Source organism: Pseudomonas sp. MWU12-3103b (assembly GCF_023100615.1).
Lineage (GTDB): Bacteria > Pseudomonadota > Gammaproteobacteria > Pseudomonadales > Pseudomonadaceae > Aquipseudomonas > Aquipseudomonas putida_A.
This window is the reverse complement of sequence record NZ_JALMEY010000012.1, coordinates 1-57,292: the sequence shown is the minus strand read 5'-3', so window position 1 is coordinate 57,292 and position 57,292 is coordinate 1. Positions and strand designations below refer to the sequence as shown.

52 protein-coding genes and 1 tRNA gene (1 of these 53 cut by a window edge) are annotated in these 57,292 nt (G+C 58.4%); 39 read left to right on the top strand and 14 right to left on the bottom strand.

What is annotated here, in order from left to right:
* Positions 1-1,035, top strand: partial view of an aspartate aminotransferase family protein gene (locus M0808_RS18735; protein WP_247842119.1) — the 3' portion only. Its footprint begins 138 nt before the window's first position; only the last 1,035 of its 1,173 coding nucleotides appear in the window; its start codon lies beyond the left edge, outside the window; the stop codon is at positions 1,033-1,035.
* A 126-nt stretch (positions 1,036-1,161) separates the two neighbouring features.
* Here M0808_RS18735 and M0808_RS18730 read toward each other — a convergent pair whose 3' ends face one another.
* From M0808_RS18730 to M0808_RS18720, 3 genes are all read right to left on the bottom strand, one after another.
* Positions 1,162-3,081 (bottom strand): alkaline phosphatase D family protein, encoded by a 1,920-nt coding sequence (locus tag M0808_RS18730; protein ID WP_247842118.1) that lies wholly within the window; start codon positions 3,079-3,081, stop codon positions 1,162-1,164.
* 73 nt (positions 3,082-3,154) lie between these two features.
* Positions 3,155-3,886 (bottom strand): hypothetical protein, encoded by a 732-nt coding sequence (locus tag M0808_RS18725; RefSeq protein WP_247842117.1) that lies wholly within the window; start codon positions 3,884-3,886, stop codon positions 3,155-3,157.
* A gap of 110 nt (positions 3,887-3,996) precedes the next feature.
* Complete coding sequence (locus M0808_RS18720; protein ID WP_049827877.1) at positions 3,997-4,371, bottom strand: hypothetical protein; 375 nt, start codon at positions 4,369-4,371, stop codon at positions 3,997-3,999.
* A 119-nt stretch (positions 4,372-4,490) separates the two neighbouring features.
* Between M0808_RS18720 and M0808_RS18715 the strand changes: the two genes are divergently transcribed.
* Positions 4,491-5,240, top strand: a complete 750-nt coding sequence (locus M0808_RS18715; protein ID WP_247842116.1) for a hypothetical protein — start codon at positions 4,491-4,493, stop codon at positions 5,238-5,240.
* Positions 5,241-5,264: 24 nt separating this feature from the next.
* Here the strand turns inward: M0808_RS18715 and M0808_RS18710 are convergent, their stop codons facing one another.
* Positions 5,265-5,594, bottom strand: a complete 330-nt coding sequence (locus tag M0808_RS18710) for a hypothetical protein (RefSeq protein WP_247842115.1) — start codon at positions 5,592-5,594, stop codon at positions 5,265-5,267.
* A gap of 264 nt (positions 5,595-5,858) precedes the next feature.
* On the opposite strand from M0808_RS18710, the gene M0808_RS18705 reads away from it, so the two are divergent.
* On the top strand, positions 5,859-6,119 hold the full coding sequence (locus tag M0808_RS18705; protein ID WP_027612145.1) for a DUF6429 family protein: 261 nt from the start codon (positions 5,859-5,861) through the stop codon (positions 6,117-6,119).
* Between the two features lie 67 nt (positions 6,120-6,186).
* On the top strand, positions 6,187-6,543 hold the full coding sequence (locus M0808_RS18700) for a hypothetical protein (protein ID WP_247842114.1): 357 nt from the start codon (positions 6,187-6,189) through the stop codon (positions 6,541-6,543).
* A 281-nt stretch (positions 6,544-6,824) separates the two neighbouring features.
* Here M0808_RS18700 and M0808_RS18695 read toward each other — a convergent pair whose 3' ends face one another.
* The gene (locus M0808_RS18695; RefSeq protein ID WP_145593209.1) at positions 6,825-8,459 is read right to left on the bottom strand and encodes an AAA family ATPase; all 1,635 of its coding nucleotides are present in this window, start codon (positions 8,457-8,459) and stop codon (positions 6,825-6,827) included.
* 1,261 nt (positions 8,460-9,720) lie between these two features.
* Between M0808_RS18695 and M0808_RS18690 the strand changes: the two genes are divergently transcribed.
* Entirely contained in the window at positions 9,721-12,204 is a 2,484-nt protein-coding gene (locus M0808_RS18690) for a hypothetical protein (RefSeq protein WP_247842113.1), read from the top strand.
* Positions 12,191-13,186 carry a hypothetical protein gene (locus tag M0808_RS18685; RefSeq protein ID WP_247842112.1) on the top strand — a complete coding sequence of 332 codons (996 nt, stop codon included), beginning with the start codon at positions 12,191-12,193 and terminating at the stop codon, positions 13,184-13,186. Before M0808_RS18690 ends, M0808_RS18685 begins: the two co-directional genes overlap by 14 nt.
* A gap of 221 nt (positions 13,187-13,407) precedes the next feature.
* On the opposite strand, the gene M0808_RS18680 is transcribed toward M0808_RS18685, so the two are convergent.
* From M0808_RS18680 to M0808_RS18670, 3 genes are all read right to left on the bottom strand, one after another.
* On the bottom strand, positions 13,408-13,773 hold the full coding sequence (locus M0808_RS18680) for a histone-like nucleoid-structuring protein, MvaT/MvaU family (RefSeq protein ID WP_145593211.1): 366 nt from the start codon (positions 13,771-13,773) through the stop codon (positions 13,408-13,410).
* Positions 13,774-14,085: 312 nt separating this feature from the next.
* Positions 14,086-14,856, bottom strand: a complete 771-nt coding sequence (locus M0808_RS18675) for a chromosome segregation protein SMC (RefSeq protein WP_247842111.1) — start codon at positions 14,854-14,856, stop codon at positions 14,086-14,088.
* Between the two features lie 330 nt (positions 14,857-15,186).
* Positions 15,187-15,271, bottom strand: a tRNA-Leu gene (locus M0808_RS18670).
* A 108-nt stretch (positions 15,272-15,379) separates the two neighbouring features.
* On the opposite strand from M0808_RS18670, the gene queA reads away from it, so the two are divergent.
* From queA to M0808_RS18640, 6 genes are all read left to right on the top strand, one after another.
* Entirely contained in the window at positions 15,380-16,444 is a 1,065-nt protein-coding gene (queA, locus tag M0808_RS18665; protein WP_247842110.1) for a tRNA preQ1(34) S-adenosylmethionine ribosyltransferase-isomerase QueA, read from the top strand.
* A 14-nt stretch (positions 16,445-16,458) separates the two neighbouring features.
* The gene (tgt, locus tag M0808_RS18660) at positions 16,459-17,574 is read left to right on the top strand and encodes a tRNA guanosine(34) transglycosylase Tgt (protein ID WP_161794909.1); all 1,116 of its coding nucleotides are present in this window, start codon (positions 16,459-16,461) and stop codon (positions 17,572-17,574) included.
* A gap of 43 nt (positions 17,575-17,617) precedes the next feature.
* Entirely contained in the window at positions 17,618-17,956 is a 339-nt protein-coding gene (gene yajC / locus M0808_RS18655; protein ID WP_003227923.1) for a preprotein translocase subunit YajC, read from the top strand.
* 64 nt (positions 17,957-18,020) lie between these two features.
* Positions 18,021-19,889 carry a protein translocase subunit SecD gene (gene secD / locus M0808_RS18650; protein ID WP_098965483.1) on the top strand — a complete coding sequence of 623 codons (1,869 nt, stop codon included), beginning with the start codon at positions 18,021-18,023 and terminating at the stop codon, positions 19,887-19,889.
* Positions 19,890-19,898: 9 nt separating this feature from the next.
* The gene (gene secF, locus M0808_RS18645) at positions 19,899-20,813 is read left to right on the top strand and encodes a protein translocase subunit SecF (protein ID WP_247842109.1); all 915 of its coding nucleotides are present in this window, start codon (positions 19,899-19,901) and stop codon (positions 20,811-20,813) included.
* Between the two features lie 121 nt (positions 20,814-20,934).
* The gene (locus M0808_RS18640) at positions 20,935-21,483 is read left to right on the top strand and encodes a glycine zipper 2TM domain-containing protein (RefSeq protein WP_027612139.1); all 549 of its coding nucleotides are present in this window, start codon (positions 20,935-20,937) and stop codon (positions 21,481-21,483) included.
* Positions 21,484-21,726: 243 nt separating this feature from the next.
* Here the strand turns inward: M0808_RS18640 and suhB are convergent, their stop codons facing one another.
* Entirely contained in the window at positions 21,727-22,545 is an 819-nt protein-coding gene (gene suhB / locus M0808_RS18635) for an inositol-phosphate phosphatase (protein ID WP_003227916.1), read from the bottom strand.
* 145 nt (positions 22,546-22,690) lie between these two features.
* On the opposite strand from suhB, the gene trmJ reads away from it, so the two are divergent.
* The 21 genes from trmJ to M0808_RS18530 all read left to right on the top strand — a co-directional run bounded on the left by trmJ (position 22,691) and on the right by M0808_RS18530 (position 41,678).
* On the top strand, positions 22,691-23,461 hold the full coding sequence (gene trmJ / locus M0808_RS18630; protein ID WP_027612138.1) for a tRNA (cytosine(32)/uridine(32)-2'-O)-methyltransferase TrmJ: 771 nt from the start codon (positions 22,691-22,693) through the stop codon (positions 23,459-23,461).
* 3 nt (positions 23,462-23,464) lie between these two features.
* A complete protein-coding gene (cysE, locus tag M0808_RS18625; protein ID WP_003227913.1) occupies positions 23,465-24,241 on the top strand; it encodes a serine O-acetyltransferase in 777 nt (258 codons plus the stop codon).
* 240 nt (positions 24,242-24,481) lie between these two features.
* Positions 24,482-24,973 carry a Fe-S cluster assembly transcriptional regulator IscR gene (gene iscR / locus M0808_RS18620; RefSeq protein ID WP_007956690.1) on the top strand — a complete coding sequence of 164 codons (492 nt, stop codon included), beginning with the start codon at positions 24,482-24,484 and terminating at the stop codon, positions 24,971-24,973.
* Between the two features lie 50 nt (positions 24,974-25,023).
* Complete coding sequence (locus M0808_RS18615; protein WP_247842108.1) at positions 25,024-26,238, top strand: IscS subfamily cysteine desulfurase; 1,215 nt, start codon at positions 25,024-25,026, stop codon at positions 26,236-26,238.
* Between the two features lie 83 nt (positions 26,239-26,321).
* Entirely contained in the window at positions 26,322-26,708 is a 387-nt protein-coding gene (gene iscU / locus M0808_RS18610) for a Fe-S cluster assembly scaffold IscU (protein WP_003227907.1), read from the top strand.
* Between the two features lie 28 nt (positions 26,709-26,736).
* The gene (gene iscA / locus M0808_RS18605; protein ID WP_003227904.1) at positions 26,737-27,060 is read left to right on the top strand and encodes an iron-sulfur cluster assembly protein IscA; all 324 of its coding nucleotides are present in this window, start codon (positions 26,737-26,739) and stop codon (positions 27,058-27,060) included.
* A gap of 8 nt (positions 27,061-27,068) precedes the next feature.
* The gene (gene hscB, locus M0808_RS18600; protein ID WP_003227901.1) at positions 27,069-27,590 is read left to right on the top strand and encodes a co-chaperone HscB; all 522 of its coding nucleotides are present in this window, start codon (positions 27,069-27,071) and stop codon (positions 27,588-27,590) included.
* Between the two features lie 51 nt (positions 27,591-27,641).
* Positions 27,642-29,507, top strand: coding sequence for a Fe-S protein assembly chaperone HscA (hscA, locus tag M0808_RS18595; protein WP_247842107.1), 1,866 nt, complete (start codon positions 27,642-27,644; stop codon positions 29,505-29,507).
* Positions 29,507-29,848: an ISC system 2Fe-2S type ferredoxin gene (gene fdx / locus M0808_RS18590; protein ID WP_007964424.1), complete on the top strand. Its 342-nt coding sequence runs from the start codon at positions 29,507-29,509 to the stop codon at positions 29,846-29,848. The genes hscA and fdx overlap by 1 nt, the downstream gene beginning before the upstream one ends.
* Before the next feature lie 14 nt (positions 29,849-29,862).
* Positions 29,863-30,063 carry a Fe-S cluster assembly protein IscX gene (gene iscX / locus M0808_RS18585; RefSeq protein WP_027619659.1) on the top strand — a complete coding sequence of 67 codons (201 nt, stop codon included), beginning with the start codon at positions 29,863-29,865 and terminating at the stop codon, positions 30,061-30,063.
* Positions 30,064-30,151: 88 nt separating this feature from the next.
* Positions 30,152-30,577, top strand: coding sequence for a nucleoside-diphosphate kinase (gene ndk, locus M0808_RS18580; RefSeq protein WP_007964426.1), 426 nt, complete (start codon positions 30,152-30,154; stop codon positions 30,575-30,577).
* Positions 30,578-30,605: 28 nt separating this feature from the next.
* Positions 30,606-31,754 carry a 23S rRNA (adenine(2503)-C(2))-methyltransferase RlmN gene (rlmN, locus tag M0808_RS18575; RefSeq protein ID WP_247842106.1) on the top strand — a complete coding sequence of 383 codons (1,149 nt, stop codon included), beginning with the start codon at positions 30,606-30,608 and terminating at the stop codon, positions 31,752-31,754.
* 12 nt (positions 31,755-31,766) lie between these two features.
* Positions 31,767-32,525: a type IV pilus biogenesis/stability protein PilW gene (gene pilW, locus M0808_RS18570; protein ID WP_007964430.1), complete on the top strand. Its 759-nt coding sequence runs from the start codon at positions 31,767-31,769 to the stop codon at positions 32,523-32,525.
* The gene (locus M0808_RS18565; RefSeq protein WP_247842105.1) at positions 32,525-33,562 is read left to right on the top strand and encodes a RodZ family helix-turn-helix domain-containing protein; all 1,038 of its coding nucleotides are present in this window, start codon (positions 32,525-32,527) and stop codon (positions 33,560-33,562) included. Before pilW ends, M0808_RS18565 begins: the two co-directional genes overlap by 1 nt.
* A gap of 3 nt (positions 33,563-33,565) precedes the next feature.
* Positions 33,566-34,675 (top strand): flavodoxin-dependent (E)-4-hydroxy-3-methylbut-2-enyl-diphosphate synthase, encoded by a 1,110-nt coding sequence (gene ispG / locus M0808_RS18560; protein ID WP_007964434.1) that lies wholly within the window; start codon positions 33,566-33,568, stop codon positions 34,673-34,675.
* A 36-nt stretch (positions 34,676-34,711) separates the two neighbouring features.
* On the top strand, positions 34,712-36,001 hold the full coding sequence (hisS, locus tag M0808_RS18555; protein WP_247842104.1) for a histidine--tRNA ligase: 1,290 nt from the start codon (positions 34,712-34,714) through the stop codon (positions 35,999-36,001).
* 41 nt (positions 36,002-36,042) lie between these two features.
* Entirely contained in the window at positions 36,043-36,684 is a 642-nt protein-coding gene (locus M0808_RS18550; protein ID WP_007964436.1) for a tetratricopeptide repeat protein, read from the top strand.
* On the top strand, positions 36,677-37,828 hold the full coding sequence (gene bamB, locus M0808_RS18545; RefSeq protein ID WP_247842103.1) for an outer membrane protein assembly factor BamB: 1,152 nt from the start codon (positions 36,677-36,679) through the stop codon (positions 37,826-37,828). Before M0808_RS18550 ends, bamB begins: the two co-directional genes overlap by 8 nt.
* Before the next feature lie 212 nt (positions 37,829-38,040).
* Complete coding sequence (gene der / locus M0808_RS18540) at positions 38,041-39,513, top strand: ribosome biogenesis GTPase Der (RefSeq protein WP_003227884.1); 1,473 nt, start codon at positions 38,041-38,043, stop codon at positions 39,511-39,513.
* Positions 39,514-39,750: 237 nt separating this feature from the next.
* Positions 39,751-40,899: a pyridoxal phosphate-dependent aminotransferase gene (locus M0808_RS18535; protein WP_247842102.1), complete on the top strand. Its 1,149-nt coding sequence runs from the start codon at positions 39,751-39,753 to the stop codon at positions 40,897-40,899.
* A complete protein-coding gene (locus M0808_RS18530) occupies positions 40,887-41,678 on the top strand; it encodes an amidohydrolase (protein ID WP_247842101.1) in 792 nt (263 codons plus the stop codon). The genes M0808_RS18535 and M0808_RS18530 overlap by 13 nt, the downstream gene beginning before the upstream one ends.
* A 177-nt stretch (positions 41,679-41,855) precedes the next feature.
* Here M0808_RS18530 and leuA read toward each other — a convergent pair whose 3' ends face one another.
* The 4 genes from leuA to M0808_RS18510 form a co-directional block, all read right to left on the bottom strand.
* Complete coding sequence (gene leuA / locus M0808_RS18525) at positions 41,856-43,535, bottom strand: 2-isopropylmalate synthase (protein ID WP_027612129.1); 1,680 nt, start codon at positions 43,533-43,535, stop codon at positions 41,856-41,858.
* Between the two features lie 464 nt (positions 43,536-43,999).
* Positions 44,000-44,824: a peptidoglycan DD-metalloendopeptidase family protein gene (locus tag M0808_RS18520; RefSeq protein WP_027612128.1), complete on the bottom strand. Its 825-nt coding sequence runs from the start codon at positions 44,822-44,824 to the stop codon at positions 44,000-44,002.
* A 3-nt stretch (positions 44,825-44,827) separates the two neighbouring features.
* A complete protein-coding gene (xseA, locus tag M0808_RS18515; RefSeq protein WP_247842100.1) occupies positions 44,828-46,207 on the bottom strand; it encodes an exodeoxyribonuclease VII large subunit in 1,380 nt (459 codons plus the stop codon).
* A gap of 31 nt (positions 46,208-46,238) precedes the next feature.
* Positions 46,239-47,153 (bottom strand): LysR family transcriptional regulator, encoded by a 915-nt coding sequence (locus tag M0808_RS18510; protein WP_247842099.1) that lies wholly within the window; start codon positions 47,151-47,153, stop codon positions 46,239-46,241.
* A gap of 100 nt (positions 47,154-47,253) precedes the next feature.
* On the opposite strand from M0808_RS18510, the gene M0808_RS18505 reads away from it, so the two are divergent.
* The 4 genes from M0808_RS18505 to guaA all read left to right on the top strand — a co-directional run bounded on the left by M0808_RS18505 (position 47,254) and on the right by guaA (position 51,983).
* Positions 47,254-48,027 (top strand): sulfite exporter TauE/SafE family protein, encoded by a 774-nt coding sequence (locus tag M0808_RS18505; protein WP_247842098.1) that lies wholly within the window; start codon positions 47,254-47,256, stop codon positions 48,025-48,027.
* 144 nt (positions 48,028-48,171) lie between these two features.
* Entirely contained in the window at positions 48,172-48,720 is a 549-nt protein-coding gene (locus tag M0808_RS18500; protein WP_096795528.1) for a sugar ABC transporter ATPase, read from the top strand.
* 116 nt (positions 48,721-48,836) lie between these two features.
* A complete protein-coding gene (gene guaB / locus M0808_RS18495; protein WP_027612123.1) occupies positions 48,837-50,306 on the top strand; it encodes an IMP dehydrogenase in 1,470 nt (489 codons plus the stop codon).
* 99 nt (positions 50,307-50,405) lie between these two features.
* Positions 50,406-51,983 (top strand): glutamine-hydrolyzing GMP synthase, encoded by a 1,578-nt coding sequence (gene guaA / locus M0808_RS18490; protein WP_027612122.1) that lies wholly within the window; start codon positions 50,406-50,408, stop codon positions 51,981-51,983.
* 82 nt (positions 51,984-52,065) lie between these two features.
* Here guaA and M0808_RS18485 read toward each other — a convergent pair whose 3' ends face one another.
* The gene (locus M0808_RS18485) at positions 52,066-55,008 is read right to left on the bottom strand and encodes a membrane-targeted effector domain-containing toxin (RefSeq protein ID WP_247842097.1); all 2,943 of its coding nucleotides are present in this window, start codon (positions 55,006-55,008) and stop codon (positions 52,066-52,068) included.
* Between the two features lie 226 nt (positions 55,009-55,234).
* Between M0808_RS18485 and M0808_RS18480 the strand changes: the two genes are divergently transcribed.
* Together M0808_RS18480 and tadA are read left to right on the top strand one after the other, a co-directional pair.
* Positions 55,235-56,611, top strand: coding sequence for a multicopper oxidase family protein (locus M0808_RS18480; RefSeq protein WP_095136913.1), 1,377 nt, complete (start codon positions 55,235-55,237; stop codon positions 56,609-56,611).
* Positions 56,611-57,111: a tRNA adenosine(34) deaminase TadA gene (gene tadA, locus M0808_RS18475; protein WP_247842096.1), complete on the top strand. Its 501-nt coding sequence runs from the start codon at positions 56,611-56,613 to the stop codon at positions 57,109-57,111. The genes M0808_RS18480 and tadA overlap by 1 nt, the downstream gene beginning before the upstream one ends.
* Positions 57,112-57,292 lie beyond the last annotated feature (181 nt).

Below are 57,292 nucleotides of genomic sequence, written 5' to 3'. Positions count from 1 at the left end.
TCGCACCCGCGGATTGTCGCTGCCATCAGCGAGCAGGCCGCAATGCTGTTGCACACCTCCAACCTGTACAGCATCGACTGGCAGCAGCAACTGGCCAAACGGCTGACTGAGCTGTCGGGCATGGATCGCGCGTTCTTCAATAACTCGGGTGCTGAGGCTAACGAAACCGCACTGAAACTTGCGCGCTTGTACGGCTGGAGCAAAGGTATCGAACAGCCGCTGGTGGTGGTCATGGCCAACGCATTTCATGGCCGCACGCTCGGTACGTTGTCGGCGAGTGATGGGCCGGCGGTACGTCTGGGCTTCAATGATCTGCCGGGGGATTTCGTCAAAGTGCCTTTCGGTGATCTGGCGGCGCTGGATCAGCTACAGCACAAGCATGGCGCGCGCATCGTGGCGATTCTGGTCGAGCCGATCCAGGGCGAAAGCGGCGTGCAACTGGCGCCGCCCGGCTACCTCAAAGCCCTACGCGATCTGTGCAATCGGCACGCCTGGCTGCTGATGCTCGACGAAATCCAGACCGGTATCGGCCGTACTGGCCAGTGGTTTGCGTTCCAGCATGAAGGTATCGTGCCGGACGTCATGACCCTGGCCAAAGGCCTCGGCAATGGTGTGCCGATCGGCGCCTGTCTGGCGCGGGGCAGAGCGGCGGACCTGTTCACCCCCGGCAGCCATGGCAGTACGTTCGGCGGTAATCCGCTGGCCTGCCGGGTCGGTTGCACGGTGCTGGATATCATTGAAGAACAAGACTTGCTGGAAAATGTTCGGGTACAGGGGGAACGCTTGCTGGCTCGTCTACGTACCGAACTGGCAGACAACCCCAACGTGCTGGCGATTCGTGGGCAGGGCTTGATGATTGGCATCGAGCTGAAACAGCCGATCCGCGATCTGACGCTGATTGCTGCGCGGGATCATGGATTGCTGATCAACGTTACACGCGGCAAGACGATACGGCTGCTGCCGCCACTGACGATTGATGAGCGAGAGGTGGAGATGATTGTCAGAGGTGTGGGGCGTGCCGTGATCGCGCACTGACCTGCCGCCGAGAGTCCCTGTGGGAGCGGGCTTGCTCGCGAAAGCGTGTTGTCAGTTGACATTGATTTTGAATGATCAATTGCATTCGCGAGCAAGCCCGCTCCCACATTGGAAAAGTGCGTGATGCTAATCAGGATGATCCCCCAACTCAGGCGCCAGCATCCGCGTCTTCACCGCTCCGTTCGAATTGTGCTGAATGATCTCGCTCGGCTGCCCCTGCGCATTGAAAAACACCTGCCCGGTCCCCGCTGAATTCCACAGCCGCTCACCCGCTTCGGCATGTTCCGGGGTATAGGGCACGATGCGCATGCGTCGGCGTTTGGTAAACCAGTTCAACGGCGAACGCGGCGAATAGAGCCAGCGGTTGAGGCGGTCGAACCATTCCAGCAGGGTTTTCGGAAACTCATTCTTGATCCCGCTGCTGGTGATCTGCCAGATCCGTGGCCCGGCCTTGCGGTGTCGGATAAGTACTTCGTAGACGAAGGAATAATGCACATCGCCCGACAGCACCACGTAGTTTCCGGGTGTGCGGGTGTGTCGGAAAATGTTCAGGATCACCTGAGCGGCGCCGCGATGAGCCATCCAGTTTTCGGCGTCGACCAGCAGTGGATAACCGCACCAGCTGAAAACCTTCTGCACGGTTTCAATCAGCTTCACGCCGAAGATCGGCGCGGGGGAAACGATGATCGCTGACGGATGATCGAGCAGTTCCTGCTGCAGTTCGCTCAGGGCTTCCCAGTCCAGTAAACCGGAGGGTTGCTTGAGTGCCATCTCGCTGCGCCAGCGCCGGGTGCGGGTGTCGAGCACTACCAGCGCCGGGCTGCTCGGCAGCACGAAATGCCAATGCTGAAAGCGCAGCAAGTCATCGATCAGCGCGTCCTGCACCGAGCTGTCGAGATATTGATCGTCACCACTGGCGCTCAGGCGGCGAGTGTTCTCCAGCACATCCTTGAACGCGTCCGGATTATTGCCCCAGCCCTGACACAACATGTACGCGATCAAGGCGTTGCCGATGATGCGTTTGGAGAACGGGTGGCCGTAGGCGGTTTCCTCCCACTGCGCGGAAAGATTCCAGTCATCGGTGATGTCGTGGTCGTCGAAAATCATCAGGCTTGGCAGGTGCGCCAAGGCTCGGGCGACCTTGCCCAACCCGGCCTTGAAGCCATCAATGCGGGTCTGCTCCTGGGTGTAGCGCTTCAAGCGTTCAGGCGTCAGCGATGGAGCAGCAGGATTGATCAACCCCCAGGCAATCGGCGACCACACCAGCAAATACATCGCCATCACTTCGGCGAACGTCACCAGATGATTGTCAGCACTGCTGCTGGTGAAAATCGGCTTACGCGCACCGCCGAAAAATCGCTCGCGCAAGGTCTCGTTGCTCTCCAGCGCGGGTAACAGATCCGCACGGTGGTAGTAGCTGGCCGGGTGTTCGTAGAGTTTGGCGCTGTCGCTGACCACCGCGCCTTCGAGGTGTTCGTCGAACAGACCGAGGCGCTCGATCAACGCATGAATCGCCCGCAGCATCGGGCCGGCAACATCGTCGGCGTAGATCTGGTCGCCGCTCATCATCAACAGGGCGGGGCGTTGTAGTGGATCGGTTTCTATCGCCAGCAACTGATCGACACAGAGCAGACCGTCTGCCGCCGGATGATGCGGCTTGCGGCAGGAGCCGTGGAGCAATTGATCGATCCGTGAGCGCACGACGAAGTTCGGACAGCGGGCATTGCCGTACAGCAGGTGCGGCGCCCACTCGACGATGGGCGTCTGGCGGTCGATCAGCAGGTCATAGTCGATGCGCGTGTCGCAGGGCAGGGCGCTGTCGAGCACAACGTCAATCAAATGGACGAACGCATGACGGCCTACAGGGATGACTGTGCACTTCCCGGTATCAAGAGAGATGTCTCCTACGCCTTGCAGGCGCAACGTCAGCGACAATTCGCGGGTACCGACCAGCCACAGCACCACGCGCGTCGGTTCCAGCCGCCGCAGCAGCGGACCGGCCAAAACGGGAGGCAGCGGATTCAGGTCAGCAGGTATCGGTGACATTCAGGGGGCAAAGCTCAAGGCGCACAGGCTGGCGATGATAGCGCAGCCGGCGCCTTGAACCCTTAAACGAGGCTTAAGAGTCAGCCTTCTGCAGCTTCAGCGCCAGCAGTCGCCATTCGGCGGACGCGGATTGCTCCTGCACCGAGCAGTCGAAGCGATAAGTGACGTCATCGCCGTTCATGTTGCGCGCGGTGACCTTGTTGCTGAGGGTGTAGACCTGATCCTTGAAGCGCTTGGTGACAATGGCAGAGCTGTCGGCGAAGCGCTCCGACGCCGGGAAGCGCAGTGTGCTGGTGACCACCGTGCCGCACATGACATACGCGAGCATCGATTTATCGCTGTCGGCATTTTGCCCAAGCTTGTCGCGCAGCGCGGTGAGCGCTTTACGGCCCTGCGCGTCGCTCTGATCCAGGACGGTTTTTTCCGATATCGATTTCGGCGCCCGGCTGGCGTAATTCGGCAGCAGTGCGGAATCCGGCGGAGAAGGTTGGTTATCCGGCTCGATCGCGGCAAAGCCCGGCGCGTTTTCCAGCACCGCGGACGTTGAATCCGACTCGGCTTCGGGCAACAGACTGGTGGTGACATCGTTCTGTGCGATCACGTCTTCGACTGGCGCCTTTTCGGCTTTATGCGCCGACGGGAACAACGACAGGAAGATCGACAGCACCACCATGCCGACGATAAAACCGCCCGCCGCGCCAACGATGTTGCCGTAAAACAGATTCCAGCTGCCGCGGTTTTTCACCACCCAGCGCCACATCAAACCCCAGGCGGCGATAAATGCCAGAAAACTCAGAAACTCCATTCGATCCTTTCCTTAACCCTTCAATAGCCTGCAAAACAGCACCCACTGGCGGTGAGTGCTGAAGATGGACGGCAAGATATCAAAATAGAGGTCTGACGCCACGAAGACATTCACATGCCGAGATTGGGCGGATTGATCTGAACAAAAAACATGATCGCCGTTATGCCGGCCACAACGCCGCAAAGGCCGGCCAGTAGCTGACGCGCAACAGGGTGTTCGACCTGCGAGCGACGGGCCACCAGCATCCATACGCCGGTCAGCGCCGCGGCAGTCGCCAGCATTTCCAGAAGCGATCCCATGACCCCCGGGACCGGTGGCCGGCTAGAGCCGAACAGACCGACACAAAGCTGCGAAACCACCAGGCCGACAATCATGCCGCTGGCCGCACCCAACACATTGGCGAGTAGCAGATTCCACGCACCACGCTGCCTGACGACCCAGACCCACATGCCTATCCAGGCGATAAAGAAAAACACAACATCCATCGTATCCATCCTTCGAAACCCGTCACGGTACAAACGCTCGGCACCTTGCCGACAGTGGACGGCACGATAGCAAAATAGTAGCGTCGCGCCACTTTCTTGATTCCTGTAATGGACTACTCATGCCAAAAGCCGCTTCTGTTCTGCGCTTGCTCTGTGCAATCACGTGCGCCGCTGTCATTACCCCGGCATTCGCCGAGTGGAAGGAGCCCCCGGAGAGCAGCTGGCAGTATTACCTCGCCAACTGCCAGCGAATGCAGGAAAAAATGGCCGACGTCCAGAGCGGTCGCGTACCTGGCGCCTTTGAGGTGGCGGGTGATCTGGAAGGCAGCCTGCGGATCATCAATGAGCGCCGCTTGAACCTGACGCCCCAATACCTCGGCTCCCGCGAATTCGCGCAATGCGAAAACGTCGCCGCCCAGGCCGAGGCAACGATTGCCCAAGGCAAGGCCGAGTTCGCCGCCAGAATGAATCAGGCCGCCCAGCAAGGCCGCATCGCCCACCAGAACTCCCCCGAATACAAACGCGCTCGTTCACTCGGCTACAGCGACGTCGGCGACATCTCCTTCCTGAAACTGCACGAAGACATGGACGGCGAAGCCCGCCTGAAAACCATGCTGATCACCGTCGACGAAATCTGCGGCCAACACTTCCGCGCCACGCAGTATGTGAAGCCGTATGTGATCTATACCGTGCGCCCGTCGGATGGCGGCTGTGGCGAGGAAAAACGCGTGGCGATCGTCGGTGGCCGGTCGGTGGAGAAGGGCGATTACATTGATGAGCGGGGCGAGTTTCAGTATGTGGGCTGGAAGAAGATTGTGGGGGCGGATGGGTTTCCCACGGATATTCGGGTGTTGAAGGCGCGGCGCTGAAAGATCAGCGCGTGAAGCAACTGATCAGAGAATGTCTTTCAGATAACCCTTGAGCGCGAGGAGCGGCTGATCAAGCTGCTCCAGCGACTGCGCCTGACGGAAATCGGCTGACAGCTTGTGCAGCTCCCGTCCCAACGGTTTCTCGACCCCGCCCAACGCATCCATCGCCAAGCACAGGCACTCGTTCATCTTGAACTGGATGGTCTTGACATCCCCGCGGCGTACCAGCAATTCGAACACGTCTTTCTGATAATCACCCATGACCATGTCATCCCGCAGAATCGGGCTCAGGCCTTCCTCCTCGTAAGCGAGTTTGAGGGAGAACAGGGCGACGGTTTCCAGTGACGTTTCCATGGTTGGCCTTGGAGGTCCTTAAGCATGAGTCTTGAAAGTCGGAACGACCAACGAAAGCCGCTACGGGCGGCAGACCGCGTGCGGGCGGGCGTGATTATACTGAGTGGACGCATCAGGTGCAGTCCTTAGGCAAAACAGGTGGCACGGACAGCGCCGAGACATTCAATGACCTAAGCAACAGAACGAGTTTCTCAGGATGGCCAGCGAGTATGAGCTGCCAGACAAACTCAACGATAGTTCAGGCATATGAGCGGAGCGACGATCATGGAATACGACGAAAAGTTGATTGAAGAGGCTGTGCTTGCCCTGTTGGCCGCTTTCAGTTCCGACGACGGCAATGCATGGAAAGGCTTCGATTTTGAAGTCATGAACCGATTGCATGAGCAGGGTCTCATCAGTAATCCGGTAAACAGGAACAAATCGATCTGGTTGACGGAGGAGGGCCAGGAACGAGGTCGTCAGATAGCTGAGCGTTTGTTTGGGGGAGTTGTTCAAGCCCCGCGTGCGCCTGATCCAGATATCTGAGTTCCTGTATCGGCTCGTCGTTTGAACTGCGCCGCGCCAGTGGAACGCAAATGGAGGGGTTTTCCCGTTGGAGCATTTTCTGAATGAACCACAACTGACAAACGTTAGAGCTGCACTGTCCGAACCGTTCAACCATTTTCCCACTGATTACGATTACATCGCATGCCAGCTAAAAGGCGTCGATCCAGCGGTGCTCTACGAGATTTTTTATTCAGAAGTAGCGCCGGTGTGCTTTATGAACATTGCAGCGGTCCTGCCGACTGTCTGGACAGGTTTTGACCCTGATTGGCTCAGGGGCGAGATAGAGGAAAGGCTTGCGGCGCGGCAGCGTAATTGGTTTCGCAGGTTGTTCGACAAGTTGCTGATTCGTTGGTTGAAATACAACTACGACCATATGTGGCAAGAAATCGCCAGCAGGCTTTGAGCTTTTGGCAAGCGTCTGAAGTTCTTCGCTTTTAGCGATCAATACTGCGCCAAGTTTATCGCGCAACCGGTCTCATCGCTGGTGAGCAGGTGGCCATTGAGTGGAGAGGGGGCACTTTCCGATAGACGAAAAAAAAGGCCTTGCTAAGCAAGACCTTTCTTAATTTTGGTGCCCGAGGGAGACCGTCGGGTTCCATATAAAACGTGGCTTGCAGCGTGATTATACGTTTGGGGATACAAGTAGGGATACAGGATGTCGCCCGCTGAATTCGCAATCACGAGCTATACGAGCATTTCAGACAATTTCCCCAGCTTTAGCCTCAGCGACTGCTGAAGCTCATCATTGATTCCAACAAGGATCAGAGCCGCCCGCTCGTAGTCGGTTCGACCATTGAAATGTAGCGCCTTCGCAATACCGTTTAGCATCCCTGATTCTCTAACAGGATATCGACATACGATTGCGTCAATGTCCTCAGCGCTGACCATCTGTTTGATGCGCTCTAGCTCACCAGGATATGGTGACTCAAGTTTGAACTCGATATGCTTTTGCGCTCCCTCAACCATCATTTTTCTATCAGGCAAAGCAAGCAGGAGCTGGTCTCGAATGTGCCGCTCAGATATGCGGCTCGCCAAATGTTCAGGAATTCCTTTGGCAGTCACTGCCTGTAGCGCTGCCATTTTCGCTTCATGCTGTAACTGTTCCACTGGTAGACCGAACGTTCTGGCTTGCTGGGCGGCCAGTCCTGCTAATACATCAGCGGAATAGTAGAGGCTTTCAACTGCGAAAATCGGTAACGGATATATGCCATGGGACTCGAAGTCGAGTACCTGTTTTTCATCCATCCCATCGTGATCGATGAGACCGAAGGCTTGCGCCCGATGCATTTTTTCCACTGCTCGCAAACCTTCTACCGCCCTCATAACCTCTCGGCAGCTTTCACGCGATCTCACAGAGACCTTAGGGAATAGCAGTGAATAGAGCGGATGATCTAGGCTGTTTATTGTTCCTTCTATGAACAAGATTTTCTGGCGCGAACCGATTAGATCGACGCGTAACCATTCTGGTATTTCCTCAGGGGCATCCAAAACGTCCACTTGCCACGATTCAACTTCGTTGCCGGACCACTCACAACCTCGAACGAGGATGATTTTCGACTCAACGGAAGTGCTCGGAAGCCCTAGCTCATGCGTGCAAATGACGAAACCGCATTCAGGGCGTTCAGCAATGAGCGCTTTTAGGAGCGGAACGACGATTGCAGGGTGAAGGTGGAGTTCCGGCTCATCAATTAGAAAAATGGCTCCATCAGGAGCTGCCACCACCTCAGCTGCGAAAATAAGCGCGGCCCGCTCCCCATCAGACATCCGAGCAAAACTGTAAACAGCATCACCTCGCTGGGCTTTTAGTTCACCTTCAGAAATCAAAACCCGAACCTGCAGATTTGACTGGGATAGCAGGGCATTGATGCGATCTAAAGGGGCGTTATTTGACTGGAGTCGGGCAATAGCGCTTGACTGGGCACCTTCCGCTTTGATTTCGTTTGCGGCATCGACCTTGTACTGCAATTCAGCATTTTGCAGGTCATGTATAGCTTTTTCATTTCTAGCTGTTCCTGATATGACTTTCCAACGAGTGTCTGGATTTGCATCCCAATGGGGAAAGTTGACTGCGAGGTCTCTTCTTGCCGCATGTGTCAAACTGAGACCTTCATGCTCAAAGTGCCCGGGCCGGGAACCTGGCATAAACACTAGATTTTTACCTAGTTTTGTAGAGAGCATCCCCACTAAAGCGGATTTTCCAGTCCCGTTTCGACCGAGAATAAAAACCGGACAGCCTGGTTTGATCTCGATTTTTTTGGTGTCAGCTCCCGTGTTGATCTCAATTACATTAAGTGTTCCTGTTGATTCAACCTGCTCCATAGTATCTCCTAATTCATTGAGTTCCGTGGGGGGAGTGACTGGTAGCCGATGCTGCCAAAACCTAGCCCAAAAAGGGAGGGGGCCCCTGGGTATTTTCCTCGCGCACGGGGTCGGAAACCCGCGGGATTTTGTTAGCGGCACGACTTCGAGCTTATTGAATTTCAATCATTGAAATCGAAAGGATTCCGTTGAAAAAAGGCCATCGTTACATGGGCGGTAACGATGGCCTGTTGTGTTGATGATTCCGCACGTCTTCGGTCGTCAACCGTGTCAACCTGTCAACCAATGTAAAAAAATCAGCCGGTCTCAAGATCACGCGGGTTTTGTGCCCCGTGTCATTCGAAAACGCTCAGGGTCCCCGGCGTCCTCCCATCAACTGTGCAACTGCACTGGTGAACTGTGTGTTCACCCGCTTCACCTGTTCACTAAGCTGGGCAGCTGTCCGCTAACAAAGTCCCGCGGGTTTCCGACCCCGTATAGGTCAAAATCCTTCAGGGGCCCCGGCACCAAGTGAACTTCTGTCGCTGGTGGGACCTGTCGCTAGCGGGGAGTGGGGGCATACATCTTCGAAAAGCGGTGTAACAGGTGTTGCAGGTGTTACAGGACGACATAACCTATTGATTTTAAGGGTTGAAATTTTAGTAACACGTATTAAGAGCTTGCCTTGTGGTTGGTGTAACGCAATCGTGCGGTGTAGCGGTATTTCATATTCATTTGGCGCACCATGAGTCCTGGCGCAGAGGTTAGAATCCTATTCCATCCTATTCCTCCCATCTCGCTGCGGTAAGCGGCTGTAGGCATATGAGGCCTTTCACCCCCTGCACGCAGGTTCTTTCGAAGACGAGAATGGTGTGCGGCTTCATTCGATTGCTGAGGATCAAGCGTGTCTCTCCCCGATGCCTGACCGTGGCACTGTCCGGATTGCCTCCGCCGGTAGCGAAGTAATACAACTTCAGCGGATCCACGCGGTGGACGAGAGCTGAGACTATGAAGCCGCAATCAGGGTCCCATCCAACCAGTTAACAGCTGGCCTACCAACGCTCAGGCGTCCCCGCAGTGGGTGTGCAGGCTACGGGGGCGTGCGTACGCATGATTGAATGGAGCAGCCGAACCATGCTAAAAAATTTTGGGTACCGCCTCTTTTCTGGAAACTCTGAAGATAATTTCTTCGAAAGCTGAAATATTGTATTGATCAGGGCGCGAACATGGCTTCAGATATCGTTGTATGGCTATAGGTGCCGAATCTTGAAGGTGAGCAAATTTGACTGATCGACTGAAAGTTTGGGCTGGCTCCAAAGCTTGGTTTTGGGCGCTGAGGAGGTGGCTCGGGAAAGTAGTTTTCTTCTTCGAACACAGCCTGTACAAAACGAGCGTATTAATCACGGCGTCAAAAACAAATGTCCGTATTTCAGGTTCTATCGCTTGGATCGGAGTCAAAAGCCTTTTGTACGTTATCTTGGTTTTGGCCGCGCTAAACTTTTCGGAAATATATGTTAAGACAGAGCTAACTTGGCTTTCGACATCCAGTGTGAGCGATAAAGATTACATTGAGCAGCTTAAGCTTTACGCGCAATTGCTTACGGCAATATTCTCAATTTATTTTGCAACGATCGGGATTATACTGAGTGCAGGCTATACCAGACTTCGAGGTGACATTATTAAAATGCTTACCAACGAGCAGGTGGGCAGCATCTACTCACGAATATTAGTCTTTTCAGCAATTTTTTGTTTGTTGGCGACCGCCTTACCTTTATGGGGGTTTAAGACTGGCTTGTTTGTCTATTCAGTCGGAACGGTATTGACTTTGTTGAGCGCCTTGGCACTGTTTCCATTGGGGCAGAGGCTATTTAATTTTTTTGATCTAAATCTTTTGGTTCGCAGCGAGATTCTCCCTAGCATCGTTCGTTACATTGAGAGTGCAGCTAAACCCCGTGTTTCTGTTTCAATTGCTAATCATCATTCGAAGGCTGCGCGGCGGGCCCTCGAGCAACTTTACTATATTGATGATCGTATAAAGCTAGGTAGGGAGAGATTAGAGGATAATCTGCCGCCTTTAACCGAGGTCTATACGGCATTACTGCTCCACTACCTTCATCAAAAGCACAAGATTGATCAGAATAGTTACTGGTTTCCTAGACGGATTAAGCATAAACAATGGTTTTTGGCTGGGGACAGTGCAACGTCTATGGCGCTGAGAACGAGCAGCCAACAAATGCTAATTGAGGAGAAAACTGATCATCATTGGCTTGAAAACGAAATTGTGAAGAGAATGGCGGGCCATGTTGAACTTGCATTGCAAGTGGGTGATTATAACTTGGCATTGAAGCTCATTGCTCAATTTTCGATTCGGATATCGGGTTATGCACACCAGTTTCAGTTCGATGTGGGTATGCAAGAGATAAAAAGATTCAAACAAATCATCGAGTGCGCTTTCGAGTCATCCAGTGCGCCGGATGATGAGATAAATAGAATTAAGATAGGTATAGCGGATACGTGGGCTGCATTGGGGAGTAATCTCTGTTTAGAAACGCTTCGTCGAATGATAACTTTTGAGAAAGAGCTGAAACGGTTTTTTGAACTGGACGAATGGAGCGAGAGTTCATTGCTTCGCTTACCTGCTTTTATGCAAGTCGAACTATTTTTCATAGTTGAGCGTATACAGCTAGAAAGTAAGGTTGAAGGGCGGCGCCTATCTAAACCTAAGTATGTCCAACAGCTAGCGATCCAGAAGTTGTTGCAGAACTATTCGAAAATTCTGCCTGATGTATGTCAATTCTATCAAGAAGTACTTCCGGGATTTGTAGATGCTTTGACTAGATTGAAAATGTCACAAGCCGCTACGCAGGTCGTACTTGCAAGTCTGCATAGTTATAAGAAGTTGCCAAGCTGGTTTGATGAGATTTCTCGCCTGATGGGTCGATATCGTGAATACGAGCACTACGGAGAGGAGCAATACAAGCTGTCCGAAATAAATGTAGACGAAATGATCAAGGGAGTTGTATTAGCACAACAAAATGCTGTTCAGCGGCTCGGCAACGCAGCTATGGTAGGTTATTTGTTTGAATCGAACTATAGCGATGAACTGCCTGATCACTTTGGTCAAGTTTATTTCGAGCTAGCCGAAGCATGCATAAGCTCGCTTGAGCAAAATGATGTGAATAAGCTGAATGCAGTCCTTCCAATGTTTATGTCGCTTGCGTTCCTGGCGTCGGATATGAAGTTCAGTGATCCGTTGCTAGAGATAAACAATGAGTTTCGACTTCATTTGCTTTCAACCGTCGTCAATGACCTCTCGTCAATTTTAGGTTTCGCCATCCTCTACGGTGCATACTTCGAAAATGATAGTTTGTCTAAAGATGCTATAGCTCAGTTTGAAAGTTGGATTCAGCGCGCGGCCGATAGACATGGTTACTTGAAGCGCATGATACTCCTTTCGAATTCTTTAACTTTTAGCATGAGCGTGTCGCCGCGGAGTATGATCAGATTTAACTGGAAGAATTCGTTCGAGGATCGTCTGAGAAGTGATGGCTTTGGAGATCGGATGGACGGTGGGCGAGGAGTGATTCATCCACAAAAAGTTGTAAGGGAGTTCATAAGATCGAACGCTGATGCGTCTCATCTTTTTTTTGCAGTCCAAGTAGTGCCGCAATTAGATCCAATCGATTTCGAGATGGATTACGAAATCACCGACATGGCTCAGCGTTTGCGAGAGGATGGCGAAGAGGTGAATCATGAAGATTTTTAAAGCCGATCCTTCATACTGGTTCCGTACCTGTGAGACAAATCTTGGTTTTATCGACAGCTTATTTGTCAAGCAAGTACGTCACAAGCCAGATTTTCTTCGCCGGATGTTCGACGAGGATTTTGCGAGATTGTTTCACCCACGAAATCGTCGCAATGGCAACCTCTTTCAGATCGTATCGAATGATGATGGAGTCATGCAGAAGCTACTTGGTAACGTTCAATTGAGGCGCTCACGACGTTCAGTAGACGAAACAATATATGAACTGGTGACGGAAATAGCAAAGACACTGATTTGGTGTGGAGAAGCGCACTATCTTATCTTTGACGATACAGAAAATGGTGGCGTCGGCGTAGCGTCGTTCAACTCGCAAGGCGTTTTGCGTCTGTTTGGTCGGCACATCCAGTGGGTCCCGAAACGGAATGAAAGGCACTGGGATCGAGAAAATATAGAGCTTCCAAGAGAAATCCGTATTTTGGATTCAGCCAAAGTAATGCGCTTCGAGGTGCCCAAAACAATAAAGCGTATGCTCACTACTCAGAATAGAACTCTAAAGGTGCTCGATAAATACCAATTTATTAGGACGACCGATTTTCACTTGCCGCCCACTCACGAGAACCCGAACCCGACCAACCACTTCGACTTTGAAGCTTGGAGTGATATTCAAGATATCTCATTATACCGAGCCACACGAAGTACCGGCTGGAATGGAAGAAAATATGACGCATCAAAGCGGTCAGATTTTTTTGATTGTCATCGGATGATCCGTTTTCGACGAAACCAGCTTTCACTGAGGGATGCCATTTTATATCAACTAGGCAATGAGCTCTCAAGGATTGGAAAAAATTACACCGCTGAATTTTCAATAAAAATTTCGGCAACTGACCAGTTGCCAAGCGTCGCATACTTGGATGAACTGACGGAAAGGTTAGCCGCTGAAAAGGTGGGATTTACAGAGATCATCGACTATTGTTACAAACAATGAATTTAATCCGCCTGCGCCGGTGGGAAGTATCTAGGGCTTAAGAAAAAAATCGATACACTTAATTTGAATGGCAGTTTTCGCCGGCCAGCTTGCGATACCACAAGGAAGAGCCGAAACATTGAGAGAATCGCTGGTAATATTTCATGAATCAGTTTTCTATTTTTCACCCTGGATTAATTATCAAATAGGGCCCATCTGGGCCCCATTTCAAGTGACGCAGTTTATTTTTTCAGCCACCCCTCAACGGTGTCGGCACCGTATTTCGCTTTCCACTCTTTCAAAGCTTTGTGGTTGCCGCCTTTGGTTTCAACCACTTCACCGGTGTGCGGATTCTTGTAGACCTTCAGCTCGCGAGGTTTGCGCTTGCCAGGTGCCGCCGTCGGCGTTGGGGCGCGCTTAGTGCTCTGTGGATCCAGCAGGTTGATGATGTGCTTGAGGCTGAAACCGTACTGGTTCAGCAGCTCGCGCAGCTTGGTCTCGAACTCTATCTCTTTCTTCAGTGCGCCGTCGCTCTTCAGCGCTTCCAGCGCCTGCATCTGCTCAGCCAGGTGTTTTTCCAGCTGACGGTATTCGGCAAGTTTGGACATTTTTTTTCCTATGTTTGTTTGATGTCAGTTTGAATGTTCGTGCGGCTCACAAGTTCAGCGCTATTCTGGCAGTTTCAGATACTCTTGGATGCTGATGATTTCGCTCTTGATCAATTTTACCGTGAGAATCTCGACTTTCGTTTTTATGCGAGGTTTGTCCACGAATTCCAGCATTTCCTTTAAGGAGACTATTCGTGCTTTCAGTAGTTCTTTCCAGTTGGGGGTGTTTCTAAGGTCAAATTGAATGATCATTTTTTAGCCTGTTGAGGTTAAACAGCCTACCTGCGCAGGCTGTTTTGGTGGCTCAATGCCCTACAGCGAAAGGATGTCTTGCACGCTGTACTTGCCGGATCGATCCAACAGCTCGCGCCAAGTCCAGCTGTGGAAGTCTTCGCCTTCTTGCGGAAGTACCAGTTTCATCAGGCTGAGGTGTTCCCCTCCCAACATGCCTTGTACATTCCACAGCTTGCCGCCCAACTCCATCAGCGCTTGCGCTTGTTCGTTCCATTGTTCCTCCAGCACTGTGCGGGCCAGGAACATCGCTGTTTTTTGGATCGAACCGTATTCCCTCTGCGCCTCGGCAATGTGCTGGTCGACGATGGCCAGCTCCTGATCCAGTGCAGTGATGATCAGGTGTTGACGACGATTGTGTTCGGTCGCCGTGGCGAGGTTTTTCGCGGCCTTCTGCGCGTCGGCATTGGTGTTCTTTTCGCCCTCGGTATCGCCCCAGGCCACGGCCTGCGCGTAGGCGGTGGCGGCATCGGTTTCGGCTTGCCGGGCCCTGGTCATGTCGTCCTCCGCTTGCTGCTGGATCTGCGCCAAGCGGGTGCTGAGGCTGTCGCGTTTTTCGTTGAGTTCTTGTTCGTCGGCTTTCCAGTTCGCCATCGACGCGGTGTAACCCGCCATCAGGGTTTCATGATTTAGCAGTTTCTCGCGGCGAGTGATCTTCGCATCGAGCAGCCATGCACGGTGCTTACTGGCGTCGTAAGGAACTTTCAGGCTGCTGTGCTCCTTGCGGATTTCGGTCAGCCGTTCCTCCTCGATGACTTCGTCGCTTTCCAATAGCGCTTCCAGCGGCGCCATCTTGGAGTAGTGCTGTTCAGCGTCGCTCAGGTGTTTGTCGCGCTGGGAGGTCAGTTTTTAATCTCGTCGATCAACCGTTACTTTTTTTCGCAATGACCGGTTGCCGCAGCGAATTTTTACCGGAGTGGATAAGTCTCGTTTGGGAGGAAGTCGATTGGATTGCTGAATTGAATGCTGAGGGCGCCAGAGAGGGGCACGAATTGCTACAGATGAGCTAGATCACTTTGGGTTTAATCTAGGTTTTTGAAGATTGTGCGGAGAATTAGATGGGCACAGCACTTTCCGACAGACGAAAAAAAAGGCCTTGCTAAGCAAGACCTTTCTTGATTTTGGTGCCCCGAGGGAGACTCGAACTCCCACTCCTTTCGAAAACGGATTTTGAATCCGCCGCGTCTACCAATTCCGCCATCAGGGCTCAATGGCGGCGAAGTATAGAGAGGTGATTACCGTTGGTCAATCACGTTTCATGGTCAATTTTTGATAATTCCGCTAGACTTTCCGGCCCTGCTAGACGAACCACATCATGCGCGTTGCTGACTTTACCTTCGAGCTTCCTGATTCGCTGATCGCCCGCCACCCGTTGGCCGAGCGTCGCGCTAGTCGCCTGCTGACCCTTGATGGGCCGAGCGGCGCCCTTGCACACCGTCAATTCACTGATTTGCTTGAGCATTTGCGCCCGGGCGATTTGATGGTATTCAACAATACCCGGGTGATTCCGGCGCGGCTGTTTGGGCAGAAAGCCTCGGGCGGCAAGCTGGAAATCCTCATCGAACGCGTGCTCGATACGCACCGCGTGCTGGCCCATGTGCGCTCCAGCAAGTCGCCGAAGCCGGGTTCGAAGATCCTCATCGACGGCGGTGGTGAAGCCGAGATGCTCGCGCGTCACGATGCGCTGTTCGAGCTGGCCTTCGCTGAAGAAGTGCTGCCGTTGCTCGATCGCGTCGGGCACATGCCGTTGCCTCCTTATATAGACCGCCCGGATGAAGGCTCGGATCGCGAGCGTTATCAGACCGTGTACGCCCAGCGCCTGGGTGCGGTAGCGGCGCCGACGGCGGGGCTGCATTTCGATCAGCCGCTGATGGAGGCGATTGCCGCCAAGGGCGTCGAGACCGCGTTCGTCACGCTGCACGTCGGTGCGGGGACGTTCCAGCCGGTGCGCGTCGACAAGATCGAAGATCACCACATGCACAGCGAGTGGCTGGAAGTCGGCCAGGATGTGGTCGACGCCGTTGCCGCGTGCCGCGCGCGTGGTGGACGGGTGATTGCCGTGGGCACCACCAGTGTGCGTTCGCTGGAAAGTGCCGCGCGCGATGGCGTGCTCAAGCCGTTCAGTGGCGACACCGACATCTTTATCTACCCGGGCCGGCCGTTCCATGTGGTCGACGCCCTGGTCACCAACTTCCACTTGCCGGAATCCACGCTGTTGATGCTGGTTTCGGCGTTCGCCGGTTATCCCGAAACCATGGCCGCTTATAAAGCCGCCGTCGACAACGGCTACCGCTTTTTCAGCTACGGTGATGCGATGTTCATCACCCGTAATCCCGCCCCGACTGCCCCTGAACACACAGGCCCAGAGGAAACAGAATGAGTCGCGAATGTCGCATGTCCTTTGAACTGCTTGCCACCGATGGCAAGGCTCGTCGTGGTCGGCTGACCTTCCCGCGTGGCACCGTCGAGACCCCGGCGTTCATGCCGGTGGGCACCTATGGCACGGTCAAGGGCATGTTGCCGCGTGACATCGTCGCCACTGGCGCGGAAATCATTCTGGGCAACACCTTCCACCTGTGGCTGCGTCCGGGCACCGAGGTGATCAAGGAGCACGGCGACCTGCACGACTTCATGCAGTGGAAAGGCCCGATCCTCACCGACTCCGGTGGCTTCCAGGTGTTCAGCCTGGGCGCGATGCGCAAGATCAAGGAGGAGGGCGTGACCTTCGCCTCCCCGGTCGACGGCTCGAAAGTGTTCATGGGCCCGGAAGAATCGATGCAGGTGCAGCGCGATCTCGGTTCCGACATCGTGATGATCTTCGACGAGTGCACGCCGTACCCGGCTGACGAAGATGTCGCTCGTGTATCGATGGAGCTGTCGCTGCGTTGGGCCCAGCGCTCGAAAAACGCGCATGGCGACAACACCGCGGCGCTGTTCGGTATCGTTCAGGGCGGCATGCACCAGGATCTACGCATGCGCTCGCTGGAAGGCCTCGACAAGATCGGCTTTGATGGCCTGGCCATTGGCGGTCTGTCGGTGGGCGAGCCGAAGCACGAGATGATCAAGGTGCTGGATTATCTGCCGGGCATGATGCCGGCTGACAAACCTCGTTACCTTATGGGCGTTGGCAAACCGGAAGATCTGGTTGAGGGTGTGCGCCGCGGTGTGGACATGTTCGATTGCGTGATGCCAACCCGTAATGCCCGCAATGGGCATCTGTTCATTGATACAGGCGTGCTGAAGATTCGTAACGCGTTCCATCGCCATGATGATTCGCCGCTGGATCCGACCTGCGATTGCTATACCTGCCAGAACTTCTCCCGCGCTTATCTGCATCACCTGGACAAGTGCGGCGAAATGCTCGGCAGCATGCTCAATACCATCCATAACTTGCGCCATTATCAGGTGCTGATGGCTGGTTTGCGCGAGGCTATTCAACAGGGTACATTGGCCGCCTTTGTCGATGCCTTCTACGCCAAACGCGGGCTCCCCGTTCCGCCTTTGGACTGAGTTTTCTGACCCCAAGATTCAACATTTGCAACTGGAGTGCTAAATGAGCTTTTTTATCTCTAACGCCATGGCTGACGCAGCTGCACCGGCTGCTGCAGGCCCAATGGGCGGCGGCTTCGAGTGGATTTTCCTGGTCGGCTTCCTGGTCATCTTCTACCTGATGATCTGGCGTCCACAGGCCAAGCGCGCCAAAGAGCAGAAGAACCTGCTGAGCAGCCTTGCGAAGGGTGACGAAGTGGTCACCACCGGCGGCATCGCCGGCAAGATCACCAAAGTGGCCGACGACTTCGTGGTTCTGGAAGTTTCCGACACCGTGGAAATGAAGTTCCAGAAGGGCGCCATCGCCGCCACGCTGCCAAAAGGCACGCTGAAAGCGATCTAAGGTTCCAACTTCTACTCAATCGACGGGGCGCGCAAGGCGCCCCGCGTTCATAACGGGCGGCGTGATGCTGAACAAATATCCTCTGTGGAAATACATTCTGATCCTGGCGGTGCTGGCGGTCGGTCTGATTTATTCCGCTCCCAATCTATACCCTGATGACCCGGCCATTCAGATCAGCGGCGCCAGCACGGCACTGCAGGTCAATCAAGCCGATCTGGATCGCGTCAGCACCGCGCTGCGTGAGTCCGGGATCAACGTCAAGGCAGCTTCGCTGGCCGCCAACGGCAAGGGCGGTCTGATCCGTCTGACCAAGGCTGAAGACCAGCTGCCGGCCAAGGACGTTGTGCGCAAGGCATTGGGTGATGACTACGTCGTCGCACTGAACCTGGCACAGACCACCCCGCAATGGCTGCGCAACCTCGGCGCGCACCCGATGAAGCTGGGTCTGGACTTGTCCGGTGGTGTGCACTTCCTGCTGGAAGTGGACATGGACAAAGCCCTCGACGCCCGCCTGAAAGTCTACGAAGGCGACGTCAAGAGTCTGCTGCGTAAAGAGAAGCTGCGCTATCGCAGTCTGCCGCAACTGGGCGGCGCCATTCAGTTGGGCTTCAGCGATGCTGACTCCCGCGAACAGGCCCGTGCGCTGATCCGCAAGAACTTCAACGATTTCGACATTGTTCCGGCCGACCTCAACGGTCAACCGGTGCTGCGTCTGGCGATGACCCCGGCCAAGCTGGCGGAAATCCGTGAATACTCCATCAAGCAGAACTTGACCACGGTACGTAACCGCGTCAACGAGCTGGGTGTTGCCGAACCGATCGTCCAGCGTCAGGGCGCCAACCGCATCGTGGTTGAGCTGCCGGGCGTGCAGGACACTGCCGAAGCCAAGCGTATTCTCGGCAAGACGGCCAACCTTGAGTTCCGTCTGGCTGCAGAGCCGGGGGCTTCGAAAGCCACTTCCGAAACCTTCGAGTTCCGTGAAGGCAAGCGTCCTCCTGCGCAGATCGAGCGTGGCCTGATCATCACCGGTGACCAGGTAACTGACGCCAAGGCTGGTTTCGGCGAGCACGGCACACCTGAAGTGAACATCCGTCTGGATGGCCACGGTGGCGAGCTGATGAGCCGCGCGACCCGTTCGAACGTCGGCCGCAGCATGGCGGTGATCTTCATCGAACAACGTCCGGTGACCACTTACACCAAGCAGGTTGTCGACGGCGTCGAGAAAGACGTGCCAGTTCAGACCTTCAAGGAAGAGAAGAAGATCATCAGCCTGGCGACCATTCAGTCGCCGCTGGGTGCGCAGTTCCGCATCACCGGCCTGAACGGCCAGGGTGAATCGTCCGAGCTGGCGCTGCTGCTGCGTGCCGGTGGTCTGGCCGCGCCGATGTACTTCGCGGAAGAGCGCACAATCGGTCCGAGCCTGGGTGCTGACAACATCACCAAAGGTATCGATGCATCGCTGTGGGGCATGCTGTTCGTCTCGCTGTTCATCATCGCCATCTACCGCTTCTTCGGTTTGATCGCCACGGTCGCGCTGGCGGTGAACATGGTGCTGCTGCTGGCGCTGATGTCGCTGCTGGGTGCAACGCTGACCCTGCCGGGTATCGCCGGTATCGTCTTGACCATGGGTATGGCGGTCGACGCCAACGTGCTGATCTTCTCGCGGATCCGTGAAGAGATCGCAGCCGGCATGACCGTGCAGCGTGCAATCAACGAAGGCTTCGGCCGGGCATTCACCGCGATTCTCGACGCCAACCTGACCACTCTGCTGGTCGGCGGCATCCTCTTCGCCATGGGCACCGGCCCGGTGAAGGGCTTCGCAGTGACCATGTCCCTCGGGATCTTTACCTCGATGTTCACGGCCATCATGGTGACCCGCGCAATGGTCAACCTGATCTTCGGCGGACGTGACTTCAAGAAGTTGTGGATTTAAGGGGCTGCCATGTTACGTACAATCAACTTCATGGGCGTTCGCAACTTCGCGTTCGGCGTCACAGTGTTTCTCACGTTGCTGGCTATTTTCAGCGTCGTCCACAAGGGCATGAACTGGGGCCTGGACTTCACCGGCGGTACGCTCATCGAGCTGACCTACGAGCGTCCGGCCGACGTCACCAAAGTGCGTGAAGAGCTGGTGACTTCCGGTTATCACGAAGCCATCGTGCAGAGCTTTGGTGCAACCACCGACTTGCTCGTACGTATGCCAGGCGAAGACCCGCAGTTGGGTCATCAGGTAGCCGAGGCTTTGCAGAAAGTCGGCGGCGACAACCCGGCGACGGTCAAGCGTGTCGAGTTCGTCGGCCCGCAGGTCGGTGAAGAACTGCGCGACCAGGGCGGCCTCGGCATGCTGCTGGCGCTCGGCGGCATCCTGATCTACCTGGCTTTCCGCTTTCAGTGGAAATTCGCGGTCGGCGCGATCGTTTCGCTGATTCACGACGTGATCGTGACTGTCGGTATCCTGTCGTTCTTCCAGATCACCTTCGACCTGACGGTGCTGGCGGCGGTACTGGCGATCATCGGTTACTCGCTGAACGACACCATCGTCGTGTTCGACCGGGTTCGTGAGAACTTCCGTGTGCTGCGCAAGGCTTCGCTGATCGAGAACATCAACATCTCGACCACTCAGACCCTGCTGCGGACTATGGCAACGTCGATCTCCACCTTGCTGGCGATCGCTGCGCTGCTGTTCTTCGGTGGCGACAACCTGTTCGGCTTCTCCATTGCCCTGTTCATCGGTGTTCTGGCGGGTACCTACTCGTCGATCTACATCGCGAACGTGGTACTGATCTGGCTGAACCTGAGCACTGAGGATCTGATTCCTCCGGCCAACACCGAGAAGGAAGTCGACGAACGTCCATAACGGCCATCGCTTCTCCGGCTGTCAGCCCAGAAAAGGCGCGAGTTGAACTCGCGCCTTTTTTTATGCTCCAAGGCTGGGAGAAGCGCGGGCGCGTCCCGCATGTGATGGTCAGGAGGTTCATGTGAACAAGTCGTTGCTGGTTGGTGCGGTATTGGGTGCTGTCGGTGTGACTGCCGGGGGTGCTGTTGCCACCTACAGCCTGGTTAAAAGCGGCCCTGAATATGCGCAAGTGCTGGCCGTAGAACCGGTCAAGACACAGATCAAGACTCCACGTGAAGTGTGCAAGGATGTTGCTGTAACCCGCCAGGCGCCGGTCAAGGATCAACACCAGATCCTCGGTACCGCGATTGGTGCGGTAGCGGGTGGTTTGCTGGGTAACCAGATCGGCGGCGGTACCGGCAAGAAGATTGCCACGGTCGCTGGCGCGGTCGGTGGCGGTTATGCCGGTAACAAGGTGCAGGAAGGCATGCAGAACCGCGATACCTACACCACCACCCAGACTCGCTGTAACACCGTGAATGACATCAGCGACAAGGTTGTCGGTTACGACGTGCGTTATTCGCTCGATGGCAAGGAAGGCAAAGTGCGGATGGATCGCGATCCGGGCAACCAGATTCCGGTCGACAAGGAAGGCAAGCTGATTCTGTCGCAGAATCAGCCGGCTCAGTAAGGACCGACTGTTTAACAAGAAGCGCCCTGCGGGGTGCTTTTTTGTGCCTGCCATTCAAGCCTCACCACAAAGACCCTGTGGGAGCGGGCTTGCTCGCGAATGCGGTCTACCATCCAGAATTAATGTTGGCTGACGCGCCGCCTTCGCGAGCAAGCCCGCTCCCACAGTGGATTCGAGTGGAGGCTGAAATCGCAGGCATAAAAAAAGCACCCCGAAGGGTGCTTTTTGCTTTTCGCGGGAAGCTTAGCGCTTCAGCGAAGCCGGCAGGTGCGGCTGGATCGCCGTCAGTACTGCCTTGAAGCATTTGGTGTTGCCGGCAACGATGTGGCCTTTTTCAAGGAAATCGTGACCGCCGGTGAAGTCGCTCACCAGGCCGCCAGCTTCTTGAATCAGCAGGGCGCCTGCAGCCATGTCCCACTCGGACAGGCCCGACTCCCAGAACGCGTCGAAACGACCGGCAGCCACGTAGGCCAGGTCCAGGCTGGCGGAGCCGGCGCGGCGGATGCCGGCAGTCTGGCCAACCAGGGCGCGGAACATGCCCAGGTAGTTGTCGAGGTTGTCCATCTGGTCGTCACGGAACGGGAAGCCAGTACCCAGCAGAGCGCCGTCGAGGCTGGTGCGACCGCTGACGCGCAGACGACGGCCGTTCAGTTGAGCGCCGCGACCACGGCTGGCGGTGAATTCTTCCTGGCGAACCGGGTCCAGAACCACTGCGTGTTCCAGCCGACCACGGTATTTGCAGGCAATGCTGACAGCAAAGTGAGGAATGCCACGCAGGAAGTTGGTGGTGCCGTCCAGTGGATCGATGATCCACAGGTACTCTTCGCCTTCGATGCCGTTACCGACGTGCATGCCGGTCTCTTCACCCTGGATCGAGTGATTCGGGTAAGCCTTGCGCAGAGCATCGATGATTTTCTGTTCGGCGGCGCGATCGACCTCGGATACATAATCCTTGGCGTCTTTTTCGTCGACCTTGATGGTATCCAGGCGCTCGATGGAGCGGAAGATCAGTTCACTGGCGCTGCGGGCGGCGCGCAGCGCGATATTCAGCATGGGCTGCATGGATGTGTCACCTAAGGTTGTTAAAGAAAGCCGCGCATTCTATCAGAACTTTTCTTCAGGTGAAGGTCGCTGTTCGCTTTCATAGCTTAACGGTAGGCTGTTCTGTAAGATTTGCACCCCTTTCCTGTGTCCGAGAGCGCCTCCCTTGCTGCAGAACATTCGTGTCGTCCTGGTCAATACCAGCCACCCCGGCAACATCGGCGGGGCCGCGCGCGCCATGAAAAACATGGGTCTGTCGCGGCTGGTGCTGGTCGAGCCGCGGTTGTTTCCGCACCACGAAGCCGATGCTCGAGCTTCCGGTGCCGGGGATATCCTTGAAAATGCTCAAGTCGTCGCCACTCTGGAAGACGCTTTGGTCGGCTGCAATCTGGTGCTCGGCACCAGTGCCCGTGACCGCCGCATTCCCTGGCCGCTGCTCGATCCCCGCGAATGCGGGAGCAAAGTGGTCGAAGAAGCGGGGCAGGGCGCACAAATCGCGTTGGTGTTCGGTCGTGAAGACTCCGGCCTGACCAACGAGGAGCTGCAGCGATGTCACTTTCACGTGCACATCCCCTCCGATCCTGAGTTCAGCTCGTTGAACCTCGGGGCGGCGGTGCAGGTGTTGAGCTACGAAGTGCGCATGGCCTGGCTGGCCGCTCAAGGGCAGCCGACCAAGATCGAGAAAGAAGAAGTGGCTTCGGTGAAAAGCGCCGAGCTCGCGACCATGGATGAGCTGGAGCGCTTTTACGAGCATCTGGAGCAGACGCTGGTCGCCATCGAATTCCTCGATCCGGAAAAGCCAAGACACTTGATGGCGCGCCTGCGCCGATTGTACGGACGCAGCTCGGTCAGCCGGGCGGAAATGAATATTTTGCGTGGCATCCTCACGGAAACCCAGAAAGCGGCCCGTGGTGAGCTTCTTAAGCGGAAGGACTGAATGATGTTTGAGCGTTTGCGTGAAGATATCCAGAGCGTATTCCATCGGGACCCGGCGGCGCGTAACGCTTTTGAAGTCCTGACCTGCTACCCCGGCATGCATGCAATCTGGATTCATCGCCTGGCCGGGATGCTGTGGCGCAATGAGCTGAAGTGGCTGGCGCGGCTGGTGTCGAACTTCGGTCGTTGGTTGACCGGGATCGAGATTCATCCGGGTGCCAAAGTTGGTCGGCGCTTTTTCATTGACCACGGCATGGGCATCGTCATTGGTGAAACCGCCGAGATCGGCGATGACGTGACCATTTATCAGGGCGTGACCCTCGGCGGCACCAGTTGGAACAAGGGTAAGCGCCACCCGACGCTGGGTGATGGGGTTGTCGTGGGTGCTGGTGCCAAAGTGCTCGGTCCATTCACGGTGGGGGCTGGCGCGAAAGTCGGCTCCAACGCCGTAGTGACCAAGGAAGTGCCGCCGGGCGCTACAGTAGTGGGGATTCCGGGGCGGATCATCGTCAAGACCGATGAAGAGCAGGACGCCAAGCGCAAAGCCATGGCCGAGAAGATCGGTTTCGATGCCTATGGCGTCAGCGAAGACATGCCAGACCCGGTGGCTCGCGCCATCGGTCAGTTGCTCGATCACCTGCAAGCGGTGGACGGACGACTGGAGGGGATGTGCGGCGCGCTGAAGGATCTGGGCAGTAATTACTGTGCGAAAGATCTGCCTGAGCTGCGCGAAGAAGACTTTGCCTGTGTGAAGGGCAAGGATCAGAGCCAGGCCAGCTAAACCGGGGCGCCGCATTTCGCGAGCAGGCTCGCTCCCACATTGGAGTGCATCCCCCCTGTGGGAGCGGGCTTGCTCGCGAAGAACGATAACGCGGTACCGCTGGCTGTACGCCGCCAGCCTTTGCTATGATGCGCGCGCTCTTTTGCGGGTAAACCCGACTAAAGCACTAGGTCTTATAGTTGACTTAAATGCTCGGGAATTGCATACTCCCGCCCATTCCGAACTCCGTGGTAATTGTCCATGCGACTGACTACAAAAGGCCGATACGCCGTGACCGCCATGCTTGACCTGGCGTTGCACGCGCAGCACGGGCCGGTGTCCCTGGCCGATATCTCCGAGCGCCAAGGCATCTCCCTGTCCTATCTCGAACAGCTTTTCGCCAAGCTGCGCCGCAGTAACCTGGTTTCCAGTGTTCGCGGTCCAGGCGGTGGTTACCAGCTGTCGCGCGACATGCAGGGCATCCAGGTGGCTCAGGTGATCGATGCGGTCAACGAATCGGTCGATGCTACAAAGTGCCAGGGCCAGGGCGATTGCCATTCCGGCGACACCTGCCTGACTCATCACCTGTGGTGCGACCTGAGCCTGCAGATTCACGAATTTCTCAGCGGTATCAGCTTGGCCGACCTCGTAACTCGCCGTGAGGTGCAGGAAGTGGCCCAGCGTCAGGATCAGCGTCGTTGCAATGGCAAGGCGCCGCGCCTGGACAAGATTGAAGCGTCCGCCGTCGAATGACAGCCAAAGAGCTAGCGGCACGCCAGCCAGCCTGATTTAGGAGATAGTCCATGAAATTGCCGATTTACCTTGATTACTCTGCGACCACCCCGGTCGATCCGCGCGTTGCGCAAAAGATGAGTGAATGCCTGCTGGTCGACGGAAACTTCGGTAACCCGGCGTCCCGTTCCCACGTGTTCGGCTGGAAAGCTGAAGAGTCCGTCGAAAGCGCCCGTCGTCAGGTGGCCGATCTGGTCAACGCTGACCCGCGTGAAATCGTCTGGACATCCGGTGCCACCGAATCCGACAACCTGGCGATCAAGGGTGCGGCGCATTTCTATGGCTCCAAAGGCAAGCACCTGATCACCAGCAAGATCGAACACAAGGCCGTCCTCGACACCATGCGCCAACTGGAGCGTGAAGGTTTCGAAGTGACCTACCTCGAGCCGACTGAAGACGGTCTGATCACCCCGGCGATGATCGAAGCGGCACTGCGCGAAGACACCATTCTGGTGTCGGTGATGCACGTGAACAACGAAATCGGCACCATCAACGACATCGCTGCCATCGGCGAACTGACCCGCTCCAAGGGCGTTCTGCTGCATGTTGACGCGGCTCAGTCCACCGGCAAGGTCGACATCGACCTGCAGAAGCTGAAAGTCGACATGATGTCGTTCTCCGCCCACAAAACCTACGGCCCTAAAGGCATCGGCGCGCTGTACGTCAGCCGCAAGCCGCGTGTGCGCATCGAAGCTACCATGCACGGTGGCGGTCACGAACGTGGCATGCGTTCCGGCACGCTGGCGACCCACCAGATCGTCGGCATGGGCGAAGCGTTCCGTGTAGCCAAGGAAGACATGGCTGCCGAAAACGTGCGCATCAAAGCCCTGAGCGACCGCTTCTACAAGCAGGTCGAGCATCTGGAAGAGCTGTACGTCAACGGCAGCCTGACCGCCCGCGTTCCGCACAACCTGAACCTGAGCTTCAACTACGTTGAAGGCGAGTCGCTGATCATGGCGCTCAAGGATCTGGCGGTATCGTCCGGTTCGGCCTGCACCTCGGCGTCCCTGGAGCCTTCGTACGTTCTGCGCGCCCTCGGCCGCAACGACGAACTGGCACACAGCTCGATCCGTTTCACCTTCGGCCGTTTCACCACCGAAGAAGAAATCGACTACGCCGCGCAGAAAGTCTGCGAGGCCGTTACCAAGCTGCGCGCTCTGTCGCCGCTGTGGGACATGTACAAAGACGGTGTCGACATTTCGAAAATCGAGTGGGCGGCACACTGATTTCAAGTCGCCGCGAACCGGCCCTGCGACCCCAGGTTGCAGGGCTTAAAGAGCGACTCTCTGATGAGTGAGGATTAAGCATCATGGCTTACAGCGAAAAGGTCATCGACCACTACGAAAACCCGCGCAACGTCGGCAAGATGAACGCGGAAGACCCGGATGTCGGCACCGGTATGGTCGGCGCTCCGGCGTGCGGCGACGTGATGCGTCTGCAGATCAAGGTCAACGATCAGGGCGTTATCGAAGACGCCAAGTTCAAGACCTATGGCTGCGGTTCGGCAATCGCTTCCAGCTCCCTGGCCACCGAGTGGATGAAGGGCAAGACGCTGGACGAAGCCGAGACCATCAAGAACACTCAGCTGGCCGAAGAACTGGCTCTGCCGCCAGTGAAAATCCACTGCTCGGTACTCGCTGAAGACGCTATCAAAGCGGCTGTTCGCGACTACAAGCAGAAGAAAGGCTTGATCTAAGCATTGCGCGACGAGTAAGGAGTCAACGATGGCTATCAGCATGACAGAAGCGGCTGCTCGACACGTGCGACGCTCCCTCGACGGGCGCGGCAAAGGTGAAGGGATTCGTCTGGGTGTTCGCACCACGGGCTGTTCCGGCCTTGCCTACGTGCTGGAGTTTGTCGACGAGGTGGTTGCCGAGGATCAGGTGTTCGAAAGTCACGGCGAGAAAGTGATCATCGACCCGAAAAGCCTGGCTTACCTGGACGGCACCGAGCTCGATTTCGTCAAGGAAGGGTTGAACGAAGGCTTCAAGTTCAACAACCCCAACGTACGCGGTGAGTGTGGCTGCGGCGAAAGCTTCAACATCTGAGGCTTGTCGTGGGTATTCCTTGTCATTTCGCTTTGTTCGAGCTGCAACCGAGCTTTCGTCTGGATCTCGAGCAGTTGGCCACGCGCTACCGTGAGTTGGCGCGCGGTGTTCATCCTGACCGCTTTGCCGACGCTTCCGAGCGCGAGCAGCGCTCAGCGCTCGAGCAGTCTGCGCGGCTTAACGACGCGTATCAGACGCTCAAGAGTCCTGCCCAGCGTGCACGCTACCTGCTGACCATCAGCGGGCATGAAGTGCCGATGGAAGTCACGGTCCATGATCCCGAGTTTCTTTTGCAGCAGATGCAGTGGCGCGAAGAGCTCGAAGACCTCCAGGACAGCGCCGATCTCGACGGTGTCGCGGTATTCAAGCGGCGCCTGAAAGTGGCTCAGGAACAGTTGAACGAAAGCTTCGCAGCCTGTTGGGATGATGCGGCGCAACGCGAACAGGCCGAACGCCTGATGCGGCGCATGCAGTTCCTCGACAAGCTCACCTACGAAGTGCGCCAGTTAGAAGAGCGCCTCGACGATTAACCCAGTGCCGCTCCGGTCGCACGCCTGATATACAGATAAGTCCTGATCACGATGGCCCTACTGCAGATCGCCGAACCCGGCCAAAGTCCTCAACCGCACCAGCGTCGTCTGGCTGTGGGGATCGACTTGGGCACTACCAATTCGCTGGTCGCTGCGTTGCGCAGTGGTCTTTCCGAACCACTGGCCGACGCTGACGGGCAGGTCATCCTGCCGTCCGCCGTGCGTTATCACGCCGACCGCGTCGAGGTTGGCGAGTCGGCCAAGCTGGCCGCATCTTCCGATCCCTTGAACACTGTGCTGTCGGTCAAGCGCCTGATGGGGCGTGGTCTGTCCGACGTCAAGCAATTGGGCGAGCAGCTGCCATACCGCTTTGTCGGCGGCGAATCGCACATGCCGTTCATCGACACCGTACAAGGCCCGAAAAGCCCGGTCGAAGTCTCCGCCGATATCCTCAAGGTGCTGCGTCAGCGTGCTGAAGCGACCCTGGGTGGCGAACTGGTCGGTGCGGTGATCACCGTTCCGGCGTATTTCGATGATGCTCAGCGCCAGGCCACCAAGGATGCGGCGAAACTCGCCGGTCTGAATGTGCTGCGTCTGCTCAACGAGCCGACCGCTGCCGCCGTGGCGTATGGTCTGGATCAACACGCCGAAGGTCTGGTCGCAATCTATGACCTGGGCGGCGGAACCTTCGATATTTCGATTCTGCGTCTGACTGGCGGTGTTTTCGAAGTGCTGGCCACTGGCGGCGACAGCGCGCTGGGCGGCGATGACTTCGATCACGCGATTGCCGGCTGGATCATCGAGAGCGCGGGTTTGTCCGCCGACCTCGACCCGGGCGCACAACGCAATCTGCTGCAAACCGCCTGCGCGGCCAAAGAAGCCCTGACCGACTCGGCCAGCGTCGAAGTCGCCTACGGTGACTGGAAAGCGCAGCTGACCCGCGAAGCCTTCGATGCGCTGATCGAGCCGATGGTTGCGCGCAGCCTGAAAGCCTGCCGCCGCGCCGTGCGTGATTCCGGTATCGAGCTGGAAGACGTGCATGCCGTGGTCATGGTTGGTGGTTCGACTCGTGTGCCGCGCGTTCGTGAAGCCGTCGCCGAAGCCTTCGGTCGTCAGCCACTGACCGAAATCGACCCGGATCAAGTGGTGGCCATCGGGGCCGCGATCCAGGCGGATACGCTGGCTGGCAACAAGCGCGATGGCGGCGAACTGCTGCTGCTCGACGTGATTCCACTGTCCCTTGGGCTGGAAACCATGGGCGGGCTGATGGAGAAGGTGATTCCGCGCAACACCACCATCCCGGTCGCCCGTGCGCAGGACTTCACTACTTATAAAGACGGCCAGTCGGCCATGGCGATCCATGTGCTGCAGGGTGAGCGCGAGCTGATCAGCGATTGCCGCTCCCTGGCGCGCTTCGAACTGCGCGGCATTCCAGCGATGGTGGCCGGTGCGGCGAAGATTCGCGTGACCTTCCAGGTCGATGCCGACGGCCTGCTCAGCGTGTCTGCCCGCGAACTGGGTTCGGGCGTCGAGGCGAGCATTCAGGTCAAACCGTCCTACGGTCTGACCGACGGTGAAATCGCCAAGATGCTCAAGGACTCGTTCCAGCACGCCAATGACGACAAGGTCGCCCGCGTCCTGCGCGAGCAGCAAGTCGATGCCCAACGCCTGATCGAAGCGGTGCAGGGTGCTCTGGAAGCCGATGGCGAGCGTTTGCTCGACTCCGAGGAGCGCATGGTCATCGAGCTGCAGATGCAAGAACTGGCCGAACTGATGAAAGGCACCGATGGTTACGCCATCGAGCAGCAGACCAAGCGTCTGTCGCAAGTGACCGATGCTTTTGCTGCCCGCCGCATGGATCTGACGGTGAAAGCCGCTCTGTCGGGGCGCAATCTGAATGAAATCGAGGATATCTGATGCCGCAGGTCATTTTTCTGCCCCACGAGAAGTTCTGCCCTGAAGGCATGGTCGTCGAGGCCGAGCCCGGCACTTCGATTCTCGAGCTGGCTCACGAGCACCACATCGAGATGGAAAGCGCCTGCGGCGGCGTCTGCGCCTGCACCACTTGCCACTGCATCATCCGCGAGGGTTTCGACTCGCTGGAAGAGGCGGACGAGCTGGAAGAAGACTTCCTCGATCGCGCCTGGGGTCTGGAAGCGCAATCGCGCCTGGCCTGTCAGGCTATCGTCGGCGAAGAAGACATCACCGTCGAGATTCCGAAATATTCGCTTAACCATGCGGCCGAAGCGCCGCACTGACTGGTAAGACTGTCATGAGCTACGGTTGGAATGATGTTCAACGCATTGCAGAAGAATTGGCCGAAGCCAAGCCGGATGTAGATCCGCTTTCTGTCAATTTCGTCGACCTGCAGCGATGGATCATGGAATTGCCTGACTTCGACAACACCTCTGGCCGTGTCGGCGAGAAGGTGTTGGAAGCGGTTCAGGCACTCTGGATCGAAGAAGTCGACTGATCGTCCTCGCAGGTTAGGCAATACCCAAGAACCCGCGTATAATTCGCGGGTTTAATTTTTCGCAAATTACCGTTTCTGGAGTTACACCATGGCTGTTCAACGTACTTTCTCCATCATCAAGCCTGACGCTGTTGCAAAAAACGTCATCGGCGAGATCACCACTCGTTTCGAAAAAGCAGGCCTGCGCGTTGTAGCTTCGAAACTGAAGCAGCTGTCCAAAGCCGAAGCTGAAGGCTTCTACGCTGAGCACAAAGAGCGCGGTTTCTTCGGCGACCTGGTTGCTTTCATGATCTCCGGTCCTGTTGTTGTTCAGGTTCTGGAAGGCGAAAACGCTATCGCTCTGAACCGTGAGCTGATGGGCGCTACCAACCCTAAAGAAGCTGCTGCCGGCACCATCCGTGCTGACTTCGCTGAGTCGATCGACGCCAACGCCGTTCACGGTTCGGACTCCGAAGCCGCTGCTGCTCGCGAAATCTCGTACTTCTTCGCAGCTACTGAAGTAACCACTCGCTAAGCATTGCTTTAAGAGTGAAGGTGAATCCATGACTACATCGACTGTTAAAACAAACCTGCTGGGTCTGACCCAGCCGGAAATGGAAAAATTCTTCGACTCAATCGGGGAGAAGCGTTTCCGTGCCGGTCAGGTAATGAAATGGATTCACCACTTTGGCGTCGATGATTTCGACGCCATGACGAACGTCAGCAAGGCCTTGCGCGACAAGCTCAAGGCTATTGCTGAGGTCCGTGGTCCCGAAGTGGTCAGCGAGGACATTTCCAGCGACGGCACCCGTAAGTGGGTGGTGCGCGTGGCGTCCGGCAGTTGTGTCGAGACCGTGTACATTCCCCAGGGCAAACGCGGCACTCTGTGCGTTTCGTCCCAGGCAGGCTGTGCCCTGGACTGCAGTTTCTGCTCCACCGGCAAGCAAGGCTTCAACAGCAACCTCACCGCCGCCGAAGTCATCGGTCAGGTGTGGATTGCCAACAAATCCTTCGGCAGTGTTCCCGCCACCATCGACCGCGCCATCACCAACGTGGTGATGATGGGCATGGGCGAACCGCTGCTGAACTTCGACAACGTCGTGGCCGCCATGCATCTGATGATGGATGACCTCGGTTACGGGATCTCCAAGCGCCGCGTGACCCTGTCCACTTCGGGCGTGGTGCCGATGATCGATGAGCTGGCCAAGCACATCGACGTCTCCCTGGCGTTGTCCCTGCACGCACCGAATGACGCATTGCGTAACCAATTGGTGCCGATCAACAAGAAATATCCGCTTAAGATGCTGCTCGAATCGTGCCAGCGCTACATGTCCGCCCTGGGCGAGAAACGTGTGCTGACCATCGAGTACACCTTGCTCAAGGATGTCAACGACAAGCTTGAGCACGCCGTGGAAATGATCGAGCTGCTCAAAGACATTCCGTGCAAGATCAACCTGATTCCGTTCAACCCGTTCCCGCATTCCGGTTACGAGCGGCCGAGCAACAACGCCATTCGTCGGTTCCAGGATCAGTTGCATCAGGCCGGCTTTAACGTCACTGTCCGCACCACCCGTGGTGAAGACATCGACGCCGCATGTGGTCAATTGGTAGGGCAGGTGCTGGATCGCACCCGTCGCAGTGAACGTTACATCGCCGTGCGCGAGTTGAGCGCCGACAGCGATCTGGCACAGAACACCGCGAACACTAACTAAGAGAGGATCTCTATGTCCCTGCGCTTTGCGCTGCTGTTGCTGATGGCCAGCCTGTGTGCTGGTTGTGTCCTGTCGGGTGACTACAACCCGATGAAGACCAGCAAGGGCCGCGACGAAGCGCGTGCCGCCTACGTGCAGCTGGGACTGGGATACTTGCAGCAAGGGATGACCGAGCGCGCCAAGGTGCCGCTGAAGAAGGCGCTGGAGCTGGACGGCTCCGATCCTGATGCCAACGCTGCCCTCGGCCTGGTGTTCCAGGCCGAAATGGAGCCGAAGCTGGCCGACGAACATTTCCGCAAAGCCCTGTCCTCGCGTCCCACCGATGCACGAATCCTCAATAACTACGGCAGTTTTCTCTACGAAGAACAGCGTTACAAGGAAGCCTACGAGCGTTTTGAGCAAGCAGCCGCCGATACCCTGTATCCTGAGCGTTCGCGAGTCTTCGAGAATCTCGGCATGACCGCCTCGAAACTCGGTCAGCGGGATCTGGCACAGCAGCAACTGGAAAAAGCCCTGCGGCTGAACCGTCAACAACCGCGCGCTTTGCTGGAAATGGCTGAGTTGTCCTTTGAAGACAGGCATTATGTGCCCGCGCGTGACTATTACGACCGTTTCAGCCTGCTAACCGAGCAAAATGCACGTAGTCTATTGCTCGGCGTTCGGCTGGCAAAAGTGTTTGAAGATCGCGACAAGGCCGCCAGTTATGGCCTGCAATTAAAACGACTCTATCCCGGTACGCCGGAATATCAGCAATACCTGTCGGAGCAATGATGAAAGCGGCGCATCCCGAAGTTGTAGCAGCGACTCGCGTTAATCCCGGTGAGACTTTGCGCCAGGCCCGCGAAAGCAATGGCTGGTCGCTGGCCGAAGTGGCCCTCAAGCTCAACCTCACCGTGACTTCCCTGAGCAATCTTGAAGCTGGCGCTTTCGACAAGCTGCCGGGGCATACCTTCGCTCGCGGTTACATTCGCGCTTATGCCAAATTGCTCGGGATGGATCAGACTGTTCTGGTTCAGCAATTCGACCAGTCCACCGGCACCGACTCACAGGGCAGCAACGTGCATGCGCTGGGTCGTATCGAAGAGCCGGTGCGGGTTTCACACACTATTTTGCGTATTGTCAGCCTGCTGTTGCTGGTCGCGGTCATCGGCGGCGGTTTCGTCTGGTGGCAGGATCAGACCTCGCAGCGCAGCAAGGACGTGACCAGCCTGGCCCCGGAGCACGTTGAAGTCGAAGGCGCCGACGGCACCACACAGATTCACCCGATCGACGAGCCGGAAGACCAGGCCGTTGCCGAAGGTCAGGCCGAAGGCGCAACCGCGCTGGTCCTGCCGCAATCGGAAACCACCGCTGAATCGACCGGTGCCGAGCCGGTTGCTCCGGCAACCGCACCAGCCGCCCCGGCTGCAACCACGCCAGCCGCACCGGTTCATACACCGGCTCCGGTTGTGACTGCTCCGGCGACTTCAGCACCGAATGCCCCGGCCACACCAGCGCCGACGGTCACCGCACCAGTGGTAGCGGCTACCTCTGCGCCGACCGCAGAAGCAGCTGTCCCAGCGGCTGGCGACGGCCAGGTGCAACTGCAGTTCACCGCCGATTGCTGGGCACAGGTCACCGATGGTCGCGGCAAAGTGCTGTTCAGCGGTCTGAAACATAAAGGCGACAGCGTTTCGGTTTCCGGCAAGCCGCCACTGGCGGTGCGTCTGGGTGTGGCTCGCGCCGCACAGGTCAGCTACAACGGCCAACCGGTCGATATCGCTCCGTTCACCAGTGGCGAGACTGCTCGCCTGAAGTTGGGTCAATAAGTCATGCACGGCGAATCTCCAATCAAACGTCGCGTTTCGCGCAAGATCTGGGTCGGTAACGTACCTGTTGGCGGCGATGCGCCCATCGCTGTGCAGAGCATGACCAACAGCGACACCAATGATGTGGCTGCCACCGTCGCCCAGATCAATCGTCTGGAAGCGGCCGGCGTCGACATCGTCCGCGTTTCGGTACCGGACATGGACGCCGCCGAGGCGTTCGGCAGGATCAAGCAACTGGTCAAGGTGCCGCTGGTTGCCGACATCCACTTCGACTACAAGATCGCTCTGCGCGTCGCCGAACTGGGTGTGGACTGCCTGCGCATCAACCCGGGCAACATCGGTCGGGAAGACCGGGTGCGTGCCGTGGTCGATGCCGCCCGTGACCGCGGGATTCCGATTCGTATCGGCGTCAACGCCGGCTCGCTGGAAAAAGACCTGCAGAAGAAATACGGCGAACCGACCCCGGCTGCACTGGTCGAGTCCGCGCTGCGTCACGTCGAGCACCTGGAGCGCCTGAATTTCCAGGACTTCAAGGTCAGCGTGAAAGCCTCCGACGTGTTCATGGCCGTTGAAGCCTACCGTCTGCTGGCGAAAGAAATCGTCCAGCCGCTGCACCTGGGCATCACCGAAGCCGGTGGTTTGCGTTCGGGCACAGTGAAATCCGCCGTGGGCCTAGGTATGCTGCTCGCCGAGGGGATTGGCGATACTATCCGCATCTCGCTGGCGGCCGATCCGGTCGAGGAAGTGAAGGTCGGTTACGACATTCTCAAGTCTTTGCATCTGCGTTCCCGTGGCATCAACTTCATCGCCTGCCCGAGCTGCTCGCGGCAGAACTTCGATGTGGTCAAGACCATGAACGAGCTGGAAGGGCGCCTTGAAGACCTGCTGGTGCCGCTGGATGTCGCGGTGATCGGTTGCGTGGTCAACGGCCCCGGCGAAGCCAAGGAAGCCCATATCGGCTTGACCGGCGGCACGCCAAACCTGATTTACATCGACGGCAAGCCGTCGCAGAAACTGACGAATGACAATCTGGTGGACGAGCTGGAAAAGCTGATCCGCGAGAAAGCGGCCGAGAAGGTCGAAGCTGACGCAGCGGTCATCGCGCGCGGCTGAGCCTGACTGAAAGCCGAATGAATTTAAGGATTTAAAGTGAGCAAGTCTCTGCAAGCCATCCGTGGCATGAATGACATCCTGCCCGAACAGACCCCGCTGTGGCGTTATTTCGAGGGCACTGTCGCGCGTCTGCTGGATAACTACGGTTACAAGCAGATCCGCATGCCGATCGTCGAATTCACCGAGCTGTTCAAACGCTCGATCGGTGAAGTGACCGACATCGTCGAAAAAGAGATGTACACCTTCGAAGATCGCAACGGCGACTCTCTGACCCTGCGCCCGGAAGGCACAGCGGCGTGCGTGCGTGCGGTGCTCGAACACGGCATCACCGGCGGTGGTCAGGTGCAGAAACTCTGGTACATCGGCCCGATGTTCCGCCACGAGCGTCCGCAGAAAGGCCGTTATCGCCAGTTCCACCAGATCGGTCTGGAGGTGTTCAACCTCGACGGTCCGGACATCGATGCCGAGCTGATCATCATGACCTGGCGCCTGTGGGGCGAGCTGGGCATCCGTGATGCGGTCAAGCTCGAACTCAACAGCCTGGGCACCAGCGAATCCCGTGGTCGATATCGTGAAGCGCTGGTCGAGTACCTCTCGGCGCACCACGACAAGCTCGACGAAGACAGCCAGCGTCGCCTGAAAACCAACCCGCTGCGCGTGCTCGACACCAAAAATGCCGACACTCAGGCGGTACTGGTCGATGCGCCGAAGATGGCCGACTACCTGGACGACGAATCCCGTGCGCACTTCGAAGGTCTGAAGGCGCGTCTGGACGCGGTTGGCATCCCGTACGTGCTCAACCCGAAACTGGTGCGCGGCCTCGATTACTACAGCAAAACCGTATTCGAATGGGTCACCGACAAGCTCGGCGCTCAGGGCACGGTCTGCGCGGGCGGTCGTTACGACGGTCTGGTCGAGCAGATGGGCGGCAAGCCGACTAGCGGCGTGGGTTTCGCCATGGGCATCGAGCGTCTGGTGTTGATGCTCGAAACCCTGGAGCAGATCCCGGAAGAAATCTCCCGTCAGGTCGACGTTTACCTCTGCGCCTTTGGCGAGGAGGCCGAACTGGCCGGTCTGGCCCTGGCCGAGCGTGTGCGTGACCAGCTTCCAAACCTGCGTCTGCAAGTCAATGCCGGCGCCGGCAGCTTCAAAAGCCAGTTCAAGAAAGCCGACAAGAGCGGTGCGCTGTACGCACTGATCCTGGGTGACGACGAAATGGCCCAGCAAGTGGTAGGTTTCAAACCCCTGCGTGGCCAGGGCGAACAACAAAGCATTGCCTGGGATGCGCTTGCCGCTCACCTGGCCACCTGCGTCGTGCAGGGTTGAAGCTGTCTAAACAGCCGATTTAGCGATTAAGGAGTATTGGGGTGTCGAGTACCGAAGACGAACAGTTGGCGGATTTGAAAGACTGGTGGACACGCAACGGCAAACCTCTGGTCACTGGCGGCCTGTTGGCGCTGGTCATCGTGTTCGGCTGGCAGGCTTTTCACAAGTATCAGAGCAACCAGTCGCAAGGCGCCTCGGTGCTCTATCAGCAACTGCTGGAAACCACGCTGACCCCGGACGGCAAGCCTGACGCTGCCCGCGTTGCGGATCTGGCCGGCAAGCTCAACAGCGAATTCGGCGGCACCGCGTACGCGCAGTACGGCAGCCTGTTCGTGGCCAAAGTAGCGGTCGACAGCGGCAAGCTGGACGACGCTGCGACTGAACTCAAAGCCATCGTTGCCAAACCGGCCAACCCGGCGCTGGGCGAAATCGCCCGTCAGCGTCTGGCGCAGGTGCTGGGTGCGCAGAACAAGGCCGATGAAGCCCTGAAGCTGCTCGACGGCGATGCCGACAAGGCGTTCCTGGCCACTCGCGAAGAACTCAAGGGTGATCTGCTGGTTCAGCTGGGTCGTACCGACGAGGCGAACACCGCGTATCAAAAAGCCAAGGCGGCACTGTCGGATGAAGCGGCAGTCGGTGGCCTTCAAATCAAGCTCGACGACCTGGCCAAAGGGGATGCGTGACGTGATCCGTTGGAAGCATGCAGCATTGCTGGCTCTGGCCATTCTGGCCGCGGGTTGCAGCAGCAACAGCAAAAAAGAACTGCCACCGGCCGAGCTGACCGACTTCAAAGAAGAAGTGGTGCTGCAAAAGCAGTGGAGCCGTTCGATCGGTGACGGTCAGGGCGAAACCTACAACATGCTGGTGCCGGCGATCGATGGTGACACCATCTACGCCGCCGACGTGACCGGCGTGCTGATGGCCATGGATCGCAGCAATGGCGACGTGAAGTGGAAAAAGGATCTTGAACTGCCTGTCTCCGGCGCCGTTGGCGTAGGTTACGGCCTGGTCACGATCGGTACCCTGAAGGGTGAAATCGTTGCCCTCGACGCCATCAACGGCGAAGAGAAGTGGCGCGCCCGGGTATCCAGCGAAGTCCTCGCTCCGCCGGCCAACAACGGTGACGTTGTCGTGGTACAGACTCAGGACGATCGTCTGATCGGTCTGGACGCTGCTACCGGCAACCGTCGCTGGACCTACGACAGCACCCCTGCGGTACTGACCCTGCGCGGCACCAGCGCCCCCGTCGTGACCAACCGCCTCGCGGTGGCTGGCCTGTCGACCGGTAAAGTGGTCGCCCTGGACATTTCCAACGGCGTGCCGGTGTGGGAACAACGGGTCGCGATTCCAACCGGTCGTTCGGAACTGGAGCGCGTGGTCGACATCGATGGCGGTCTGCTGCTGTCCGGTGAAACGCTGTACGTCGCCAGCTATCAGGGCCGCGTCGCGGCACTCGATCTGCAAAGCGGTCGCCAGCTCTGGCAGCGCGATGCGTCGAGCTATGCCGGTGTCGCCCAGGGTTTCGGCAACGTCTACGTGAGCCTGTCTTCGGGCACCGTTGAAGGCGTTGACGAGCGTTCGACTACTGCACTGTGGAGCAACGACTCGCTGGCTCGCCGCCAACTGTCGGCTCCGGAAGTGTTCTCCAGCTACGTAGCCGTCGGTGACCTGGAAGGTTACCTGCACCTGTTGAGCCAGGTGGACGGTCGTTTTGTGGGTCGTGAGCGTATCGACAGTGACGGCCTGCGTGCCCGTCCGCTGGTGGTGGGCAACACGATCTATGTGTATGGCAACAGCGGCAAACTGGAAGCCCTGACCATCAAGTAACAACTATGCTTGGGGTTAACGCCCCAGGCAGCTTCACTTGTGGGAGCGGGCTTGCTCGCGAAGGGCGTCAACGAAGACGCGTACAGCCTGATTAAACGCGGTGCTGCTACGGTCTTTCGCGAGCAAGCCCGCTCCCACAGTGTTGCCCCGAGCACCAGCCGCTGCCTCGCAGCGGCTTTTGTATTTTCTGAAATAACGAAGTGGAGAGCCGCATGGTTCCCGTAATCGCCCTGGTGGGCCGACCGAACGTCGGCAAATCCACCTTGTTCAACCGCCTGACCAGGACTCGCGACGCCATCGTCGGCGACTTGTCCGGTCTGACCCGTGATCGCCAGTACGGTGAGGCCAAGTGGCAAGGGCGTTCCTACATTCTGATCGACACCGGCGGTATCTCCGGTGACGAACACGGTATGGACGAAAAAATGGCCGAGCAGTCGCTGCTGGCCATTGAAGAAGCGGATGTTGTGCTGTTCCTGGTAGATGCCAAGGCCGGTTTCACCGCCGCCGACCAGATGATCGCCGAACACTTGCGCAAGCGTAACAAGCGTTCCCACGTGGTTGCCAACAAGGTCGACAACATCGACCCGGAAATGGCCCGCGCTGAATTTGCCCCGCTGGGCATGGGCCACGCGATCCCGATCGCCGGTGCTCACGGCCGTGGTATCACTCAACTGCTGGAAGCGGCACTGAGCGATTTCCCGCGTGACGAAGACGAGCCGCAGGAAGGCGAAGAGGAAGAGATCGTCGCCGAGGGTGAGGAAGCCAAGCGCATTCCTGGCCCGAGCGAAAAAGACGGGATCAAGATCGCCATCATCGGCCGTCCGAACGTCGGCAAGTCGACTCTGGTCAACCGCATGCTCGGTGAAGACCGCGTCATCGTCTACGACCAGCCAGGCACCACCCGCGACAGTATCTACATCCCGTTCGAGCGTAACGACGAGAAGTACACGCTGATCGACACCGCCGGTGTGCGCAAGCGCGGCAAGATCCACGAAGAAGTCGAAAAATTCTCCGTGGTCAAAACCCTGCAGGCGATCAAAGACGCCAACGTGGTGATCTTCGTGATGGACGCCCGCGAAGGTGTGGTCGATCACGATCTCAACCTGTTGGGCTTTGCCCTCGAAGCCGGCCGTGCGCTGGTGATCGCGATCAACAAATGGGACGGCATGACCCCGAGCGAGCGCGACTACGTCAAGGTCGAGCTGCAACGTCGGCTGTTCTTCGTCGACTTCGCCGACATTCACTTCATCTCGGCGTTGCACGGCACTGGCGTGGGCAACCTCTACGCCTCGGTGCAGAACTCGTTCAAGTCCGCGGTCACCCGCTGGCCGACCAGCCGCCTGACGCAGATTCTCGAAGACGCGGTCAGCGAACACCAGCCGCCGATGGTCAACAGCCGCCGGATCAAGCTGCGTTACGCTCACCTGGGTGGTGCGAACCCGCCGATCATCGTGATCCACGGTAACCAGATCGAGAAAGTGCCGAAGTCGTATGTGCGCTATCTGGAGAACACTTACCGCCGTGTGCTGAAGCTGGTCGGTACGCCGATCCGCATCGAGTTCAAAGGTGGCGAGAACCCGTACGAAGGCAACAAGAACACGCTGACCGACCGCCAGGTCAACAAGAAGCGTCGCTTGATGTCGCACAACAAGAAAGCCAGCAAGAAGCGCCGCGACAAGAAGTGATCCTGTGGTGAGGGGATTTATCCCCGACGGGTTGCGAAGCGACCCCAAATACCTGTCATAGGGTTTGCGACTGCTTCGCAGCCGATCGGGGATGAATCCCCTCGCCACAAGGTCGCTGCGCTATAAATGAAAGAAGGGTGCTCAGTTGGGCGCCCTTTTTTTATGGGCGCCGGATGGGCTATTCTCGGGCTCTCCCGCGCCGCCGTCAGAGCCGGGTGTAGAGCAGGGAACCCCTCGATGATCACCAGTAAGCTGCCGAATGTCGGCATCACTATTTTCACGCAGATGTCTCAGCTCGCGGCGCAGACCGGAGCGATCAACCTGTCCCAGGGTTTTCCTGATTTCGACGGCCCGCAGTCTCTGCGTGACGCGGTCGGTCGGCATATCGCCAGCGGCCATAACCAGTATTCACCGATGACCGGTCTGCCGGCGCTGCGCGAGCAGATCGCGGCGAAAATCGCGCGCAGCTATGGCGTGAAAGTCGATGCCGACAGCGAAGTGACCGTGACGCCGGGCGCGACCCAGGCGATCTTCTGTGCAATTCAGGCGGTTATCCACAGCGGCGATGAAGTCATCGTGTTCGACCCGTGCTACGACAGTTATGACCCGGCGACGCAGTTGGCGGGCGGCCGCTGCGTGCATGTGCAGCTGAACCCGCGCGATTTCTCCATCGACTTCGACAAGCTCGCCGCGGCCCTCAGCCCGCGCACGAAAATGATCGTCATCAACACCCCGCACAACCCGAGCGGTGCACTGATCAGCCGTGCCGAGCTCGATCAACTGGCGGAATTGATCCGTGGTCGCGACATCTACCTGATCAGCGACGAGGTGTACGAACATCTGGTGTTCGACGGCGTGCCGCATGTCAGCGTACTGTCCCACGAAGAGCTGTACCAGCGAGCGTTTGTGGTCAGCTCGTTCGGCAAGACTTACCACGTCACCGGCTGGAAAACCGGCTACGTGGTCGCGCCCCCGGCGCTGACCGCCGAGTTGCGCAAGGTGCACCAGTACGTTAGTTTCTGCGGCGTCACCCCGCTGCAATACGCCCTGGCCGATTACATGGCCGAGCACCCGGAACACGTCGAAGAGCTGCCGGGTTTCTATCAGGCCAAGCGCGACCTGTTCTGCGATTTGCTGGCGCCGTCGCGCTTCACTTTTACCCGCGTCACCGGCACGTATTTTCAGTTGGTCGACTACTCGCAGATCCGCCCTGACTTGAACGACGTCGACATGGCGATCTGGATGACCCGCGAACACGGCGTGGCGAGCATTCCGGTGTCGGTGTTCTACCAGAATCCACCCGAAGGCCAGCGCCTGGTGCGCCTGTGCTTTGCCAAACGCGAGGAGACGCTGCGCGAAGCAGCGGCAAAACTATGCGTGATCTGAGTGCATTGCCCGATCTCCATCTGGCGCTGATCCAGACCAGTCTGGCCTGGCATGACCGTCAGGCCAATCTCGAGCACTTCGAGGTGCTGCTGGAGCAGGCCCGAGGCGCCGACCTGATCATCCTGCCGGAGATGTTCACCACTGGTTTCTCCATGGAGTCGGAAACCCTCGCCGAAGCCGAGCATGGCCCGACCAGCAAGTGGATGAAGGCGCAGGCCGCGAAGCTGAATGCGGTGATCACCGGCAGCGTGATCATTCAGGCGGCGGACGGCAGCCATCGCAATCGCCTGCTGTGGGCACGCCCGGACGGCGAAGTCTGGCATTACGACAAGCGCCACCTGTTCCGCATGGCCGGTGAGCACAACCACTACACCCCCGGCGAGCGCCAGGTGCAGTTCGAACTCAAGGGCTGGCGCATCCGGCCGCTGATTTGCTACGACTTGCGCTTCCCGGTGTGGAGTCGCGACGCGCAGGACACAGATCTGCTGCTGTACACCGCCAACTGGCCGGGTGCCCGGCGTCTTCACTGGAACCGCTTGTTGCCGGCGCGGGCGATTGAAAACCTGTGCTACGTGGCGGCGGTGAACCGGATCGGCACCGACGGCAAGGGCTTCGCTTATACCGGCGACAGTCAGGTGCTGGATTTCCAGGGCGAGACGTTGCTGGCGGCGGGGGAGGCGGACGGCGTGTTCAAGGTTGTGCTGGAGGCCGCGCCATTGGCGGCGTATCGCGAGCGCTTTCCGGCCAATCTGGATGCGGATACCTTCGAGTTCACCTGATACTCGCAGCGCCTGTCAGGACGCCTTCGCGAGCAGGCTCGCTCCCACAGGTAGAGCGCAATACCCTGTGGGAGCGGGCTTGCTCGCGAAGAGGTCAAATCAGGCAATACAAAACCAGCAGGCATAAAAAAGGCCCCGGAGTTCACACTCCGGGGCCTTTTGCATTTCAGCGATATCTTAAGCCGCTTTCGCCTCAGGCTGGCTCAACGAGCGGTTCAGCGCACTGAACAGCGCCTTGAAGCTGGCGGTAGTAATGTTTTCATCGATACCCACGCCGTGCACCGCACGTTCGCCATTCACGCGCAGCTCGATGTACGCGGCTGCCTTGGCGTTGGTGCCCGCGCCGATCGCGTGTTCGTTGTAGTCCATGATCTCCACCGGAATCGGCAGGCCGGCCACCAGTGCTTCCAGCGCACCGTTGCCCTTGCCGCGCCAGTGCAGGTTGGTTTCGCCCTGACCCTTGCTCGCCACTTCCACTTCGACGGCGCTGTTGCCGTTTTCTTCCTGCAGGCGATGGCTGACCAGCGCGTACGGGGTGTTGGCTTGCAGGTATTCGCTGATCAACAGCGAGTGGATCTGCTTGGCGGTCATTTCCAGGCCGAGGCGATCGGTTTCCCGCTGCACCACCTGGCTGAACTCGATCTGCATGCGACGCGGCAGGCTGATGCCGTATTCCTGCTCCAGCAGGTAGGCGATACCGCCCTTGCCCGACTGGCTGTTCACACGAATCACCGCCTCATAGCTGCGACCGATGTCGGCCGGGTCGATCGGCAGGTACGGCACTTCCCACAGGGTGTCCGGTTTCTGCTGGGCGAAGCCCTTGCGGATCGCGTCCTGGTGCGAGCCGGAGAATGCGGTGTGTACCAGATCGCCGACGTACGGGTGACGCGGGTGTACCTGGATCTGGTTGCACTCTTCGACGACTTTGCGCACGCCGTCGATGTCGGAGAAGTCCAGTTCAGGGTCGACGCCCTGGGTGTACATGTTCAGGGCCACAGTGACGAGGTCAACGTTACCGGTACGCTCGCCGTTGCCGAACAGGCAGCCTTCGACGCGATCCGCGCCAGCCATCAGGCCCAGCTCGGTAGCGGCGACGCCGGTGCCACGGTCGTTGTGGGTGTGCAGGCTGATGATCACGCTGTCACGACGGTTGATGTTGCGGCCGAACCATTCGATCTGGTCGGCGTAGACGTTCGGCGTTGCGCATTCAACGGTGGCCGGCAAGTTGAGGATCATCTTGTGCTCAGGCGTCGGGTTCCAGACCTCGATCACCGCGTCACAGACTTCCTTGGCAAACTCCAGCTCGGTGGCGCTGAAGGTTTCCGGGGAGTATTCGAAAGTCCACTCGGTGTCCGGCTGCATCGCCGCGTACTTGACGAACAGCTTGGCGGCGTTGACCGCGATGGCCTTGATGCCGTCCTTGTCCTGGTTGAAGACGATGCGACGGAAAGACGGCGAGGTGGCGTTGTACAGGTGGACGATGGCTTTCTTCGCCCCGCGCAGGGATTCGAAGGTGCGCTCGATCAAGTCTTCACGGCCCTGGGTCAGCACCTGAATGGTGGTGTCGTCCGGGATGTGGCCTTCTTCGATCAGGGTACGCACGAAGTCGAAGTCGGTTTGCGAAGCGGCCGGGAACGAGGCTTCGATTTCCTTCACACCCACCTGAACGAGGGTTTTCCAGAAGCGCAGCTTCTTCACCGCGTCCATCGGCTCGATGAGCGACTGGTTGCCGTCACGCAGATCGGAGCTGCACCAGATCGGCGCGGCGTCGATGGTTTTCGACGGCCAGGTGCGATCCGGCAGATTGATGACGGGGAACGCGCGGTATTTCGAAGACGGGTCTTTGAGCATGCTCATCGGGAAATTCCTTATTGTCTGGGCCGAAAAGAGGCGGCCTGCCGGTGGAACGAATGTTCGGGGAACAGCTTGGGACGAGGCGCAGCGATTCAGCCCGGCAGTCGTGCGCTGACGAGGCACAAACTACGGTGCTGGCGAAGCTGAATAAGGGTGTGAGAGGTTTTCATGCCTTCAACCCTAACCGCGAGGGGAGAGGATGGCAAGCAGTCGAAAAAAATTGAGAGGAATACTCGAAAAGCTGCGATCGGCGCGATTTTATTGTGCTTCAGGCGGATGATCTTATTGATGTTTGCGCGGGGTTGGATTGGGGCGCAATTGAAACTGGTGGGGTGTGAGCAGTATTTGCGGTGTGGGATGGGCCGCCTTCGCGAGCAAGCCCGCTCCCACAGTTGATCGTGTTCACAACACAAATCCAGTGTGGGAGGGGGCTTGCTCCCGAAGGGGCCGGTAGCCTCAATCAGGAATTACGGTTGGAACGCACCAATGAAAATCGCCGGATCCACCCGCGCATCGTTCAGGCTGATGTTCCAGTGCATGTGCGGCCCGGTCGCCCGGCCGGTCGAGCCGACCTTGCCAACCACCGCGCCCCGGGCCAGTTGATCGCCGACTTTCACGTCGATTTTCGACATGTGGCAGAACATGCTGATAAAGCCCTGTCCGTGATCGACAAACACCGTGTTGCCGTTGAAGAAATAGTTGCCGGTCAGAATCACTTTGCCCGCCGCCGGAGTCTTGATCGGCGTGCCGGCCGGCACCGCAAAGTCGAGGCCGGCATGGGGGTTGCGCTCTTCGCCATTGAAGAAACGGCGCACACCGAACTTGCTCGACAGCGGCCCGTTGACCGGTTTGTCCAGCAGCAGGTTGCTCGGGGTATTCGGACTGAAGCTGCGGTAGGCCTTGATCTGCTCGGCCAGTTCACCCTCGATGCGCTTGAGGTTGGCCGGGTTCGGATTGACCTGTTGAGTGTTCTTCAGGGTGATGTGCTGTTCCGGGTATTTCTTGTTGCCAACCGTGAACGGCAGATTGCGTCCGCCGCTGCTGATCTGCTGGCTGCCGGGTTTGACCGTCAGCGGCACACCGACAATCGCCAGCCAGTTGTTCTGTTCTTTCACCACCAGCACCGGTTTGCCCTGATAGGTGGCTTTTGGTGCCTGCGCGGCGCTGCCCAGATCGACCACCGCGACGCCGCCCGGCACCGGTTTGTTCAGCAAACGGGTGATGTAGCTGTCGGCGTGGGCGTTGAAGGAGGTCAGGCACAGCAACAATAACGGAGCAAAAAAACGCGGCATGGATCAGTCCAGTAAAGAAAGAGTGACAGGCGTCAGGTGGTTGTCCTCGACGCGCACTTGCAGTTCGCCTTCGCCCAGCTTGGCTTTCAGGCGCTGCCCGTTGTGGGTCTGCGCGGCGTTGCGGATGGCCTGGCCGCGTTCATCCAGCAGAATGCTGTAGCCACGGCCGAGGGTCGCCAGCGGACTGACCACATGCAGCGTCTGCATCTGGCTGTGCAGTTGCAGGCGACGGCTTTTCAGGCCTTCGCGCATGGCTCGCGGCAGGCGTTCGGCGAGGCTGTCGAGGCGCTGACGCAGCATCGCCAGTTGGCGTCCCGGGTGTTGCCCGGCGAGGCGGGTTTCCAGACGGATCAAACGCTCGCGGCGGGTATTCAGTTGGCGCTCGAAAGCCCGGCGCATACGCATGTCCAGGTCATCCAGGCGTTGTGCTTGCTGACGCAGGCGTTCGCCGGGGTGGCGCAGACGGCGGGCCATGCCTTCCAGGCGCAAACGATCGCGCATCAGCCGGTCGCGCATGCGCATCACCAGACGCCGGTGCAGACTTTCGACCTGACGGATCAGGTGGCTCGAATCCGGGGCCAGCAGTTCGGCGGCGGCGGAGGGCGTTGGGGCGCGCACGTCAGCCACGAAGTCACTGATCGACACGTCGGTTTCATGCCCGACGGCGCTGACAATCGGCGTCACGCAGGCATCGACCGCCCGGGCCACGGCTTCTTCGTTGAAGCACCAGAGGTCTTCCAGCGAACCACCGCCCCGGGCGAGGATCAATGCGTCGAAACCACGGGCGTCGGCCAGTTTCAGCGCGCGGACGATTTGCGCGGTGGCTTCACGGCCCTGCACGGCAGTCGGGATCAGCGTCAGTTGCACCTGCGGCGCCCGCCGGCGGAACACGCTGATGATGTCGCGAATCACCGCGCCGGTCGGCGAACTGATGATGCCGATGCGTTGCGGATGCGCCGGCAGCGGCACTTTGCGTTCGGCACTGAACAGACCTTCGGCGCTGAGCTTTTCCTTCAGTGCGTCGAAGGCCAGGCGCAGCGCGCCGTCACCGGCCGGCTCCACGGTATCGAGAATCAGCTGATAGTCGCCACGGCCTTCGAACAGCGAGACCTTGCCGCGTACCTTCACGGCCAGACCGTCCTTCAGCGCCTGACGCACCCGCGCCGCATTATTGCGGAACAGCGCGCAACGCACCTGCGCACCGCTGTCTTTGAGGGTGAAATACACGTGACCGGACGCCGGGCGGGCGAGGTTGGAGATTTCGCCTTCGACCCAAATGTTGCTGAACACGTCTTCGAGCAACACCCGCGCGCGGCCGTTGAGCTGGCTGACGGTCAGGACTTCACGGTCCAGGCCAAGTCTTGCAAAGGGATCTTTAATCATGGGGCGCAGTTTAAGGGCATTTGCCTGTCGATCACCATGACCCAACACAAAACCCCTTGTGGGGAGGATTTGTGAAGGTCTGGATGAAGTGTTGAACCAGTGGCGTGGGGTTCTGGCGATAGGCGAGGGCCACGGTGCTTTGGCAATCGGGATCACTCAGCGGCAGAAATCGTACGCCGGGCGGGGCAATGTCCTGCATCGACTCGGGCAACAGGGCAATGCCGAATCCAGCCTGGATCAACTGCAACTGCGTAGTCTTGCGCGACATCACCCGGGCTGCTTTGGGGAAGAAGCCCTGACGCATACACAGGTCGGCACACAAATAGCTGAGCCCGCCACGCTGCGGATGCGGGATCGAGATAAACGGCTCGTCCTTCAGTTGCGCCAATTCGACAGCGGCTGAATCGGCCAGGCGATGATCGTTCGGCACCGCCAGCAGCAGGCGTTCGGTGAACAATGGCACAACCTGAATACCTTCACGCTGACGCAGTACCGGCAGGCGCAACAGGCCAATGTCCAGGCGTCCTTCCGCGAGTTCCTCAAGCTGCGCCTCGGAGGACAGCTTGCCGATGTCCAGCGACACGCCCTGCTGCTGATCGAGATAAGTGCTGATCCGACGTAATAAATGCCCGTTGATCGACACGGTGCTGGAATGACTCAGACGCAGCGTGCCCAGTTGTCCGTTACCGACTTCGGTCGCCATCGTGCTGGCTTTGCTCAGTTCGTTGAGCAGGTTTCTGGCCCGGGGCAGAAACGCCTCACCCGCCGCTGTGAGCCGGGGCTGGCGTGCAGTGCGTTCGAACAGCGGGGTTTGCAGGCGCGCTTCCATGTCCTTGATCTGCCGGCTCAGCGCCGACTGCGCGATGAACAGGCGTTCAGCCGCGGCGCTGAAGCTGCCGCATTCGGCGATTTCCACGAAATAGCGCAGTTGACGGGTTGAAAGCACCAGGTATGCCTTTTTGAGATGGGTGGGCGACTTTGATCATATTAGTCGCAAGGCTTGGCGCTGGCTAAAGTCATCACAGGCTTATAAAGGAAGCGGACCGATGAGCGTGGCGGGGTTGTTGAGCGAGTGGACGTGGGGCGCGGGCGGCTGGGCGGTGATCGGGCTGGGCATCGCACTGGCCTATATCGTGTTCGGGATTGCCGGGTTCGGTACCGCACTGGTCGCGGGGCCGATTCTGATTCTGTTCATGCCGTTGTCGAAAATCGTGCCGCTGCTGGTGCTGCTGGATTTCGTCGCGGCGTTCGGCAATCTGCTGCCCTCGCGCCGGGATGTGGCGAAACCCGAATTGTTGCGGCTGCTGCCGTGCATGGCGGTGGGGTGCACGTTGGGGGTGATTTTCCTGCTTAACCTCAAATCCGATCTGTTGTTGCTGTTGATGGGGTTATTCGTCAGCACTTATGCGGTTTACAGCCTGTGGGTGAAAACCCGGCCGACGCAGTTGTCTGCCGCATGGGCGTTGCCGATGGGCACGGTAGGCGGCCTGTTTGGCGCGCTGTTTGGCAGTGGCGGCTTTCTATATGCGATCTATCTCAACAGCCGCCTGCCCAAGGACGCGGCGCGGGCTACGCAAAGTGCGCTGATCAGTTGCAGCACGGTGGTGCGTTTGAGTCTGTTCGCCATCGCCGGGGTGTATGCCGAGCTACCCTTGTTGATGCTGGCGCTGTGTCTGTTGCCGGCCATGGTGCTGGGCCTGTGGATCGGGCGGCGGTTGACGATGCGCTTGTCGCGCGAGGCGTTTGTGCGATTGGTGACCTGGCTGGTGCTGGCGAGCGGGATTGCGTTGATCGGGCGCTACATTATTAGTATGGCGTGAGCACTTGACCGGATTTCGTCAGGGATTAAGCTGCCGGCCTTTAGGGCCCCTTCGCGGGCAAGCCCGCTCCCACATTGGAATGCATGTTCCTGTGGGAGCGGGCTTGCTCGCGAAAGCGTCAGAAGCCATACCGCAGGACTTTCCATGAATTCGCAAAGCATCATCGTCCCGAAAATCTCCACCCTGCCGGTCCACGAACCCCGGGCGCGGGCGATCGTGCGCTGGCTGGTGCGCAAGAACATCATCGAAGAACAGCTGACCACTTGCGGCCGCACCGGCAATCGCATGGCCCATGCGATTGCCGACGGCGCGCGTGCGGTGGTGCTGCACCCCGAGGCGCTGCCCTTCGGTGAGCCGGTCAATGGACTGGAGATCATCGTCAAGCGCTGCATCTACACGCCGGCCAAGGGCTTTCTCGAAGAAGCCGGGTGCGCCGAGTGCCGCCGCGAAGTTGGCGAAGCGCTGTTCGAAAGCCTGGAAGACTGGTTTCCAGGCCGCACCGACAACTTCACCTGCCCGGAATGCGGGCATGAAGACGACATCAACGGCTTTCTGTTCTTGCAGGAATGTGCGTTTTCCAACCTCGGCTTCATCTTCAACAACTGGCTGGAAGCCGGGTTCAAGCAGAGCTTTATCGATGAGTTCGCCGATTGGCTCGATCAACCTGTCTCTTGGGTCAAGGTGGAGCTTTAGCAGCGGGGGTCTCCGTATATCAGCAACATTGATATTAAGCTGAGTTTTACATTGAACAGCAGGGGGTGTCTGACTATAATGGCGCGCTTCCATTTTCCCGCTCGGGAGCCCCCGCGATGCTGCGTATCAGCCAAGAAGCTCTGACATTCGACGACATTCTCCTAGTGCCTGGTTATTCCGAGGTGCTTCCTAACGAAGTCAGTCTCAAGACCCGCCTTACCCGTGGCATCGAGCTGAATATTCCTCTGGTTTCTGCCGCCATGGACACCGTTACTGAAGCCCGTCTGGCAATCGCCATGGCTCAGGAAGGTGGTATCGGTATCATCCACAAGAACATGACCATCGAGCAGCAAGCTGCCGAAGTGCGTAAGGTCAAGAAGTTCGAAGCCGGCGTCGTGAAAGATCCGATCACCATCGAGGCTGATGCCACGGTGCGTGACCTGTTCGAACTGACCCGCATGCACAACATTTCCGGCGTTCCGGTGCTGCACGATGGCGACCTGGTCGGCATCGTCACCTCCCGTGACGTCCGCTTCGAAACCCGTCTGGAAGCCACCGTACGTGAAGTGATGACGCCTAAAGAGCGTCTGGTCACCGTGCGTGAAGGCGCCGACAAGAACGAAGTCCGCGAGTTGCTGCACAAGCACCGCCTGGAAAAAGTCCTGATCGTCGACGACAAGTTTGCCCTCAAAGGCATGATGACCGTCAAAGACATCGAAAAAGCCAAAGCCTACCCGCTGGCCAGCAAGGACGATCAAGGTCGTCTGCGCGTTGGCGCTGCCGTCGGTACCGGTAAAGACACCGGTGACCGCGTTGCCGCGCTGGTCAACGCCGGTGTGGACGTGGTGGTGGTCGACACCGCACACGGTCACTCCAAGGGCGTGATCGACCGCGTTCGCTGGGTCAAAGAGAATTTCCCTGAAGTGCAGGTGATCGGCGGCAACATCGCCACCGGCGCAGCCGCCAAGGCCCTGGCCGAAGCGGGTGCCGATGCGGTCAAGGTCGGTATCGGCCCTGGCTCGATCTGCACCACCCGTATCGTCGCCGGTGTCGGCGTGCCGCAAATCAGTGCCATCGCCAACGTCGCCGCTGCCCTTGAAGGCACTGGCGTGCCGTTGATCGCCGACGGCGGCATCCGGTTCTCCGGTGACCTGTCCAAGGCCATCGTCGCTGGGGCGTCCTGCGTGATGATGGGTTCGATGTTCGCCGGTACTGAAGAAGCCCCGGGCGAGATCGAACTGTTCCAGGGCCGTTCGTACAAGGCTTATCGCGGCATGGGTTCGCTGGGCGCCATGTCCCAGGCGCAAGGTTCTTCCGACCGTTACTTCCAGGACTCCTCGGCAGGCGCCGAGAAGCTCGTTCCGGAAGGGATCGAAGGCCGTGTGCCGTACAAAGGCACCCTGACGGCGATCATTCACCAGTTGATGGGCGGTCTGCGTTCCTCGATGGGTTACACCGGCAGCGCCAACATCGAAGAAATGCGCACCAAGCCTGAGTTCGTGCGGATCACCGGTGCCGGTATGGCCGAATCCCACGTTCACGACGTGCAGATCACCAAAGAAGCGCCAAACTACCGCGTAGGTTGATGCTTCAAGCAAATCGTTAAGCAACCGGGGCTGTTTTATTCAGCCCCGAGTTGTTTCTGAATCACGACTGTTTCTGAATTACTTAGACGAGACTGAATCATGGCCCTCGACATTCACGCTCACCGCATCCTGATCCTCGACTTCGGTTCGCAATACACCCAACTGATTGCCCGCCGCGTGCGCGAGATCGGTGTGTATTGCGAGCTGCACCCGTTCGACATGGACGAAGAGGCGATCCGCGAATTCGCACCTAAAGGCGTCATCCTCGCCGGCGGCCCCGAGTCCGTGCACGAAGCCAACAGCCCGCGCTGCCCACAGGCAGTCTTCGATCTGGGCGTGCCGGTCTTCGGTATCTGCTACGGCATGCAGACCATGGCCGAGCAACTGGGCGGCAAGGTTGAAGGTTCCGAGCTGCGTGAGTTCGGTTACGCCCGCGTTGACGTAGTCGGCAAGAGCCGCCTGCTCGACGGCATCGAGGACCACATCGACGCCGACGGCCTGTTCGGTCTCGACGTGTGGATGAGCCACGGTGACAAGGTCACCAAGATGCCGGAAGACTTCCACATCCTGGCCAGCACCCCAAGCTGCCCGATCGCCGGCATGTTCAATGACGAACGCGCTTACTACGGCGTGCAGTTCCACCCGGAAGTGACCCACACCAAGCAGGGCGGCCGCATCCTCTCGCGCTTCGTGCTCGACATCTGCGGCTGTGAAGCCCTGTGGACTCCGTCGAAGATCGCTGAAGACGCCATCGCCAACATCCGCGCACAGGTCGGCACCGACAACGTGCTGCTGGGTCTGTCCGGCGGCGTTGACTCCTCGGTGGTTGCGGCGCTGCTGCACAAAGCCATCGGCGACCAACTGACCTGCGTCTTCGTCGACAATGGCCTGCTGCGTCTGCACGAAGGCGAGCAAGTGATGGCCATGTTCGCCGAGAACATGGGCGTCAAGGTGATCCGCGCCAACGCGGAAGACCAGTTCCTGAACAACCTGGCCGGCGAAGCTGATCCAGAGAAGAAGCGCAAGATCATCGGCCGTACCTTCATCGACGTGTTCGATGCCGAATCCTGCAAGCTGGACAACATCAAGTACCTGGCGCAAGGCACGATCTACCCGGACGTGATCGAGTCGGCTGGCGCGAAAAGCGGCAAGGCCCACGTGATCAAGTCGCACCACAACGTGGGCGGCCTGCCGGAAGAAATGAACCTGAAACTGGTCGAGCCACTGCGCGAACTGTTCAAGGACGAAGTCCGTCGTCTGGGTCTGGAACTGGGCCTGCCGTACGACATGGTCTACCGTCACCCGTTCCCGGGCCCGGGTCTGGGCGTGCGCATCCTCGGTGAAGTGAAGAAGGAATACGCCGACCTGCTGCGTCGCGCCGACCATATCTTCATCGAAGAACTGCGCAAAGCCGACTGGTATCACAAAGTCAGCCAGGCCTTCGTGGTGTTCCAGCCAGTGAAATCGGTTGGCGTGGTCGGCGATGGCCGTCGTTACGCCTGGGTCGTGGCCCTGCGCGCCGTGGAAACCATCGACTTCATGACCGCACGTTGGGCACACCTGCCTTACGAACTGCTGGAAACCGTCTCCGGCCGCATCATCAATGAAATCGAAGGTATTTCGCGCGTCACTTACGACGTATCGAGCAAGCCGCCGGCGACCATTGAGTGGGAGTGATCCCGCGCAAGCCGTAAAGGCGTGATCGCCGCAACCGAAAAGCCGTGTGAAATCCGTTTCACACGGCTTTTCTGTTTTTGCGTTACAGCGGTTTTGACCAGCCACCCAGTTGCATGCCCATGTCATCCAGCGCTTGCAGCAGGGCTTTCATGCTCGGGTAGCGTTTACCGCTCACCGAAGTCCAGCCGGGGCGTTCGATGTAGAAGTGCTTGCCGTCTGTGTCGATGACGGTCCGTACCAGTTCTCGGGTGCGGCTGCGATGGACGATGAACGTCAGGTTGGGTTGCTGCTTCAGGGAGTACATGCCGTAGCGAGGCAGCAGGGTTTCGAATTCGGTCATAGTGTGCGCGGTCCAGGGTGTTTCGATTTGCAGGCGCAAGTCGCCTCTGACCAGCGCGGAACGATCGTGCGCCGTACCGCCCAAGGGCAGGATTCTCCCGGGATCGACTTCAATGCCCCGTGAAGTCCCTTCGGCGACATCCTCGACGCGAATGCCGATCGCCTCTTCCAGTTCGCTGACGCCGGCAACCCCATCAAAAGTGTTGGAGTGAGAGTTGCCCATCAGCGCCACCCATTTGTGCGCGCCGCGTGCGGACTGATCGGCACGGATCATCAGACGCGCGAAGTAATTCATCATTTTCTGCCGCGCGGTGTTGTTGCCCAATGGCAAGTCCATGCCGTTGAGTCGGTAACTCGCCATGCAATCGATGGCTTGTACATGGATCCCCTGCTTTCTGGCTTCCTTGACCAATTCCAGGAATGTGTAGCGCTCCAGCGGATCGGTCATGTTGCCGACGTCGAGTGCCTTGAGATAGGCCTCGAGTTTTTGCGGCATGTTGCCGGTGCGGAAGAATTCATCCAGCGCGGCTTGATGGAAGTCGGTCAGCAGGTGCTCCATGTACAGGCTCTTCACCTGTTTGCTGGCGAGCAATTGCATGTTCTCGATCAGCCATTGCTTGCTGCCGATGGCCGTGTGGCTCTCGCCGAGCACCAGGCCCCGGGCATGTTCGAGGATTTTCTCGATAATTTCTTCGGCGGTCGCGTCTGCCGCCAGGGCGGGCACCGGAGGACGAACGGGCAGGCGCAGCGTGCTGAAAAAATCCAGTGCATCGTGATACAGGCGTTTGCGGATGACCTTGAAGTCGCGGTAGGCATCGAACTCGTTCAGACTGTCGTAGAAATCGCGCAAGGCCTCGTCATTTAGCCCGGCCGCGCCTTCCTCCAGATGCGCCTTGAGCGGTGCGGGTACGTCGTATTGCGAGGCGGGCAGGGCGGTCAGCGGGCTGCGGCTGCTTGATCCGGCCAGTGCCGAAGGTTTGCCACCGCCGGCGAGTCCTGCGCGAGGCATGGCTTCCCATTCACCCTCAGGGTTCAGGCGTACCGGGATCGAGCGAGTAAAGCCGTGGGGGTGCTCGGGATCGATGACCGCCCAGTGTCCGCTGCCGTTGATGTCGGCTTCGTAGCGGACGTAATAGGCGGTGTCGTCCATCAGGATGGCGGTCGAGGGGTTCGAATCGAGTAGATAAATGCCCTGGAATTTTCCGGGCTCGCTCACCGGCGTAATGCCATCGAGCAACTCATTGGCTTGCCAGCTCGGCGGAATGACCGGTCGCGGGGTGTCTTCAATCAGGGGTGTGGCAATCGGCGGCTGAGGCCCACCCATCGGCGTCCCGACTTTATCGGTCAGGTCGCTCATCTCCGCCGCTTCGGCGGCATCCACCTCGGGTCCGACCTCGGCCAATGATCCCGGGCCCTTGAGTGCCAGCAGGTTGAACAGCATGTCGATGCCGCTGAGCACCGCACCGACAATTCCGGCCTTGCGCTCGGCGGCGGTTTTGCCATTGACCGCCTGATCGATGTTCAGCCCCATGTTGGCAATGCTGGCGCCGATCACCGGCAATGCGACTGGCCAGCCGACCACCGCCATTGGCCCGAACACCTTGACCCCGGCGCTGAGGTAGCCGATCCACAGCTTCTTGCGCAGGTCACCGTTGGAGGTCAGGGACAGGCTGGCTTCGGCAAACATCGCCGTGCGGGTCGAGTCACTCAGCCAGGTGAAGGCGTCGCCACTGACCGCGCGGTTGTCCTGATTGATCATCGAGTGATCGTAGCGGCCCCACGTAGCCACCAGGCGATTCATCAGGTCACCAAGATTGGCGTTGATCTGCTGCCGGTCGGCCAGCGAGAAATGCGCAAGGAATGTCTCGCGCGCCGCAGGTGTGTTCATCCGCCGCAGGATCCAGAAGTGCAGGTCGGTGGCGCTTTCCAGTACATGGAATGCATCGCTGTTGCCGGGCAGGTAGAGGATCTGCCGACCCTGGGGCATGACGAAACGCAGGACGTTGGTAGCGGCGTAACCGGCAATGTCCAGCGTGCGCACACTGTCCGGGCAAGGGTGGCTGGTCTGCAGCATTGGCAGGCTGACTGGCCACGTCAGCGGGCCGATCGCCGCTTGCGTGACGAACTGGAAATCCTCGCCACTCAGCTGACGTTTGTCCCGCGCCTGTAGCGCTTTGATCAGGAAATTGCACTTGGCCAGGGTACGAAAGTCGCTGCCGCTGGTGTTCCAGAATGCGTTCAGTTGAGCGTCGTACAGCGCGCTGAAGTCGATGCTCCAGAAGTCCTTGAGCACATCGTTGCCATGCAGGCGCACTTCATTGCGTTCATCGAAGGTACGGGCATCGGGGCCGGCAGTGTAGAAGCCGCCATAGACGTCGAGCAGGTCGGCGTTGTCCTGATCGGCGACGCGGAAACGGTGAATCACCAACTGGGTCAGGGTCATGCTTGAAGTGGGCGTGGCGTGCACGTGCTCCCAGCCGGTGAAGGCATTCGAGCTGCTTTGCGAGGCGTCGAAGCGGTGGAAATACACCTGATCCGGGTCGAGGCCGTGGACCTGGTATTTGATCAACAAGTCGCTGGCGACCTGTCGAGCAGCGTCCTGCAGGCTCGGGCAGGTCTGGATGACGGTGGCGGCAATCGCCTTGAGCGCGGCCTTGTCGGCGGCGTTGGGCATCGGGTTGGGCATGTGTTTGGGCTCTCTTTCCTTGAGAAACGGGTGGCACAGGATGGCCCGGCTGTTCGATGCATGTGCACTACATAGTTATGTCACTTGAGCAGTTGAAATCGTGTACGCGCGAGGCGCAACTGCGTCCATCCGCCGCGCTGCCCTTACTGTTTCGCAATTGCAGGTGTATCGTATTTGCCTTTTGCGGGCCCGGTGCCCGACGCAGATACGTGAGGTAGTTGAGTTCATGTCCTTTACCCGTCGCCAAATCCTCGGTGGCCTGGCCGGTCTTGTTGTCGTTGGTGTCGGAGCGGGAGGCGCGTCGCGCTACTGGCTGGGCAAGATGGCCGACGCTGACGCGGGCCACGACTACGAGCTGATCGCGGCGCCACTGGACGTCGAGCTGGTGCCGGGGCACAAGACCGAGGCCTGGGCGTTCGGCCCATCGGCGCCGGGCACCGAACTGCGTGTGCGTCAGGGCGAATGGTTGCGGGTGCGTTTCATCAACCACCTGCCGGTGGCGACCACCATTCACTGGCACGGCATCCGTTTGCCGCTGGAGATGGACGGTGTGCCGTACGTCTCGCAATTGCCGGTGCTGCCCGGTGAATATTTCGATTACAAATTCCGCGTGCCGGACGCCGGCAGCTACTGGTATCACCCGCACGTCAGCAGCAGCGAAGAGCTGGGGCGCGGGCTGGTCGGGCCGTTGATTGTCGAAGAGCGCGAGCCGACCGGTTTCAAGTACGAAAAGACCCTGAGCCTGAAGAACTGGCACATCGACGAGCAAGGCAATTTCGTCGAGTTCAGCATTCCCCGTGAAGCGGCGCGTGGCGGTACGGCGGGGCGCTTGTCGACCATCAACGGCGTGCCAACGCCGGTGATCGAGTTGCCGGCGGGGCAGATCACCCGGGTGCGTTTGCTCAACCTCGACAACACCCTGACGTATCGCATCAACATCCCCGGCGTTGAAGCGCAGATCTATGCGCTGGACGGCAACCCGATCGAGCCGCGGCCGCTGGGCAAGGAATACTGGCTCGGCCCGGGCATGCGTATTTGTCTGGCGATCAAGGCGCCGCCGGCCGGTGAAGAGTTGTCGCTGCGCAACGGCCCGGTGCGACTGGGAACCTTGCGCTCGGTGGCCAATAACGATGCGCCAACCGAGTGGCCGAAAGCCTTGCCCGCCAACCCGGTGGCCGAGCCGGATCTGGCGAATGCCGAGAAACTCAACTTCAATTTCGAATGGGTCGGTTCGGTGTCGGTGAATGTCGACAACGGTAAGCCGCCGAGCCTGTGGCAGATCAACGGCAAGGCCTGGGACATCACCGACAAGACCTGCGCCGATCGGCCGATTGCCAGCCTGAAGCTGGGCCAGAGCTACATCTTCGAACTGAAGAACATGACCCAGTACCAGCACCCGATTCACCTGCACGGCATGAGCTTCAAGGTGATTGCGTCGAACCGGCACAAGATCACGCCGTACTTCACCGACACCTATCTGCTGGGCAAGAACGAGCGTGCGCAAGTGGCGCTGGTGGCGGATAACCCGGGGGTATGGATGTTCCATTGCCACGTGATCGACCACATGGAAACCGGCCTGATGGCCGCCATCGAGGTGAAGTGATGCGTCAGATTCGCCCCGCCGCGATCATCGACCGCAGCCGTGACCGCGATTTCATGCGCGAAGCGCTGGAGCTTGCTGCCCAAGGCGCAGCCCTCGGCGAAGTGCCGGTGGGCGCGGTGCTGGTGCAGAGCGGCGAGATCATCGGGCGTGGCTACAACTGCCCGATCACCACCAGCGACCCGAGTGCCCACGCGGAAATGGTCGCGATCCGCGCTGCTGCCCAGGCCATCAACAACTATCGCCTGCCGGGCAGCACGCTGTACGTGACGCTGGAACCGTGCAGCATGTGCGCCGGGCTGATCGTGCATTCACGCATTGCCCGGGTGGTGTATGGCGCGCTGGAGCCGAAGGCCGGGATTGTGCAGAGTCAGGGCCAGTTCTTTACCCAGGGCTTTTTGAATCACCGGGTGTTGTATGAAGGTGGGGTGCTGGCGGAGGAGTGTGGGGCGGTGCTGACCGAGTTCTTCCGCGCCCGCCGAGCAAAAAGCCCCTCACCCTAACCCTCTCCCAGAGGGAGAGGGGACTGACCGGGTTGGACGGGCGAGATCCGCCGACCTGAGTTATCGAGTCGAACTCAGGTTTCGAAGAGCCCCGAGATCGGCCTCCTCTCCCAGAGGGAGAGGGGACTGACCGGGTTGGATGGGCGAGATCCGCCGACCTGAGTTATCGAGTCGAACTCAG

Excerpts from the sequence above, each read along its gene's own strand:
- M0808_RS18730 (WP_247842118.1), bottom strand. The coding sequence starts at position 3,081 with ATGTCACCGATACCTGCTGACCTGAATCCGCTGCCTCCCGTTTTGGCC.
- M0808_RS18520 (WP_027612128.1), bottom strand. The coding sequence starts at position 44,824 with ATGCCGCGTTTTTTTGCTCCGTTATTGTTGCTGTGCCTGACCTCCTTC.
- M0808_RS18500 (WP_096795528.1), top strand. The coding sequence starts at position 48,172 with ATGAATTCGCAAAGCATCATCGTCCCGAAAATCTCCACCCTGCCGGTC.
- M0808_RS18695 (WP_145593209.1), bottom strand. The coding sequence starts at position 8,459 with ATGGAGCAGGTTGAATCAACAGGAACACTTAATGTAATTGAGATCAAC.
- M0808_RS18685 (WP_247842112.1), top strand. The coding sequence starts at position 12,191 with ATGAAGATTTTTAAAGCCGATCCTTCATACTGGTTCCGTACCTGTGAG.
- M0808_RS18615 (WP_247842108.1), top strand. The coding sequence starts at position 25,024 with ATGAAATTGCCGATTTACCTTGATTACTCTGCGACCACCCCGGTCGAT.
- M0808_RS18680 (WP_145593211.1), bottom strand. The coding sequence starts at position 13,773 with ATGTCCAAACTTGCCGAATACCGTCAGCTGGAAAAACACCTGGCTGAG.
- ispG (WP_007964434.1), top strand. The coding sequence starts at position 33,566 with ATGCACGGCGAATCTCCAATCAAACGTCGCGTTTCGCGCAAGATCTGG.
- suhB (WP_003227916.1), bottom strand. The coding sequence starts at position 22,545 with ATGCAGCCCATGCTGAATATCGCGCTGCGCGCCGCCCGCAGCGCCAGT.
- secF (WP_247842109.1), top strand. The coding sequence starts at position 19,899 with ATGTTACGTACAATCAACTTCATGGGCGTTCGCAACTTCGCGTTCGGC.
- M0808_RS18485 (WP_247842097.1), bottom strand. The coding sequence starts at position 55,008 with ATGCCCAACCCGATGCCCAACGCCGCCGACAAGGCCGCGCTCAAGGCG.
- der (WP_003227884.1), top strand. The coding sequence starts at position 38,041 with ATGGTTCCCGTAATCGCCCTGGTGGGCCGACCGAACGTCGGCAAATCC.
- M0808_RS18725 (WP_247842117.1), bottom strand. The coding sequence starts at position 3,886 with ATGGAGTTTCTGAGTTTTCTGGCATTTATCGCCGCCTGGGGTTTGATG.
- M0808_RS18480 (WP_095136913.1), top strand. The coding sequence starts at position 55,235 with ATGTCCTTTACCCGTCGCCAAATCCTCGGTGGCCTGGCCGGTCTTGTT.
- M0808_RS18720 (WP_049827877.1), bottom strand. The coding sequence starts at position 4,371 with ATGGATGTTGTGTTTTTCTTTATCGCCTGGATAGGCATGTGGGTCTGG.
- M0808_RS18535 (WP_247842102.1), top strand. The coding sequence starts at position 39,751 with ATGATCACCAGTAAGCTGCCGAATGTCGGCATCACTATTTTCACGCAG.
- M0808_RS18715 (WP_247842116.1), top strand. The coding sequence starts at position 4,491 with ATGCCAAAAGCCGCTTCTGTTCTGCGCTTGCTCTGTGCAATCACGTGC.
- fdx (WP_007964424.1), top strand. The coding sequence starts at position 29,507 with ATGCCGCAGGTCATTTTTCTGCCCCACGAGAAGTTCTGCCCTGAAGGC.
- yajC (WP_003227923.1), top strand. The coding sequence starts at position 17,618 with ATGAGCTTTTTTATCTCTAACGCCATGGCTGACGCAGCTGCACCGGCT.
- iscX (WP_027619659.1), top strand. The coding sequence starts at position 29,863 with ATGAGCTACGGTTGGAATGATGTTCAACGCATTGCAGAAGAATTGGCC.
- tadA (WP_247842096.1), top strand. The coding sequence starts at position 56,611 with ATGCGTCAGATTCGCCCCGCCGCGATCATCGACCGCAGCCGTGACCGC.
- xseA (WP_247842100.1), bottom strand. The coding sequence starts at position 46,207 with ATGATTAAAGATCCCTTTGCAAGACTTGGCCTGGACCGTGAAGTCCTG.
- bamB (WP_247842103.1), top strand. The coding sequence starts at position 36,677 with ATGCGTGACGTGATCCGTTGGAAGCATGCAGCATTGCTGGCTCTGGCC.
- M0808_RS18565 (WP_247842105.1), top strand. The coding sequence starts at position 32,525 with ATGAAAGCGGCGCATCCCGAAGTTGTAGCAGCGACTCGCGTTAATCCC.
- iscU (WP_003227907.1), top strand. The coding sequence starts at position 26,322 with ATGGCTTACAGCGAAAAGGTCATCGACCACTACGAAAACCCGCGCAAC.
- guaB (WP_027612123.1), top strand. The coding sequence starts at position 48,837 with ATGCTGCGTATCAGCCAAGAAGCTCTGACATTCGACGACATTCTCCTA.
- ndk (WP_007964426.1), top strand. The coding sequence starts at position 30,152 with ATGGCTGTTCAACGTACTTTCTCCATCATCAAGCCTGACGCTGTTGCA.
- hscA (WP_247842107.1), top strand. The coding sequence starts at position 27,642 with ATGGCCCTACTGCAGATCGCCGAACCCGGCCAAAGTCCTCAACCGCAC.
- queA (WP_247842110.1), top strand. The coding sequence starts at position 15,380 with ATGCGCGTTGCTGACTTTACCTTCGAGCTTCCTGATTCGCTGATCGCC.
- cysE (WP_003227913.1), top strand. The coding sequence starts at position 23,465 with ATGTTTGAGCGTTTGCGTGAAGATATCCAGAGCGTATTCCATCGGGAC.
- M0808_RS18710 (WP_247842115.1), bottom strand. The coding sequence starts at position 5,594 with ATGGAAACGTCACTGGAAACCGTCGCCCTGTTCTCCCTCAAACTCGCT.
- secD (WP_098965483.1), top strand. The coding sequence starts at position 18,021 with ATGCTGAACAAATATCCTCTGTGGAAATACATTCTGATCCTGGCGGTG.
- M0808_RS18705 (WP_027612145.1), top strand. The coding sequence starts at position 5,859 with ATGGAATACGACGAAAAGTTGATTGAAGAGGCTGTGCTTGCCCTGTTG.
- M0808_RS18530 (WP_247842101.1), top strand. The coding sequence starts at position 40,887 with ATGCGTGATCTGAGTGCATTGCCCGATCTCCATCTGGCGCTGATCCAG.
- iscR (WP_007956690.1), top strand. The coding sequence starts at position 24,482 with ATGCGACTGACTACAAAAGGCCGATACGCCGTGACCGCCATGCTTGAC.
- leuA (WP_027612129.1), bottom strand. The coding sequence starts at position 43,535 with ATGAGCATGCTCAAAGACCCGTCTTCGAAATACCGCGCGTTCCCCGTC.
- guaA (WP_027612122.1), top strand. The coding sequence starts at position 50,406 with ATGGCCCTCGACATTCACGCTCACCGCATCCTGATCCTCGACTTCGGT.
- iscA (WP_003227904.1), top strand. The coding sequence starts at position 26,737 with ATGGCTATCAGCATGACAGAAGCGGCTGCTCGACACGTGCGACGCTCC.
- pilW (WP_007964430.1), top strand. The coding sequence starts at position 31,767 with ATGTCCCTGCGCTTTGCGCTGCTGTTGCTGATGGCCAGCCTGTGTGCT.
- tgt (WP_161794909.1), top strand. The coding sequence starts at position 16,459 with ATGTCCTTTGAACTGCTTGCCACCGATGGCAAGGCTCGTCGTGGTCGG.
- M0808_RS18505 (WP_247842098.1), top strand. The coding sequence starts at position 47,254 with ATGAGCGTGGCGGGGTTGTTGAGCGAGTGGACGTGGGGCGCGGGCGGC.
- M0808_RS18675 (WP_247842111.1), bottom strand. The coding sequence starts at position 14,856 with ATGGCGCCGCTGGAAGCGCTATTGGAAAGCGACGAAGTCATCGAGGAG.
- rlmN (WP_247842106.1), top strand. The coding sequence starts at position 30,606 with ATGACTACATCGACTGTTAAAACAAACCTGCTGGGTCTGACCCAGCCG.